45 protein-coding genes (2 of these 45 cut by a window edge) are annotated in these 57,671 nt (G+C 71.1%); 27 read left to right on the top strand and 18 right to left on the bottom strand.

Going from position 1 to position 57,671, the window contains the following annotated elements; translation table 11 throughout:
* Window positions 1-425, top strand: the 3' portion of a protein-coding gene (locus tag ACWBNA_RS17125) for a carboxyl transferase domain-containing protein (protein ID WP_482705199.1). It extends 925 nt beyond the left edge of the window; the window shows 425 of its 1,350 coding nt (coding positions 926-1,350); the start codon falls outside the window, past its left edge; the stop codon is at window positions 423-425.
* A gap of 372 nt (window positions 426-797) precedes the next feature.
* Window positions 798-1,835 carry a rod shape-determining protein gene (locus ACWBNA_RS17130; RefSeq protein WP_482705200.1) on the top strand — a complete coding sequence of 346 codons (1,038 nt, stop codon included), beginning with the start codon at window positions 798-800 and terminating at the stop codon, window positions 1,833-1,835.
* 45 nt (window positions 1,836-1,880) lie between these two features.
* On the opposite strand, the gene ACWBNA_RS17135 is transcribed toward ACWBNA_RS17130, so the two are convergent.
* Entirely contained in the window at window positions 1,881-2,822 is a 942-nt protein-coding gene (locus ACWBNA_RS17135) for an anti-sigma factor RsbA family regulatory protein (RefSeq protein ID WP_482705201.1), read from the bottom strand.
* Window positions 2,819-3,172, bottom strand: a complete 354-nt coding sequence (locus tag ACWBNA_RS17140; protein ID WP_482705202.1) for an STAS domain-containing protein — start codon at window positions 3,170-3,172, stop codon at window positions 2,819-2,821. The genes ACWBNA_RS17135 and ACWBNA_RS17140 overlap by 4 nt, the downstream gene beginning before the upstream one ends.
* A 189-nt stretch (window positions 3,173-3,361) precedes the next feature.
* On the opposite strand from ACWBNA_RS17140, the gene ACWBNA_RS17145 reads away from it, so the two are divergent.
* Both ACWBNA_RS17145 and ACWBNA_RS17150 read left to right on the top strand, forming a co-directional pair.
* Window positions 3,362-4,051, top strand: coding sequence for an ANTAR domain-containing response regulator (locus ACWBNA_RS17145; protein WP_482705203.1), 690 nt, complete (start codon window positions 3,362-3,364; stop codon window positions 4,049-4,051).
* Between the two features lie 104 nt (window positions 4,052-4,155).
* Window positions 4,156-5,028, top strand: coding sequence for an LLM class flavin-dependent oxidoreductase (locus tag ACWBNA_RS17150; protein WP_482705204.1), 873 nt, complete (start codon window positions 4,156-4,158; stop codon window positions 5,026-5,028).
* Window positions 5,029-5,072: 44 nt separating this feature from the next.
* Here ACWBNA_RS17150 and ACWBNA_RS17155 read toward each other — a convergent pair whose 3' ends face one another.
* Both ACWBNA_RS17155 and ACWBNA_RS17160 read right to left on the bottom strand, forming a co-directional pair.
* Window positions 5,073-6,203, bottom strand: coding sequence for a DUF2235 domain-containing protein (locus ACWBNA_RS17155; RefSeq protein WP_482705205.1), 1,131 nt, complete (start codon window positions 6,201-6,203; stop codon window positions 5,073-5,075).
* Between the two features lie 12 nt (window positions 6,204-6,215).
* Complete coding sequence (locus tag ACWBNA_RS17160) at window positions 6,216-7,079, bottom strand: DUF6424 family protein (protein WP_482705207.1); 864 nt, start codon at window positions 7,077-7,079, stop codon at window positions 6,216-6,218.
* Here ACWBNA_RS17160 and ACWBNA_RS17165 point away from each other — a divergent pair.
* The 3 genes from ACWBNA_RS17165 to ACWBNA_RS17175 all read left to right on the top strand — a co-directional run bounded on the left by ACWBNA_RS17165 (window position 7,078) and on the right by ACWBNA_RS17175 (window position 10,676).
* Window positions 7,078-7,302, top strand: coding sequence for a hypothetical protein (locus ACWBNA_RS17165; protein WP_482705208.1), 225 nt, complete (start codon window positions 7,078-7,080; stop codon window positions 7,300-7,302). The two genes, ACWBNA_RS17160 and ACWBNA_RS17165, sit on opposite strands and share 2 nt — an antisense overlap.
* A 97-nt stretch (window positions 7,303-7,399) precedes the next feature.
* Window positions 7,400-9,196 carry a protein kinase domain-containing protein gene (locus tag ACWBNA_RS17170; RefSeq protein WP_482705210.1) on the top strand — a complete coding sequence of 599 codons (1,797 nt, stop codon included), beginning with the start codon at window positions 7,400-7,402 and terminating at the stop codon, window positions 9,194-9,196.
* A 202-nt stretch (window positions 9,197-9,398) separates the two neighbouring features.
* Window positions 9,399-10,676 (top strand): MFS transporter, encoded by a 1,278-nt coding sequence (locus tag ACWBNA_RS17175; protein ID WP_482705211.1) that lies wholly within the window; start codon window positions 9,399-9,401, stop codon window positions 10,674-10,676.
* A 36-nt stretch (window positions 10,677-10,712) separates the two neighbouring features.
* Here the strand turns inward: ACWBNA_RS17175 and ACWBNA_RS17180 are convergent, their stop codons facing one another.
* From ACWBNA_RS17180 to ACWBNA_RS17195, 4 genes are all read right to left on the bottom strand, one after another.
* Window positions 10,713-12,530 (bottom strand): glycoside hydrolase family 15 protein, encoded by a 1,818-nt coding sequence (locus tag ACWBNA_RS17180; protein WP_482705212.1) that lies wholly within the window; start codon window positions 12,528-12,530, stop codon window positions 10,713-10,715.
* Between the two features lie 13 nt (window positions 12,531-12,543).
* A complete protein-coding gene (locus ACWBNA_RS17185; protein ID WP_482705214.1) occupies window positions 12,544-13,965 on the bottom strand; it encodes a DUF2252 domain-containing protein in 1,422 nt (473 codons plus the stop codon).
* The gene (locus ACWBNA_RS17190; RefSeq protein ID WP_482705215.1) at window positions 13,962-15,548 is read right to left on the bottom strand and encodes a GMC oxidoreductase; all 1,587 of its coding nucleotides are present in this window, start codon (window positions 15,546-15,548) and stop codon (window positions 13,962-13,964) included. The genes ACWBNA_RS17185 and ACWBNA_RS17190 overlap by 4 nt, the downstream gene beginning before the upstream one ends.
* Before the next feature lie 100 nt (window positions 15,549-15,648).
* Window positions 15,649-16,521 carry a YhjD/YihY/BrkB family envelope integrity protein gene (locus tag ACWBNA_RS17195; protein ID WP_482705216.1) on the bottom strand — a complete coding sequence of 291 codons (873 nt, stop codon included), beginning with the start codon at window positions 16,519-16,521 and terminating at the stop codon, window positions 15,649-15,651.
* A 133-nt stretch (window positions 16,522-16,654) separates the two neighbouring features.
* On the opposite strand from ACWBNA_RS17195, the gene ACWBNA_RS17200 reads away from it, so the two are divergent.
* Complete coding sequence (locus tag ACWBNA_RS17200; RefSeq protein WP_482705217.1) at window positions 16,655-17,617, top strand: DUF389 domain-containing protein; 963 nt, start codon at window positions 16,655-16,657, stop codon at window positions 17,615-17,617.
* Here ACWBNA_RS17200 and ACWBNA_RS17205 read toward each other — a convergent pair.
* A complete protein-coding gene (locus ACWBNA_RS17205; protein WP_482705218.1) occupies window positions 17,601-18,974 on the bottom strand; it encodes a hypothetical protein in 1,374 nt (457 codons plus the stop codon). The two genes, ACWBNA_RS17200 and ACWBNA_RS17205, sit on opposite strands and share 17 nt — an antisense overlap.
* Before the next feature lie 152 nt (window positions 18,975-19,126).
* On the opposite strand from ACWBNA_RS17205, the gene ACWBNA_RS17210 reads away from it, so the two are divergent.
* On the top strand, window positions 19,127-19,582 hold the full coding sequence (locus ACWBNA_RS17210) for a DUF6325 family protein (RefSeq protein ID WP_482705219.1): 456 nt from the start codon (window positions 19,127-19,129) through the stop codon (window positions 19,580-19,582).
* A 35-nt stretch (window positions 19,583-19,617) separates the two neighbouring features.
* Window positions 19,618-20,172: a hypothetical protein gene (locus ACWBNA_RS17215; protein ID WP_482705220.1), complete on the top strand. Its 555-nt coding sequence runs from the start codon at window positions 19,618-19,620 to the stop codon at window positions 20,170-20,172.
* 4 nt (window positions 20,173-20,176) lie between these two features.
* Here the strand turns inward: ACWBNA_RS17215 and ACWBNA_RS17220 are convergent, their stop codons facing one another.
* Together ACWBNA_RS17220 and ACWBNA_RS17225 are read right to left on the bottom strand one after the other, a co-directional pair.
* Window positions 20,177-20,743: a gluconokinase gene (locus ACWBNA_RS17220; protein WP_482705221.1), complete on the bottom strand. Its 567-nt coding sequence runs from the start codon at window positions 20,741-20,743 to the stop codon at window positions 20,177-20,179.
* 160 nt (window positions 20,744-20,903) lie between these two features.
* Window positions 20,904-21,338, bottom strand: a complete 435-nt coding sequence (locus ACWBNA_RS17225; protein WP_482705222.1) for a DUF7144 family membrane protein — start codon at window positions 21,336-21,338, stop codon at window positions 20,904-20,906.
* Between the two features lie 293 nt (window positions 21,339-21,631).
* Here ACWBNA_RS17225 and ACWBNA_RS17230 point away from each other — a divergent pair, with 293 nt between their 5' ends.
* Both ACWBNA_RS17230 and ACWBNA_RS17235 read left to right on the top strand, forming a co-directional pair.
* Window positions 21,632-21,916, top strand: a complete 285-nt coding sequence (locus ACWBNA_RS17230; RefSeq protein ID WP_482705223.1) for an SHOCT domain-containing protein — start codon at window positions 21,632-21,634, stop codon at window positions 21,914-21,916.
* A 147-nt stretch (window positions 21,917-22,063) separates the two neighbouring features.
* Window positions 22,064-23,674, top strand: coding sequence for an MFS transporter (locus ACWBNA_RS17235; RefSeq protein ID WP_482705224.1), 1,611 nt, complete (start codon window positions 22,064-22,066; stop codon window positions 23,672-23,674).
* Window positions 23,675-23,677: 3 nt separating this feature from the next.
* Here ACWBNA_RS17235 and ACWBNA_RS17240 read toward each other — a convergent pair whose 3' ends face one another.
* Window positions 23,678-25,141 carry an aldehyde dehydrogenase family protein gene (locus ACWBNA_RS17240; RefSeq protein WP_482705225.1) on the bottom strand — a complete coding sequence of 488 codons (1,464 nt, stop codon included), beginning with the start codon at window positions 25,139-25,141 and terminating at the stop codon, window positions 23,678-23,680.
* A gap of 137 nt (window positions 25,142-25,278) precedes the next feature.
* Between ACWBNA_RS17240 and ACWBNA_RS17245 the strand changes: the two genes are divergently transcribed.
* The 6 genes from ACWBNA_RS17245 (at window position 25,279) to ACWBNA_RS17270 (ending at window position 34,365) form a co-directional block, all read left to right on the top strand.
* Window positions 25,279-27,744 carry a SpoIIE family protein phosphatase gene (locus tag ACWBNA_RS17245; RefSeq protein ID WP_482705226.1) on the top strand — a complete coding sequence of 822 codons (2,466 nt, stop codon included), beginning with the start codon at window positions 25,279-25,281 and terminating at the stop codon, window positions 27,742-27,744.
* 186 nt (window positions 27,745-27,930) lie between these two features.
* Window positions 27,931-28,875 carry a cyclase family protein gene (locus ACWBNA_RS17250; protein WP_482705227.1) on the top strand — a complete coding sequence of 315 codons (945 nt, stop codon included), beginning with the start codon at window positions 27,931-27,933 and terminating at the stop codon, window positions 28,873-28,875.
* A 259-nt stretch (window positions 28,876-29,134) separates the two neighbouring features.
* Window positions 29,135-29,974 (top strand): SDR family oxidoreductase, encoded by an 840-nt coding sequence (locus ACWBNA_RS17255; protein ID WP_482705228.1) that lies wholly within the window; start codon window positions 29,135-29,137, stop codon window positions 29,972-29,974.
* A 35-nt stretch (window positions 29,975-30,009) separates the two neighbouring features.
* Window positions 30,010-31,488, top strand: a complete 1,479-nt coding sequence (locus ACWBNA_RS17260; RefSeq protein ID WP_482705229.1) for a cytochrome ubiquinol oxidase subunit I — start codon at window positions 30,010-30,012, stop codon at window positions 31,486-31,488.
* A complete protein-coding gene (locus ACWBNA_RS17265; protein ID WP_482705230.1) occupies window positions 31,485-32,543 on the top strand; it encodes a cytochrome d ubiquinol oxidase subunit II in 1,059 nt (352 codons plus the stop codon). Before ACWBNA_RS17260 ends, ACWBNA_RS17265 begins: the two co-directional genes overlap by 4 nt.
* A gap of 52 nt (window positions 32,544-32,595) precedes the next feature.
* Entirely contained in the window at window positions 32,596-34,365 is a 1,770-nt protein-coding gene (locus tag ACWBNA_RS17270) for a cation:proton antiporter (protein ID WP_482705231.1), read from the top strand.
* A gap of 19 nt (window positions 34,366-34,384) precedes the next feature.
* Here the strand turns inward: ACWBNA_RS17270 and ACWBNA_RS17275 are convergent, their stop codons facing one another.
* Window positions 34,385-36,232, bottom strand: a complete 1,848-nt coding sequence (locus tag ACWBNA_RS17275) for a glycoside hydrolase family 15 protein (RefSeq protein ID WP_482705232.1) — start codon at window positions 36,230-36,232, stop codon at window positions 34,385-34,387.
* Between the two features lie 274 nt (window positions 36,233-36,506).
* Here ACWBNA_RS17275 and ACWBNA_RS17280 point away from each other — a divergent pair, with 274 nt between their 5' ends.
* Window positions 36,507-37,799: a DUF2254 domain-containing protein gene (locus ACWBNA_RS17280; RefSeq protein ID WP_482705233.1), complete on the top strand. Its 1,293-nt coding sequence runs from the start codon at window positions 36,507-36,509 to the stop codon at window positions 37,797-37,799.
* A 36-nt stretch (window positions 37,800-37,835) separates the two neighbouring features.
* On the opposite strand, the gene ACWBNA_RS17285 is transcribed toward ACWBNA_RS17280, so the two are convergent.
* Window positions 37,836-39,239, bottom strand: coding sequence for a chloride channel protein (locus ACWBNA_RS17285; protein WP_482705234.1), 1,404 nt, complete (start codon window positions 39,237-39,239; stop codon window positions 37,836-37,838).
* Between the two features lie 1,178 nt (window positions 39,240-40,417).
* Entirely contained in the window at window positions 40,418-41,902 is a 1,485-nt protein-coding gene (locus ACWBNA_RS17290) for a ricin-type beta-trefoil lectin domain protein (protein WP_482705235.1), read from the bottom strand.
* Between the two features lie 576 nt (window positions 41,903-42,478).
* Between ACWBNA_RS17290 and ACWBNA_RS17295 the strand changes: the two genes are divergently transcribed.
* From ACWBNA_RS17295 to ACWBNA_RS17320, 6 genes are all read left to right on the top strand, one after another.
* Window positions 42,479-43,384, top strand: coding sequence for an NADP-dependent oxidoreductase (locus ACWBNA_RS17295; RefSeq protein WP_482705236.1), 906 nt, complete (start codon window positions 42,479-42,481; stop codon window positions 43,382-43,384).
* Between the two features lie 91 nt (window positions 43,385-43,475).
* Window positions 43,476-44,537, top strand: coding sequence for an alkene reductase (locus tag ACWBNA_RS17300; protein WP_482705238.1), 1,062 nt, complete (start codon window positions 43,476-43,478; stop codon window positions 44,535-44,537).
* A gap of 11 nt (window positions 44,538-44,548) precedes the next feature.
* Entirely contained in the window at window positions 44,549-45,028 is a 480-nt protein-coding gene (locus ACWBNA_RS17305) for a MarR family winged helix-turn-helix transcriptional regulator (RefSeq protein WP_482705239.1), read from the top strand.
* Between the two features lie 516 nt (window positions 45,029-45,544).
* Window positions 45,545-46,453, top strand: a complete 909-nt coding sequence (locus ACWBNA_RS17310) for an SDR family oxidoreductase (protein WP_482705240.1) — start codon at window positions 45,545-45,547, stop codon at window positions 46,451-46,453.
* A gap of 185 nt (window positions 46,454-46,638) precedes the next feature.
* A complete protein-coding gene (locus tag ACWBNA_RS17315; protein WP_482705241.1) occupies window positions 46,639-47,751 on the top strand; it encodes an alpha/beta fold hydrolase in 1,113 nt (370 codons plus the stop codon).
* Window position 47,752: 1 nt separating this feature from the next.
* Entirely contained in the window at window positions 47,753-50,134 is a 2,382-nt protein-coding gene (locus tag ACWBNA_RS17320; RefSeq protein WP_482705242.1) for a GMC oxidoreductase, read from the top strand.
* Window positions 50,135-50,218: 84 nt separating this feature from the next.
* Here the strand turns inward: ACWBNA_RS17320 and ACWBNA_RS17325 are convergent, their stop codons facing one another.
* Both ACWBNA_RS17325 and ACWBNA_RS17330 read right to left on the bottom strand, forming a co-directional pair.
* Window positions 50,219-52,693: an ATP-binding protein gene (locus ACWBNA_RS17325; protein WP_482705243.1), complete on the bottom strand. Its 2,475-nt coding sequence runs from the start codon at window positions 52,691-52,693 to the stop codon at window positions 50,219-50,221.
* On the bottom strand, window positions 52,581-53,810 hold the full coding sequence (locus tag ACWBNA_RS17330; RefSeq protein ID WP_482705244.1) for an AfsR/SARP family transcriptional regulator: 1,230 nt from the start codon (window positions 53,808-53,810) through the stop codon (window positions 52,581-52,583). The genes ACWBNA_RS17325 and ACWBNA_RS17330 overlap by 113 nt, the downstream gene beginning before the upstream one ends.
* 378 nt (window positions 53,811-54,188) lie before the next feature.
* Here ACWBNA_RS17330 and ACWBNA_RS17335 point away from each other — a divergent pair, with 378 nt between their 5' ends.
* Window positions 54,189-54,743, top strand: coding sequence for a peptidoglycan-binding domain-containing protein (locus tag ACWBNA_RS17335; protein WP_482705245.1), 555 nt, complete (start codon window positions 54,189-54,191; stop codon window positions 54,741-54,743).
* 469 nt (window positions 54,744-55,212) lie between these two features.
* Here ACWBNA_RS17335 and ACWBNA_RS17340 read toward each other — a convergent pair whose 3' ends face one another.
* Window positions 55,213-56,295: a LacI family DNA-binding transcriptional regulator gene (locus ACWBNA_RS17340; RefSeq protein WP_482705246.1), complete on the bottom strand. Its 1,083-nt coding sequence runs from the start codon at window positions 56,293-56,295 to the stop codon at window positions 55,213-55,215.
* Window positions 56,296-57,180: 885 nt separating this feature from the next.
* Here ACWBNA_RS17340 and ACWBNA_RS17345 point away from each other — a divergent pair.
* Window positions 57,181-57,671, top strand: the 5' end (the start) of a protein-coding gene (locus tag ACWBNA_RS17345) for an RICIN domain-containing protein (protein WP_482705247.1). The gene runs 1,606 nt beyond the window's last position; the window shows 491 of its 2,097 coding nt (coding positions 1-491); its start codon is at window positions 57,181-57,183; its stop codon lies off the right edge, out of view.

Genomic DNA, 57,671 nt, shown 5'->3' on the forward strand with positions numbered 1-57,671 from the left:
GCCCCGCCGGCTACCGCACCGCCGCCCGCCTGATCCGCCTCGCGGACCGGCTCGGCATCCCGGTGCTCACCCTGGTGGACACCCCCGGCGCGGCCAACGACGCCGAGGCCGAACGGCAGGGCGCGGGCGCCGCGATCGCGGACCTGTTCGGCGCCGTGGCCAGCGCCCGTACGCCGGTCACCACGCTGCTGATCGGCGAGGGCGGCTCGGGCGGCGCCCTGGCCCTGGCGGCACCCGGCAACACCTGGGCCACGCCGGACAGCTACTTCTCGGTCATCGCACCCGAGCCGGCGGCGGCCATCCTGAAACGAACGCCGGCGGAGGCCGAGGCGACGGCGGACCAACTCCGCATCCGGCCTCAGGACTTGGCCGAACTGGGCCTGATCCGGCATGCGCCACGCGACCACTTCGAGGACCGTCCATAACAACAGAGCTGCTCGGTGCCGCCCGGGAGCAGTGAAAGAACACACGCCGGAACGGCGGGGGCGCCGCGGAGTTGAACGGTGCCATGGTGTCGGCCGGGGCCGTCGAGGAGCGGTCGGCGCCCGGCCGGTCTTCCGGTACCGTCCCCGCGGCCCACCTGTCGAGGGCCGCCCGCGAAGGGGTACCGGCTGCGAGATCACCGCCCGCGTCCCTCGCTCCGGTACTCGTTGCCGCCCGCTCCCTCTGACACAAACCCCCGTTCAGCGGCACCCCACCCGGCCCACCACAAGGCGCGCCCCCTCATCCGCCGCCGCACGATGCGTAGGAGGCCACCACCCGGCGGCCCACGGTCTGTGCTCTCGGGAGGACCTGCCATGACCGCCAGTCTGGAGCAGCTGCGCCGCTGTCACTTCGCCGTCGACCTGGGTGCGGCGAGGACGCGGGTGTACGTGAAGGGGGCCGGGCTGATCGTCGACCAGCCGTCCGCCGCCGCCGTGAACACCCGTACCGGCGCGCTGATCGCGGTCGGCGAGTTCGCGGAGAAGATGATGGGCCGTACGCCCGACTACATCCGTGTCGTCAGGCCCGTCTCCGGCGGCACGGTCGTCGACATCGAGATGGCCCAGCGCATGTTGCGGCACCTGCTCGGCGACAAGGTCCGCCGCGCCCTGCGCCGCAAGCCCCGGCTGCGGGCCGCGGCCTGCACCCCGCACGACGCCGACCCGCTGGCGCAGCGCGCCGCGATCGAGACGCTCGTCGGGCTCGGCGCCCGCCGCGTGGAGCTGGTCGACACGCTGATCGCCGCCGCGGTCGGCTGCGGACTGCCCGTCGAGCGGCCCGAGGCGACCATGATCATGGTGTGCGGGGCCGCGGCGACCCAGGTGGCCGTCCTCTCCCTCGGCTCGATCGTCGCCGCCGAACGCATCCCGGTGGGCGGCGAGGCCGTCGACCACGCGATCGTGCAGCACCTGCGCCACGAGCACGAGCTGATGCTGCCCAGCCAGTCGGTACGGCCGCTGCAACTGGCCCTCTCCGGCAACGGCCTCACCCCGCACGGCCCGGCCCGCACCGAGATCCACGGACGGGACGTGGCCACCGGCCTGGCCCGTTCCGTCCAGGTCGACACCGCCGCCGTACGGGACGCGATCGAGACCCCGCTGACCGCCGTGCTCGACGGCATCGGCCGGGTGCTGCGCAACTGCCCGCCCGACCTGGTCGCCGATCTCGCCGACCGCGGGATCATGATGGTCGGCGGGAGCGCCCTGCTGCCCGGCTTCGACCAGATGCTGCGGCACGCGACGGGCATGCCGGTGCACATCGCCGAACGGCCGGACGTGTGTGCCGCCCAGGGCCTCGGCTACATGCTGGAAGGAAAGATCGAGCCGCTGGTCCTGGACCCGCTGGCCACCTGAGCCGGTCCGCCGGCAGCGGTACGGCGGTGGCGTGGCCGTCACCAGTCAGCGAACGAACCAGCACCGCACCCGCGTGCCCTCCACACCCGTGTGCACGCGCACCAGGTCGGCGAGCAGGTTGACCATGAGCAGTCCCCGGCCGCCCCGCTGGTCGCGGGCGGCCGGCCTGCGGCCCGCCAGGGGGTCCATGAGGCGCCCCTTGTCGTGGACCTCGCAGATCACGTAGCGGTCGTCGGCCCACACCCGGAGCGTGCCCGAACCACCGCCGTGGACGACGCTGTTGGTGGTCAGCTCGGCGGTGACGAGCGCCAGGTCCTGCAGGCGGACGCCGGTCAGACCGAGCCGGGCGGCCAGGTCGGTGGCGATGTGCCGGGCCTGGGAGAGGGAGTCCGTGTCGTAGGTGAGGGCGGGCACGCCGGCGACGGGCGGCAGCGGTTCGTTGTAGCGGGCCACGACGTCCTCGGGGTCGTACGCCCCGCTGGCCTGTTCCGATGCCGCGCCCGCGTGGATGACGGTCGGGTGGGTGGCGTACGCGTCGGCGATGACCTTCGGGTCGAGGCGCCGGACGTCGTACGGACACAGGATGCTGACCGTGCGGCCCTGGAAGGCCGCGTTGATGAGCGCCTCGTGCTGGACGCAGGCGGGATACTCGGTCTCCGACCGGCCCGCCCAGATCGGCTCGCCGATGATCCGCACCCGTCGGCCGGGCGGCTGGGCGTCGGCGAAGGCGCGCAGCACGCCGGGGATGATCCGGCCGGGGTTGCGCCCGGCCTCCCGCATGTCCAGGAGCCGTACCGCGTCGGCGTCGGCGCCGAGGCCGTCCCGGATGAGCCGGAGGTTCTCGCCGGGCACGGCGACCGCGACGGGGTCGCCGGCGGCGAGGCCGTCACGCACGAAGGACACCGTGCCCGCGACGTACTCCTGCTCGTCGCCGTAGAAGAGGGCGGGGTGGACGAAGGGTTCGAAGAGTTCGGCCGCGGCACTCATGACATCGACACCTCGATCGCCGAAGGGTCGGGCCAGAACATCTCCAGCACGCGTCGCAGGGTGTGCGGCGGCTGATCCAGCACTATCCGCCGGCCGTCGCCCAGTTGCTGGGCGGCGGCAGCGAGCGCACCGGCTCCGGCCACGTCGACGAAGGTCACGGACGACAGCTCCAGGTAGTAGACATCCTCGTCCTCACGGACAGCCCGTTCCAGCACACTCCGCCACGCCGCGTGCGTCGCCAGGCCGACCTCGCCCGCCACGCGCAGCCCGCTGCGCCCGGCCAGGGGGGACACCGTCAGTTCCGGGGCCGCGGCCGCGGTTCCGGATGGTGTCAGGTACCAGATGTCCACGCCTTCTCCCCATTCTTCCCGGACGAAAGCGCCCATACCCAGGTCCCCACCTGACATTCCCGAGGACGGTGTGTAGTACGCCGTACGGCGGGCAGGCGCTCATTCAGCGCCGCCGGAGTCCACGGTACCGGCCCGGCGAGCGGGGGCACGCAACGTCATGAAACTGTCGGTGACCAGCAAGGCGGGGAGATGACCTCAGCGGCACACACACCTCTCGCGGGGCGGCTCAACGCCCTGGTGATCGAGAGTCGCGTGGACGCGGGCCGAGCGGTGCTCGTTCCGCGCGGGGACCTCATCCACGGATCCGCGGACATCCTGGCGAAGACGCTGGCGGAACTGCCGGACGGCATCAGCCGGTTGGAGCTGGACATGACCGCGGTGCTCTTCATGGACACGGCGGGGCTGGAGTTCCTGGAGACCCTCGGCGACTACGGCCGCCTGCGGGAGATACCGGTCGTGACCGTCAACTGGGACGGCCAGCCGCGCCGGATCCTGGAACTGGTCGGTCTGGACACCACGGACCCGCTGCACGCCTCGGACGGCGAATCCGCCCCCGAGCCCCACCACCCGGCCGCCCACTCGGCGGTGGCCATGGAACGCGCGGAACGGCTGAAGCAGCTCCAGGAGGAGGTCGACCAGCTTCGCCGGGCGATCGTCTCCCGGCCGGTGATCGACCAGGCGCGCGGCATCCTGATGGCCACCCACGCCTGCACCTCCGACGAGGCCTGGACCATCCTGCGCGAGGCCTCCCAGCTCTCCAACACCAAGCTCCGCACGGTCGCCGAGGTGGTCACCGCCAGCACCGGCACCGACGCCCCGCCGCCGCCGGAGGACGTACGCACGGCCCTGCGCACGGCCGTGACCCGGCACGGACGGTAGCGGGTTTGCGGTTTCGGCCAACTACGGCCTGCCGCCGGGCTCGCGCCCCCGGAACCGTCATGCGGCCTTGATCCGTTCCGCGGCCGGAGCATAGGTTCCCGCACATGACGAACCTTCGGATCGGCGTGATGTACGACCGCGACTGGGCCCCGGAGGGGCTGCCCGGGTTCGCACGGCAGGCCGAGGCGCTCGGTGTGGACGACCTGTGGGTGGTCGAGGACCTCGGCTGGAACGGCGGGGTGTCGGCGGCAGCCGTGGCGCTCGGCGCGACGGAGCGCCTGCGGGTGGGCATCGGCATCACACCGGCTCCGCTGCGCAGCCCGGCGTTGCTGGCGATGGAACTGGCGACGCTGGCCCGGGTGTTCCCGGGACGGCTCGTGGCCGGGATCGGCCACGGGGTGCGGGAGTGGATGGTGTCGGTCGGCGTCGCGCCGCGTTCACCGCTGGCCCTGCTGGAGGAGACGATCACCGCCGTACGCGCACTGCTGCGCGGGGAGAAAGTCGAGCTGGAGGGGCGGGAGGTGCGGCTGGACGGCGTCCAACTGGTGCACCCGCCCGCCGAACCGCCGCCGGTGGTCGCGGGCGTGGTCCGCCCCCGCTCGCTGGAGCTGTCCGGCCGGGTCGCGGATGGCACGCTGATCGCCGAGGGCCACGGCCCGCGGGACCTGGAGAACACCCGGGCGCTCACCACCAAGGGCGGAGCCGGGCCCGGCCACACCCTGACGGTGTTGTCCTTCTGCTGCGTGGGCGAGGACGCCGAGCAGGTGGCACAGACCCTGCACCCGCACACCGAGGGCCACGGCACCTGGCTCGGCCGCCCGCAGGAAGAGGTGTTCACCGTCTCCGGCAATCCCGCGCAGGCCGCCGAGCAACTCCACGAGCTGCGGACGGCCGGGGCGGACACCGTCGTCCTGCGCGTCATCGGCTCCGAGCCGCTCCGGCAACTGGAAGCCGTACTCAAGGCTTTCGGGCGCTGAAGGCTCGCCGGCGCGGAGGGTGCTGCGGGCTCTCCGCACGCCCTCTACGACAGCTCCGACAGCTCCGGCAGCGGTTGCGTCCAGTCCGGGTCCGCCCAGCGCCCGAGGTCGTCCGGGTCGGGAAGACCGCGGCGGTACGCCGGATCCTGTTGCCGCCGCAGGCGGACGCTCGCGTGGAACACCGCGTTCTCGGGCACGCCCCGGGGCCGCCTGCCCACGAGGAACCAGAGCGGGCCGTTGCGGTGCACGGGGGCGTCGGCGAACTCCTTGCTCAGCGCCGTCGCCTCGGCGTACGCGTCGCGCCGGAAGTCCAGGTCGTGGCGGACGCCGTCGACGATCCACTTGAGGGTGATGGTGGAGAGGAGCGGCTCGCCCTTCGCGTGGTCGAAGGTGCCGCCGACATCGGAGTGCACCCCGGCGAACCAGACCTCCTCCAGCGTGTCCCGGACCTGCTGCGGCCGGGGCTTGACGAGGTACTCGCGGTAGGGCCGGCGCCTCTCGTCGAGGGACACCGCGTGCCGGATGCGGGCGGCGTTGGGCAGGGAGCGGGTGTAGGGCCACCGCAGGTCGCCCAGGCGCAGGATGCCGGCCGCTTTCACGGTGTCCCACAGCCCCAGGTAGGTGACCGGCACGGCGTAACGCGAGACCTGCTTCGGGTCGTTGCGCTTGACCGTCTCCCACAGGGGGTCCGTGGTGGTGTGCCGGCAGAAGGCGTGCGAGAAGCGCGCGACCTCCTGCTGGCTTTGGACGATGTCGTGGTTGAAGGCGTACTTCGCCACGGCGTAGGGGACGAGGTTCTCCGTCCCGGGCCGCATCAGGCCCGGCTTGTTGAGCATCCCGACGAGCGCGCGGGCCGTGTAGGCGCCGCGGCTGAACCCGAAGACGTACACGCGGTCGCCCGGCTCCCAGTGCCGCATCAGGTACGTGTAGGCCTCGGCGAGGTTGGTTCTGAGCCCGGTCCCGAAGGCGAGGCCGCCGAGCCGGGAGAGCCGGTGGCCGAGAGGCCCGCGGGCGGTGGCCGACGACATGGTGCCGACGCCGGGGTCGTAGTAGAGGAGTTGGTCCGAGGGGGCGTCGGCCCTCAGCATCTCGTACAGCTTGACCACGTTCGTGGGGTTGCGGGCGCCGACCTGGTTGCCCGTTCCGTCGAGGCAGATGACGATCTTGCGTGGCATGACCGCTCCTCGCTAACCGACGCGCGGGGTGGACGCGCTGCGCGCCCCGGGGGGTATCTGCTGCTCGAACGCCGCCAGAGCGACAGGGCTGTCCGGCGGGGCGACCGCCATCATGCGGCGCCGCTGCGCCTCCGCCAGGGCGTCCCCGGCCGGTGTGCCGTGCCGGGCGTGGACGATGCGCACATGGCCGTCCCCGGAGCCCCGGCGGTCCACCGGTGCGACGCCCGCGTGGGTTCCGTCGGGCAGGGTGACCCACAGCTGGAAGTCGTCGAACTTGAAGAAGTCCGCGGACTTGGTCGGCCAGGGATAGTGGTGTTCGCCTGCCGCCTTGGGCAGCACGCCGGAGTGGTGGGGGTTGCTCATCGGCACGCACGCGTTGAAGAGCCCGTCGGTCCAGGCCTCGACGCCGTCGGCATCCGTGACAGGGGTGCTCAGGAGGGCGCGGGCGCGCTTGTAGCCGAGGGATTCCAGGGCCGGCAGCGTGAACGGGAAGGCGGCCACGAGGTCGGCGGCCTCCTGCCTGAGGCGCTCGACCTTCGCGGGGTCGGCGCAGAACTGCATGCTCCACTCGATGCCGACCCGGGCCCGGTACATGCGCCAGCCGCTGCCCGTCATGACCCAGAGGCTGCCGCCGTGGTGCATCTCCCAGGGGCCCGGCCCGTACGGCGGCTCGGCCTCGTCGGCGCTCAGCTCCTTGAGGATCTTCTTGGCCACCGTCTTGGCGGCCCGGAAGTGGCTGGACTCGGCGCGCTTGGGATGCTTGACGATGCGTATCTCCCAGGGGCGGGTCTCCCCATGGGTGTGGTCCACTTCGAGGACGGCACCCGCCCCCGGACCTGCGCCCCCCGGCGTTCTCACGGATCCGGCGTCTGCCATGGCCGGCCTCCTTCTGTCGGCGGCCCCGCACGCTACGCCGCGCTCGAGCGCCGCTGTCTCCATCGTGCAGCGGTCACCGGGCACCGTCGACTTCTGGCCGGCGGGGAGGTCAGGCCACGAGCCGGAGGACTTCGCCGAGGCCGCGGTCCCCGGCGCGCCGCCCGGCCGGGAGGTCGTGGCAGCCGACCTGTCGTTCGTCCGGCTCACCGGGTGGCCCGCGTGACGGAAGTGATCGAAGTACTGAACCCACGCCGAGGCTGGGTTAGCCTCGTCTCCTCGTTGACGAACTGGCGTACGGCGCACATCATTTCGGGGGTTCCGTGTCAGAAGATCGGCCGTTACCACCGCACACGGCGACGAGCGAGGCCTCCGCCCTGCGGCAGACCGGTGCCGCTCCGCTGAGCCCCGGCGATCCGGGCCAGGTCGGCCCCTATGTGCCGCTGGCACTGCTCGGCAGCGGCGGCATGGGCCGGGTCTATCTGGCCCGTCCCGTGGACGACAGCCCCGGCCTGGTCGCGGTGAAGGTGATCAGGCCGGAGTACGCGGAAGACGCCAGGTTCCGGCGCCGGTTCGAGCGTGAGGCACTGGTGCACGCCCGGCTGCGCACCCCGCACACCCCGAGACTGTGCGGCACGGGTTTCCGGGACGAGCTGCTGTGGATGGCCACCGAGTACCTCCCGGGGCTCGACCTGGCGGAGGCCGTACGCGAGGACGGCGCCCTGGAGACGGCCACGGTCTGGCGGCTGACGGCGCAGCTGGGGCAGGCGCTCGCCGACCTCGCCGCCGCGGGCATCGTGCACCGGGACCTGAAACCGTCCAACGTCCTGCTGACCGTGCGGGGCGCGCATGTGATCGACTTCGGCATCTCGAAGGCCGTGGACGCGAGCGCGATCACCGGCACGGGCAACCGGGTGGGAACTCCGGCCTACATGTCGCCGGAACACCTGAGGACCGGCCTCTCGGACACGGCCTCGGACGTGTTCTCGCTGGCCGGGACGCTGATCTACGCGGCGGCCGGGCGGGCTCCGTTCGGCGACGGCACGGGGGTCGACGTGATGCACCGGGTGGCGTTCGAGGAGCCGGACCCGAAGCTGCTCGGCGAGATCCTGACGGCGGACGCGGCGCTCGGCTCGCTGCTGTCCGCCTGCCTGGCCAAGGAGCCCGAGCGGCGGCCCACTCCCCAGGACCTCATCGACGCGGCCACGGCACACGCCGGGACGCCCGGCTGGGCCGAGCCGCTGGGCGCCAGGGTGCTGGCCCGGCAGCGGGCGTACGAAGTGCTGCAGCGCCTCCCGGCCGAACGCAGGGCGCGCCCACGGCCCCCGGACGAGCGGCACAAGGCCGCGCCGCCCGCGCCGCCCGCGCCGGAGAGCAGGCCCGCTCCCCCGGGTTTCGGACCTGCGGCCATGACGGCGGTTCCGTCCGCCGTCACCACCGTCACACCGCCGGAGCGGTCACATCCGACGGGATCCGGCACCCCGGCACGGCGAAAGCGGGTAACGGCCGCCGCCGTCATCGCCCTCTGCGCGGTGGCGGCCGGCGTCTTCGTGGTCACCCGCCAGGACACCCCCGCGACCGCGCACGGTCCGGGAGCCGGTACGACGGCCTCCGCCGGTTCGGTGCCCGGCGATGCCGCCGCCTCGCCGAGGCCCGGCGCCCCGGAAGGTGCCTCCGCCGAGGGTGCGCCGGGCAGGACCGCCGGCAGCGCCGCCGACACCGACGGGGACGCCTCGTCCCCTGCGGTCTCCGGCTCCCCCGACGCCGACACCGACCCGACGAACGATCCCGCCGCTCCCCCGGCCGAGCCCAGCGCCCCCGCCGACACCACCCCGTCCTCAGGCCCCGAATCCCCGGAACCGGCCACCCCGCCCTGGATCTCCGACTGCACCCACTACGCCGGCAGCGGACGCACGAGCCAGGGGGACAGCGGCAAGCGCGTGCTGCAGGTTCAGTGCATGCTGACGAAACGCGGTTACGGCGTGGGAGGAAGCGGCGTGGACGGCGAGTTCGGCTCCGAAACGGACGCCGCGGTGCGGAGCTTCCAGAGCGACGCGGCGCTGGACGTCGACGGCATCGTGGGCCACGACACCTGGGCCGCCCTCCGCAGCACGCAGTGAGTGGCCGGAGCGCAGGGGCCGGGGCGGGGGCCGGTCCGTCAGCCCTGGACCAGCTCCAGGACTCCGCCCGCCGGCAGCCGACTGTCCGACCCATCGGCCGTCGGCCTCCTCTTGTCGATCGCTTGCCAGGTGTGCAGATACTCGGCGAGCGATCCGACGTATCGCCTTGCGAACCCCTCTTCGAACCCAGCGGAGCTTTCCCTTGGCAGACCGCGCCGTACGCCGACGCCGTCAGGCTTTGTTCCTCCTGTTCTTTCTTCCAGGCATCGCCATCTCGTCCTGGGTCACGCGCACCCCGGACGTCCGCGACCAACTGGGCTTGTCGACCGGTCAGATGGGTCTGGTCCTGTTCGGTCTGTCCGTCGGTTCCATGATCGGCATCCTGTGTTCCGGCCGTCTCGTGTCCCGGTTCGGCACCCGGCCGGTCATCACGCTCGGCACTCTCCTGATCATCGCGGGCACGGCCGTCGTCGGTGTGGGCAGCGCCGTACGGTCGGCGCCCCTGGTCACCGCGGGACTGGCCCTGTTCGGCGCGGGCATGGGCGGGGGCGAGGTGGCGGTCAACGTGGACGGCGCCGACGTGGAGCGCATCACCGGGACCGCGGTGCTCCCCACACTGCACGGCTGCTTCAGCCTGGGCACGGTCGTCGGGGGTTCGGTCGGAATGGCCGCCACCGCCGTCGCGTTCCCCGTCCACTGGCATCTGGCCGTGGTCGCCCTGGTCGCCACGGGGATTCTGGTCCACGCCCTGCGTGCCGTTCCCGCCGGTGTCGGCATCAGCGCCGTGGCGTCGACGCCGGGGCCGGGAGCGGGGGCAGGGGCGGGGGCGGCGCAACGGTCCAAGCCGCAGGTGTGGAAGGACCGGAAGCTGCTGCTGATCGGTGCCATCGTGCTGGCCATGGCGCTGGCCGAGGGCGCCGCCAACGACTGGCTGCCGCTGCTCATGGTCGACGGCCACGGTCTCGACGCCGCGATGGGCTCGCTCGTCTTCGTGGGGTTCGCGGCGGCGATGACCCTGGGCCGTTTCAGCGGCCGGTTCTTCCTCGGTCGTTTCGGGCGGGCCGCCGTCGTGCGCGCCAGTGCCGTCTCCGGAGCCGTCGGGCTCCTCCTGGTCATCTTCTCCGACAACGCTGTCGTAGCGGCAACGGCCGTACTCTTCTGGGGACTCGGGGCCTCCCTCGGCTTCCCGGTGGCCCTGTCGGCGGCCGGCGACTCGGGCCCCGACCAGACCGCCCGCGTCTCGCTGGTCGCCGTCATCGGCTACGTCGCCTTCCTCGTGGGGCCGCCCACCCTCGGGTTCCTGGGCGACCACTACGGGCTGCGGTCGGCCATGGTGGTGGTTCTGGTGTTCGTCGCTTCCGCCATCCTCATCGCACCCGCCGCCGACACCCGTGACCGCACCTCCGCCGCGGTGGACGTGGCCCAGCGCACGCGACCGAGCACAGATCCCGCGGGACAGCCCCAAGGAGACCGCACTTGAGCGCGCGGAGATCATCGCCCACCGCGGTGGCTGCGTTCAGGCCGCGAGCCGGTCGAGCGCGTCGTCCAGCGTCGTCGCGGCCATGATGAGGGAGAGATGGGTGAAGGCCTGGGGGAAGTTGCCCAGTTGCTCTCCGCTGGGGCCGATCTCCTCGGCGAACAGGCCGACGTGGTTGGCGTACGTCTGCATCTTCTCGAAGGTGTAGCGGGCCTGCGGGAGGCGCCCCGCGCGGGCGAGGGCGTCGACGTAGAGGAACGTGCACAGGCTGAAGGTCCCTTCGGAGCCGCGCAGTCCGTCCGGGGAGGCCTCGGGGTCGTAGCGGTAGACGAGGCTGTCCGAGACGAGGACGCGGTCCATGGCGTCGAGGGTGTTGAGCCAGCCGGGGCTGCGGGGGGACAGGAATCCGACGCGGGGGGCGAGCAGCAGGGAGGCGTCCAGGACGTCGCCGCCGTAGTGCTGGACCAGGGCCTGTTCCTTCTCGTTCCAGCCGCGCTCCATGACCTGTTCGAGGATGGAGTCCCGGGCCCGGGTCCACAGCGCGGTGTCGGCCGGCCTGCTGAACTCGGCCGCCAGCTTGAGGCCGCGGTCGAAGGCGGCCCAGCACATCACCCGGCTGTAGGTGAAGTCCTTGCGTCCGCCCCGGGTCTCCCAGATGCCCTCGTCGGGCCGGTCCCAGGAGTCGGCGAGCCAGTCCAGGGTGGCGGCCAGGCCCTTCCAGCCGTGATAGCCCGTCTGTTCACCGACCTCGCGGCCCTCGGCCAGCGCGTAGAGGGCCTCGCCGTAGATGTCGAGCTGCAGTTGGTCGGAGGCGGCGTTGCCGGCCCGGACCGGAGAGGAGCCGCGGTAGCCCTCGAAGTGGTCCAGGATCTCCTCGGTCAGATGGGGGTCGCCGTCGACCCGGTACATGATCTGCAGGGGTTCGTCGTCCGGTCCCTCGCGGGCGCGCAGGCGGTCGCCGAGCCAGTGGGTGAAGCGGGTCGCCTCCTCCACGAAGCCGAGGTCGAGCAGGGCCCGCACCGACAGGGAACCGTCCCGCACCCAGGTGTACCGGTAGTCCCAGTTGCGCTCGCCGCCGATCTGCTCGGGCAGCCCCATGGTGGCGGCGGCGACCGGCGCGCCCGTGGGCGCGTAGGTGAGGAGTTTGAGGGTGATGGCCGAGCGGTGCACCATCTCCGTCCAGCGGCCGTGGTAGCGCGAGGTGCGTACCCAGCTCTGCCAGAAGTCGACGTTCTCCCAGAGCTCTTCGGTGGTCTTCTCGATGGTGGGCGGCGGTGGCGCCGGTCCACCCGGCGGGCACACGGTGAACACCATGACGGCCGTCTCTCCGGCATGGAGGGTGATCGTGCCGAGGACGTCCTGCCCGTCCCGTTCGAGGGGGATGCTGCCCTGCAGATACGCGGTCGTCCCCGGGGCCCGGAACGTCGCCGTGTCACGGTCCAGGTCGAGTTCGTGGGTGGCTCGCGCGTAGTCGAATCGCGGCCGGCACTCGAGGCGGAAGCGCACGGTGCCGCGCACCGCGCGCACGACACGCACCAGGCGGTGCCGGTCACTCGCCGCCGTCCCCGTGTGGACCGGCATGTGGTCCAGGATCTCGCCGACTCCGTCGGGTGACAGGTAGCGGGTCACCACGACGGCGGTGTCCGGGTAGTAGAGCTGCTTCCAGGTCCCCTCGGAGTGCTCGGGCGCGAGGAGGAAGTAGCCGCCGCCCTCGTGGTCGAGCAGGGCGGCGAAGACACTGGGCGAGTCGAACCGCGGTGCCGCGAACCAGTCGATCACGCCCTGGGACGACACGAGAGCGGCGGTCTGCAGGTCCCCGACGAGCCCGTGGTCGGCGATGGGCGGGTAGCGGTCCATGGCGGTCTCCTCTTCAGGCTGCCCGCGCGGTCACCCGCCCGGTGCGGACGGCGTCGACGAGTGCCTGGTGGTCCTTCTCGTTCTGGTCGGCGTAGCGCTCGGCGAACGTCACCAGGGCCCGGTCGAAGGAGTCGCCGCCGCCCAGGTAGGCGGCGATGGCGATCCGGTCGCCCGACCTCGCGTGCGCGCGGGCCAGCACCGCACCGCACAGCTCGCCGAAGGTCCGCATGCCGGCCGGCACCATCGACTCGGGTTCCGCGATGCCCTTCCAGTCGCGCAACTGCCGTACGTAGAAGTCCCGTCGGCGGCCGTCGATGCCGTCGACCCGTTCCCAGCCGAGGAAGATGTCGCTGGTGGCCTGCATGAGCCGCTGGCCGCAGACCACACGCTCGCCCTGCGTCCGGAAGCCTGCGGCGCCGGCGAAGGGCGCCAGTACCGACCGGTCCGCCTCCTTGGCCTGGAGGAGCAGGGGATCCGTGTCGTCCCTGCCCAGCAGGAGCACGATCCAGCAGCGGGTGCCCACGCTGCCGACGCCGACCACCTTGCGGGCCATGTCGGCGACCCGGTACTGCTCCAGCAGGTAGCGCCGGTCCCACTGCAGGGTCTGGCCGTAGTGCTCGATCAGCCGGTGGATCTCCTTCTCCAGGGCGCCGCGTTCGACATCCGGAAGCAGGTCCTGGATCGGCGTGATCAGGGGCGGATCCGCGGCGATGCGGATCTTCCCGTCGACGACACGGGTGAGTTTGTCGAAGGCCTGGAGGCTGTCCCGGGTACGTGCCTTCGACACGGCCCCCGACCAGCGGTCGCGGGCCCGCCGGCTCAGCTCCGGGGCGAACTGCTCCCGCACCCAGGCCTCGTCGAACTGGGCGTACCAGACGGGGAGATTGCCCATCGTGGCGAAGCGTCGCATCCACTCGCGGTAGGAGCGCACGGTCGCCCGTACGATGCCGGCCCGCTCCTTGGTGCTGAAGCCGTTCGCCCGGCCGGCGATGACGAAGCTCGCGGACAGGCGCTTGACGTCCCACTCCCACGGGCCGGGCAGTGTCTCGTCGAAGTCGTTGATGTCGAACATCATGCGGCGTTCGGGCGAGGCCAGCAGCCGGAAGTTCAGCAGGTGCGCGTCCCCGCACAGCTGTGTCCTGATGCCGGAAGTGGGGGTGCCGGCGAGATCCGCGGCCATGATGCCGGCGGCTCCCCGGTAGAAGCGGAAGGGGGACTCGGTCATCCTGCCGTAGCGGATCGGCACGAGTTCGGGGACCCGCGTCGCCGACTGCGCCTCGATGACGTCCACCGGGTCGGGCCGCTTGCGCGTGGGAGCGAACTCGGCGTGGCTGGAACGGGGTACGGACGACCGGGCGGCCTTTCCGAGTGCGGCTCGCTCGCGCGGGGTGCGGTTCCTGGTGTCGCCGCCGGCCAGGGGGCTGGTGGAGTTCATTGCAGCCGCTCCGCGATGTGGTCGCCGACGCGCAGGGCGTTGGCGATGGCGGTCAGCGAGGGGTTGACCGCTCCGATGCTCGGGAAGAAGCTCGTGTCGACGACGTAGAGGTTGTCCAGGTCGTGGGCCTTGCAGTTGACGTCGAGAGCGGAGCTTTCGGGGTCCACGCCGAAGCGGACGGTGCCCGCCTGATGTGCGGTGGCGCCGATGGGCATGCCCTTGTGCAGGTAGATGCTGTGCGACAGGAGATGGTGTTCGTGCATGCCCAAGTGGCTGAGCATGCCCTGCAGTTTGTGCCGTAGGCGTTTCAGCCCGGCGATGTTGTTCTTCTCGTCGAGGGCCAGGTGGATGCCGCCGTCCCGGTCGAGGGTGACGCGGTTCTCGGCGACGGGCAGGTCCTCTCCGCACAGCCAGAAGTCGACCGCGTGGTGGGCGAGCACCTCGAAGGGCATGTCGGGGGTGACGGCCCCGGCCCAGCGGGGCGCTTCACCGTGGATCTGCTCGGAGTCGGACTTGCCCAGCATCTGGATGCCGCCGAGGGGATAGTCCCAGTCGTCGGAGCCCAGGTACCAGTCGTGCAGGGCCAGGGTTTTCTGGAACCTGGTGTCGTTCGGCTCCTTGGAGACGGCCATCAGGGCCAGGTTGTTGTGCCGCATGTAGTGCCGGCCCACCACGTCCGAACTGTTGGCCAGGCCCCGCGGATGCCGGTCGTCCGCCGAACGAAGCAGCAGGGCGGCGGAGTTGACGGCGCCGCAGGCGACGACCACGATGTCGGCGCTGAACTCCGCGGTTGAGGCGTCCCCGTCCCCCACGGTCGCGACGACCGAGGTGACACTGCCGCCGGTCGCGTCCGTGTCGAGGCGTCGCACGTTCGCATGGGTGACCATCTCGACGTTGGCGTGTTCGAGGGCGGGGTCGACGCAGATGACCTGGGCGTCGGACTTCGCGCCGACCAGGCAGGGGAAGCCGTCGACGCGGTCGCAGCGGATGCAGGCGCTGGTCCGGGTGGCCCGGCCCCGGTCGTCCTGGGTGAGGTCGACCCCGATGGGGAGGTGGAAGGGGTGCAGGCCCTGCTTCTCCAGGTCGTGGCCGAGTTGCTGGATGCGCGGCTCGTGCTGGACCGGCGGGTGGGCGTACTGGGCGCTGGTGGGGCCCTCGGTCGGATCCTCGCCGTGCCGGCCGTGGACGCGATAGAGGTGCTCGGCCTGCGTGTAGTACGGCTCCAGGTCCTCGTAGCTCAGTGGCCAGGCGGGGGACACGCCGTCGTGGTGACGGAGTTCGCCGAAGTCCTCGGGGCGCAGGCGGAAGAGGGCGGCGCCGTAGAACTTGGTGTTGCCGCCCACGTAGTAGTTGACCTCGGGCGGGAACTGGTTTCCGTCCTTGTCGTACCAGAACTCCGGGGCGCGGTACTTCCCCTTGACGAAGACCGCGGTGGATTCCCAGTTGTCGCGTTCGCGGGGCAGGTAATCACCGCGTTCGAGAAGGAGGATCCGTTTTCCGGTGGGTGCCAGCCGGTGGGCGATGGTCCCGCCGCCCGCGCCGGTTCCGATGATGATGACGTCGTAGTGCTGCGCGTCGGTCATGCCGGCCACCGTCCTCGGAACGTGCTCCGGTCCCGCCGATCGAAAGGGGGGTCAGTCCGACCACCAACGTATCTCCGGGGCATGACTCCGGCGAGTTGGGCTATTCGGGTGAGCCGAGGCGCCGGGACACGGCGGGTTCCCGCGCGATGACCGCGCCGGCGGTGATGCCGACGGCCACCACGACGCAGAGGCCGATCAGCCACGACAGCAGGGTGAAGACCGCCCCCAGCGACCCGTACCGTTCCAGGCTGCGGTTGAGCACGGTGGGTACGTACAGCTTGGCGATCACCGTCAGCGCGGCCATGGCCGCCCCGGCGAGGACCGCACCGGGCAGCAGGGGCAGCCAGGGGACACGTCCGACCAGCAGCAGGTGCTGGGTCCACCACCAGACGCCCACCTGGAGGACCAGCAGACACGGCAGCCCCAGCCACAGCCCGAGGCCGAATCCGTCCCGCACCGGTCCCTGCAGCACGAGCACGGCCAACCAGACCGTGATCCACACCAGCCATCTCCAGGCGGCGATCCGGGCCCCCGCGCTCGGCAGGCGCCAGGCGCGTTGGCACAGCCGCTGCATCGCACGGCTGCACGCGGTGGCGGAGATCAGCACCATCAGCCCACTGACCAGCCCGGTGCTCTGCTGCAGACTTTCGGGATTGCTCTCGTAGATCAGCTTCAGCTGCTGGTCGGCGACGCCGTTGATGCCGAGGACGCCGTGCACCGAGTCGACGATCTGGTCACGGACGGCCTGCGGGGCGAAGGCGGCGACCAGGAAGAGCAGGGGAACGGCCGTCAGGAAGGCCTGGGCCGCCAGCCGGGTCGCGGAGTCCAGCAGGTTCACGGCGATCAGGTGGGAGGTGAGGCGGGTGATCACCGGGAAGCGCTGCTCGGAGGCGCTCCGCAGCCGTAGCAGCCGGGCTCGCAGATGCGCCGCCCGCTGTGCCACCGCCTCGCTCAGCTCGCTGGGCGACCGCATGCCCCCACCCTGCGGCAGGTACCGGGTCCTCGCACGCCGAGTTGCCGGGCTCGGGGACCGCCGTGTTAATGGATGGGCGACTGTCGGGGCGACCGGCCGGCGCACCGCACCGCACCGACCCGCGGAGGTCCGGATGGACATGATCCATGTCCGAGCGGTGTGCCCGCCGGATCTCACGGAACGCGCCATGGCCCTGCTGAGCGCCGAGCCGTGCGCCCTGAACCTGCTCCTGCACACAGGCACCGTGCGCAATCCCGACGGTGACGCCATCGAGTGCGACGTCCTGACCGGAGCCGCGAACGAGGTGCTGAGAGGGCTGCGGGGCCTCGGACTGGAACGCCGTGGCTCCATCGTCCTCGATCCGGTGGACACGGCGTTCTCGGAGCGCGCGGCCACGACCGGGGCCAAGGAACTCGGGGCCCAGTTGCGCGCCCCCGTGTGGGAACAGGTCGAGGCCCGGATCCGGGCCGAGGGCAGATACCCCCCGAGCTTCTATCTCTTCCTGGTCATCGCCGGACTCATCGGTGCGGTGGGCATCATCACCAACTCCCAGATCCTCATCGTCGCGGCCATGGTGGTCGGACCCGAGTACGGCGCCATCACCAGCATCGCGCTCGGCATCGACCACCGCGCCCGGCCGAGCATCGAGCAGGGCCTCATGGCGCTGCTCGTGGGCTTTGTGCTGGCCGTTGCCGCGACCTTCCTCTTCGCCCTCCTCGTCCGGGGCTTCGGGCTGCAGCCGGAGGCCTTCGAACGGGGGCTGCGACCCGTCTCGAACCTGATCAACACCCCCAACTTCTTCTCGGCCGTGGTGGCGGTGCTGGCCGGGGTCGTCGGCATCGTCTCGCTGGCCGAGGCCCGGACGAGCGCACTGCTCGGCGTCTTCATCTCGGTGACGACCATTCCGGCGGCGGCCGACATCGGGGTCTCGACGGCGTTCGCCAGCTGGGACGAGGCCTGGGGTTCGCTGCTCCAACTGCTGCTCAACATCTTCGTACTGATCATGGTCGGCACCGGCACGCTCAAGTGCCAGCGGGCGATCTGGCGCAGGGTGGGCGCACGCCGGCACGAGCGCGCGGTCAGGCGGCGGGGGTAGTGGCGGACGGCTTGTCAGGAGTGCCGCTGTCCAGGAACTCGCGGATCGCGAAGGCGATCAACACGATCACCAGCGTCCACAGCACGACCCCCACGGTCGGGTAGTCCCAGGCGAACAGGACGATCGCGGCGACCGCCAGGATCACGCCGCCGATCCACCGCTTGAAGCGGTGGACGAAACGGCCGACCGCCCCCAGCCGGAGCCCCGCCGACACGCAGACGTCCCGCAGGGCGCCGACGGCCTTGCGGCAGCCCGTACGGGTGAGGACGGCGACCCGGGACGGCCCCACGAGGAAGGCACCGATGGCCGTCACCAGAGCGACCGCACCGACCGCCCGCACGCCGGCCCGCAGGAACCTGACCAGCGCGTCGAACACCGCGCCGGCCGCGGCGTCGGAGGCCCCGGCGGGCAGATGGTCGAGGTAGACGGCTCGTAGGACGGTGAGCGTGATGCCGAGCAGCAGCATGGCGGCGAACACCCCGAGCGCGGCCCCGATCAGGGCCCGGCGGCGGTGGACGGCCAGGTAGACGCCCGCGGCGGCGATCAGTACGACGATGAGGGGGAGCCAGCTGCCGAGGATCTCCAGCACCCTCAGGTACCACTTGATCTCGTCGACGTCCTCCGACGCGAACACCACGAACTGCGTGTGGACTTCCGGGATACGAGCGGCCGGCTCGAAGCCCGCGTTGACCAGCCGCTCCTTGACCTGGGCCACGATCGGTCCCACGTCGATGGCGACCTGACCGTCCTTGACGGTGACCGCGCTGTCGGACTCGCCCGTGAGGGCCTTGTCGAACGCGCTGTGGGCTCTGCGGTTCGCGCTCACCCAGACGGTGTCGAAGGCACTGCTGGAGACCACCCGCTCCACGGTGCCGCTGACCAGGCTCTTCAGACCGCTGGTGATCGGACCCTTCAGGTTGCCGAGCAGTTCGGCCGCCTTCGGCGGGACCCCCTGCTGCTGCGCCGCCCGCTCCAGGTCCTGGACGAGTTTCTCCACGTCGACCTGCGCCAGGACGGCTGTGGTGACCCGGTTGGTGATCGCCTTCTGTACGTCCGGATTGCTCGCCAGCGGCCCGACGGTGGCAACGTAGCGGTCCGTGTCCCGCACGATGCTGTTCGCCCAGACCGAGACGACGGCCAGCAGCGACAGCAGCGAGGCGAGGAGAATCAGCAGGGCCGACCCCGTCGACCGGAACCAGTGGTGCCGGGCGGCCGGCGACCGGCCGGTGCTCTCCAGGGCCCTCACCCTGTGCCGCAGCTCGTCCAGTTCGTCGCGTTCCCGCGCCGAGGCCCGCTGGTCGCCGGACGGGTCGGCGGGGGGCTTGTCCGGGTCCGGTGGAGGTGTGCTGCTCGTCATGGTGACAGGAGACCCGCGCCGCTCCGGCCCCGCGACCTGGACGGGTCTGACGGGTTGACTCCGTACTGAGGTGCGGCGGCTTCCGTCCGGTGATGCAATGGCATCGGAAGCACGGGGAATTCTCCATGTCATGATCACCCAGGGGTGAAGCCATGAGCGATGAATCCGCTGAAATGATGGGCCCGATCGACTATCTGGTCGTCGAATTCCCCGGCAACCGAATGACGGGCGAGGGATTTCCCCTCCTTGTCGACCTGGTGGACCGCGGTCTCATTCGGATCCTCGATCTGCTGTTCGTCAGGAAGGCCGAGGACGGATCCGTGGTCGGCCTGGAAATCGCCGACCTCACCGGCGACGGCGCTCTGGACCTGGCCGTCTTCGAGGGCGTCTCCTCCGGCCTGCTGGGCCAGGACGACATCGAGGAGGCGGCGTCCGCCCTGGAACCCAACACCTCCGCCGGGATCCTGATCTACGAGAACCTGTGGGCCGCGCCCTTCGCCACCGCCCTGCGACACGGCGGCGCACAGCTGGTCGCCTCCGGGCGGATCCCGGTACCGGCCGTCCTGGCCGCACTGGACGCCATCGATCCAGAGCAGCCGACGACGTAACGACTCCGCCAAGCTCCTGGGCCTCGATCGTCGTTTTGCTCGCGGGTGGTGATCCGTCGGCGGTCGATCCGGGGCGGGCCCTGCGGGCGGCGGGGCTGAACGTGGTCATGTGGGCGGGGCGTGAGGAGGAGCGCGACAGCCTCCGCGCCGCCGAGATCGAGCTCGCCGCCGGAGAGTTGTTCGCCTCCGCCACCGGTGCGGGCGCGGAGCGCGAAGGCCTCACAGGGGTCCTCCTCCTCACCGAGGAGGCCACGGACCTCGACCGCAGCGTCGAAGGCACGTCCACCTGGGCCGCCTGTGGAGAGCCAGGGGGTCATCGCCCCTACTCCGGGGGCCGCATACTCTTCGGTCCGGCCCGGCCGGCCCCGGACCGGCACGCCGCCGCGCCCTCGGCGCGCGCATCGTGCCGCGTCGCGTGGACGGCCCTCTTCCGGCCGGACACCGGTTGGCCGGACACCGGTTGGCCGGACACCGGTTGGCCGGACACCGGTTGCTGGTCCTCGTGCGGGGTGGCCGGCTCCTTGCTGTCACCCGGACCGAGGGCCCTGCACCGCGACCGGGAGACGTCTTCGTACTTTCTGGGAGTCTGACCGCTCAGCGGGGCGTGTGCTCGCCGAAGCGGATGACGGCGGCCCGCACCCGGGGGAGGTTCACCGGAAGGTCGGCTGTGGCGTCCATGGTCGCTCCCGGCTCGTCCGGTTCCAGTGGCTCCAGCGTCTCGAACTGCGAGTCGACCAGCCGGGCGGGCATGAAGTGACCGGTGCGCCGGGACACGCGGTCCCATGCCGTGTCCCGGTCCAGGGCGAGGTACAGGCACCACAGCCGTGCGCCCGCGGCCGCGCGGAGTTCGTCGCGGTAGGCGCGCTTGAGGGCCGAACAGGCGACGACCAGCCCCTCGTCGGCCTCGGCGGAGTGACGGATCCGGTCGGCGAGGGCACGCAACCAGGGCTCGCGGTCGGCGTCGTCCAGTGCGTGGCCGGCGCTCATCTTGGCGACGTTCGCGGCGGGATGGAAGTCGTCGCCCTCGACGAACGGCAGTCCCAGCAGCCCGGCGACCGCCTTGCCGACGGTCGTCTTCCCGGACCCCGTCACGCCCAGGACCAGCACGATCGGCGATCCCCGGCCGACTGCGGCTGCGACGGCGGCTCCGGCCCCGGTCACCGCTTTTCCGGTTCCCGGCCGGCCGCCGTCTGCCGCGGATCCGCCTCGGTGAAGGGCTGGAGGGGCCCGCGGATGTCCAGCCTGCAGAAGTGGTCGGTCGCGTTGTTCACATGGGCCTCGGGGGCTCGTACCGGATGACCGACCCGGAACGGCGGGACGACTAATCCATGCGAGCCTCCCGGCCCTTTCCGACGCACAGCGCCCAGATGACGAAGGCGTCCACGGCGATCAGCACGATGGCCCACACGGGCTGGTACGGAAGCCACATGAAGTTGGCGATCATCGCCAGGCCGGCCAGGGCGATTCCGACGACCCGGGCCCACGTCTCGCCACGGAACACGGCGGCACCCGCGAGGACCACCAGAACGCCAAGGGCGAGATGGATCCAGCCCCAGCTCGTCAGATTGAAGTTGTAGACGTAGTTGCGGGTGGCGACGAAGACGTCGTCCTCGGCGATGGCGGCAATTCCCTGGAATATCGCCATCAAGCCACCGAAGATCATCATGACCCCGGCAAAGCCGGTCCAGCCGGCCACCCACGCCCCTCCGCTGCCGCTCCTGGCGCCGTGTCCGTGGTGCATTCCGGTCGTGGTCATTTTCGGGCTCCTCCCGCGTAGACCTCGCCACTTGATGTGGCCGCATGGCCACATGGCCCACACATCAGCTTGCCACGAGAATTACGGACCGGCAGAACATCAGGTTTTACGCCGGGCAGCCCGAGGCCGAGATGCGAGGAAGTCCATACGGTGATCCAATGGGAGGGTCCGATGTGCCGACAATTGCCGTCGGCCGGGGATTTGTTTGCCTCGCAGGCTTGTGTCGCGGGTTTGTTTTCGCAGGCTTGTCCCCCATGCCTGTCGCGCATGCGTCATTCGAGAAGGGAATCGCCGTGCCAGGTCTCCTCCGCGGGGTCGCCCGTACAGCCGTCGTGGCCGGTACGGCGACCGCCGTGTCGAACCGTGTGTCCCGCCGCCAGCAGGGGCGATGGGCCCAGCAGGAGTACCAGGAGGCGCCGCCGCAGCCCGTGGCATCCGTCGCGCCCCCTCCCGCCCCGCCGCCCGTCGACATGAGCAGCAAGATCGACCAACTCAAGCAACTCGGGGAGCTCAAGGCTCAGGGCGTCCTCACCGAGGCCGAGTTCGAGGACCAGAAGAGCAGGCTGCTCAACTCCTGACCGACACCGACACCGAGACCGACACCGACACCGAGCCCGGGGCGGCGCCCGCCGCTATGCGTCGCCGCCGCTCACGGAGCCCGCCAACCGGTTGACCTCCATGGCGTGGCGAGGGTCGCCCTTTGGGGCGGCTGAGACGATGCGCGCATGGCTCCCGGGGCAGGCACTGCTGACAGTCCGGCAACGGCGCGCGTCGTCCTGCTGACACTCGCGGCCGGTCAGTTCCTGATGGCGCTCGACAGTTCGGTCATGAACGTGTCGATCGCGACGGTGGCCGACGACGTGGGCACGACCGTGACGGGTATCCAGGGCGCCATCACGGCCTACACCCTCGTGATGGCGATGTTCATGATCCCCGGCGGCAAGGCCGGCGCGCTGATCGGCCGCAAACGCGCCTTCATGATCGGTTGCGGTATCTACGGCTGCGGCTCCCTGGTCACGGCGCTCGCCCCGAACCTGCCCGTGCTGCTGATCGGCTGGGCGTTCCTCGAGGGGATCGGAGCGGCGCTCATCCTGCCCGCGATCGTGACGCTGGTGGCAAGCAACTTCCCCGTGAAACGCCGGCCCGCCGCCTACGGACTCGTCGCGGCCGCAGGGGCCGTGGCGATCGCGCTCGGGCCGCTCATCGGCGGTGTCGCGACCACGTACTTCTCCTGGCGGTGGGTCTTCGCGGGTGAGGTGCTGATGGTGCTCGGCATCCTGGCGCTCGCACGCCGCATCACGGACGCGCCGATCGGCGAACGTCCGCGCATCGATCTCGTCGGCGTCGTGCTCTCCGCGTGCGGGCTCGGGACCTTCGTCTACGGCGTTCTCCGCTCGGACGAATGGGGCTGGTTCCGGCCGAAGCCCGAGGCGCCTTCGTGGCTCGGGGTTTCGCTCGTCGTGTGGCTGATGCTGGTCGGCCTCGTTCTGATCTGGCTCTTTCTCCGCTGGGAAGCCCGCCTGGTGGAGCGGCGAAGAGAGCCGCTCGTCGACCCGGCCATGTTGCAGAACAAGCAACTCACCGGCGGGCTGACGATGTTCTTCTTCCAGTACCTCGTCCAGATGGGCGTGTTCTTCGTCGTACCGCTCTACCTGTCGGTGGCCCTGGGCCTGTCCGCGCTCGCGACCGGCGCCCGCATCCTGCCGCTGTCGGTCACCCTGCTGGCGGCCGCGATCCTGATCCCCCGCTTCCTTCCGGACGTCTCTCCACGGCGGGTGGTACGGCTCGGGGTCCTCGCGTTGTTCGCGGGCGCGGTGGTCCTGATGGCCGCGCTCGACGCGGACGCCGGTGCGGAAGTCGTCGCCGTCCCGCTCCTGCTGATCGGGCTCGGGATGGGCGCGCTGGCGTCGCAGCTCGGGGCGGTCACCGTGTCCGCGGTGCCGGAGGCACAGAGCGTGGAAGTCGGCGGTGTCCAGAACGCCGTCACCAATCTCGGCGCCTCGATCGGTACGGCACTCGCCGGATCGATCATGATCGCCACGCTGACGAGTTCGTTCCTGACCAGCGTGGAGCAGAATCCGGCGGTCCCGGCCGACGTCAAGAACCGGGCGGGCGTGGAACTCCAGAGCGGCGTACCGTTCCTGTCGGACGCCCAGCTCAAGACCGCCCTCGACGAGGCGGGCACGAGCGCGGAGGTGACTCGGGCGGCGCTCGACTCGAACGCCGACGCCAGGATCGACGGTCTGCGTGCCGCGCTCGCCATCCTCGCCTTCACCGCCCTCCTCGCGATGTTCTTCACCCACCGGATCCCGAACACCCAGCCCCGTTCGACGTAGGCATCACCGTGCCTCGGTCACCGTCATCCAGCGCCACTGGGTGAACTGCTCCAGGTTGGCGGTGCCGCCGATGCGGGAGCCGTTGCCGGATGCTCCCATCCCGCCGAAGGGGGCGTTCGCGGCGTCCTTGGCGGAGACGTCGTTGAGGTGCACCATGCCGGTGCGCAACCGCTCGGCGACGACCGCGGCGCGCGGCACCGAACGGGAGTGCACAGCCGCCGTCAGGCCGTACGCGGTGTCGTTGGCGATCTCGACGGCCTCCGCGTCGGTACGGAACGCGACGATGGGGGCGACGGGCCCGAAGATCTCCTCGGTGAAGGCGGGCATGGTCCGCTCGACGTGGTCCAGGACGGTGGGCGGGTAGAACAGCCCGTCGCGGCGCCCGCCGGCCAGCACCCGCGCCCCGGCCGCCACGCTCGCGTCCACGATGCGTTCGATGCTCGCGGCCTGGCGCTCGCTGATCACGGGGCCGAGGGCCACGCCCTGCTCGCGGGGGTCGCCGACCCGCAGCGCGTCGGCCTGTCCGATCAGCGCCTCGGTGTACGGCTCCACGATGTCGACGTGCACCAGATGACGTCCGGCGGCGACGCAGGCCTGTCCCTGGTAGCCGAAGGAACTCATCGCCCCGGCTGCCGCGGCGGCGTCGACGTCCGCGTCGTCGAGCACGACGATCGAGTTCTTGCCGCCCAGCTCCAGGACCACCCGCTTGAGCCCGTCGCCCGCGGCCCGGGCGACCGCCCGTCCTGCCTCGGTGGAGCCGGTGAACACGACCATGGCGACGTGGGGATCGGCCACGACCGCCTCACCGGTGCCGCGGCCTCCGGGCAGGACGTGGAGCAGCCCTTCGGGCAGTCCGGCATCCTCGAACAGCCGCGCCACGAGGACGCCGCCGGACACCGGTGTGTGGGGATCGGGTTTGAGCAGGACGGCGTTGCCCAGCGCAAGGGCGGGCGCGAGGGCCCGCATGGCGAACAGCAGGGGGGCGTTCCAGGGGTTGACGACGCCGACCACACCCAGCGGTACCCGCCACGCGTAACTGGTCCGGCCGGCTGTCGGCGGGCTCAGGATCTCGCCGCGAGGCAGCGAGGCGAGCCCGGCGGCCTGTGCCAGCTGGCTGAGTCCGGCCGCGATCTCGTAGTCGCCCTTCGCCGGGACACCGCCGGACTCCCTGACGATCCACTCGCGGATCGCCCCGCTGTTGTCGCGCAGGGCCCGGGCGGCACGGAGCAGGACCTCGGCGCGCTCCTGGGGTGCCGTCTCGGCCCAGGCCCGCTGAGCCCGGGCGGCCAGGGCCCCGGCCCGCGCGACGTCCGCGGGCGCCGCCACACCCACCTCCGCCAGCCGCTCTCCCGTGGCGGGTTCGTTCACCGGCTGAACCCCGCCACCGGGCTGCCGCCAGCCGCCGCTGTAGATCTTCCCGGTCCATTCGGCCGGGTCCGGCCACGTCCCCTCGGCGGTGGAAGTCATGGCACGACCCTTCATCATCCCTGCATTGGTAGCCTTTTCGTACTTATAGCCTTATTGAGGGTATCTGTTCATCCACTCCCCGTCGGCTGCTCCCGGCCGGACCGGGACGCACGGTGGAAAGTCCGAGGTGAGGGCTGATGAACGTGATGACGGGTTCTGAGGCCGCGGACGACGACCGGGCGGCGTGGCGGCCGGACGACCCCGTCGACGAGTCGGCCACGGCCAGAGCCACCGTGGATCCGAAAGGCATCGTGACCGGGTGGAGCGAGGGAGCACGGCGGCTGCTCGGGTACCGGTCCGCGGAGGTCGTCGGCCGGCCCGCGGCGTCGTTGCTCGCCGGGGGGACGTCCTTCGAGACCCTGCGCTCCCTGGACACGCTGCCGCGGTGGAACGGGACGGCGACCCTCCTGCACCGGGACGGCCACCGCCTCGCGGTGCACCTGCTGGCCCACCGCCGGGAACCCGACTCAAAGGACGAGGGGGGCGGCGAATGGCTCCTGGTCTCCCCCCTGACCCGGTCGTCGTCACCTCTCCAGGACGACGCCCTGGTGAGGTGGGCGTTCACCCAGTCCCCGTCCACGACGGCGCTCTACGACACCGGCCTGCGGCTGAGGCGCGCGAACGCCGACATGGAACGGGTGATCGGCCTGCCCGAAGCGGCGATGCGGGGTCTGCGGGTGTCGGAGATCGTGGTCGGCCCGGAGGGCGTTCGGACGGAACAGTGCATGCGGCGGGCGCTGGAGACCGGAGAACGACAGCATCTGCGGCAGGTCCTGGTCCTGGCGGGCCACGAGAGCGAGAGCATCTGGTCGACTTCCCTCACCCCCGTGCGGGACGCCGGGGGCACGGTACGGGGGGTGCTCCTTTCCGCCCACAACATGACCGAGGAGCACCTGGCCCGACGGCGCCTGGCCCTGCTGAACGAGGCCAGCATCCGCATCGGCAGCACCCTGGACCTCGCCCGGACCGCGCAGGAACTGGCCGACGTCGCCATCCCGCACCTCGCGGACTTCGTCACCGTCGACCTGCTCCCCGCCATCGAAGGCGGCGACGACCCGCACGCCGGCTCGCCGCCCAGCCCCGTCATGCTGCGCCGCGTCGCCTACCAGTCCGTCCTGGAGGGCTCCCCCGAGGCCGTGGTGAAGCGTGGAACGGTGGCCGCGTACCCGGACGGATCGACCGCGGCCAGGTGCCTGACCAGCGGCCTGCCGGTGATCGAGAACGTGACCGCTGCTTCGATGGCCCGGGTGGCGAGCCAGACCCCGGACCGGGCCGAACGCATGCGGCGCTACGGCTTCCACTCGGTACTGGCCGTACCGATGCGCGCCCGGGGCATCACCCTCGGCGTGGCCACGTTCTCCCGCCACCGGCGCCCGGAACCCTTCGAACAGGACGACCTGCTCCTGGGCGAGGAGATCACCGGCAGGGCCGCCGTCTGCATCGACAACGCCCGCCGCTACACCCGTGAGCGCAGCACCTCCCTCACCCTGCAGAGCAGTCTCCTGCCGCAGCGTCTGCCCCCGCAGGCCGCCGTCGACGTCGCCTCCCGCTACCTCCCCGCCAGTGCGCAGGCCGGCGTCGGCGGCGACTGGTTCGACGTGATCCCGTTGTCCGGCGCCCGGGTCGCGCTCGTCGTCGGCGACGTCGTCGGCCACGGCATCCAGGCCTCGGCCACCATGGGACGGCTGCGCACCGCCGTGCGCACCCTCGCCGACGTCGACCTCCCGCCCGACGAGTTGCTGACCCACCTGGACGACCTGGTCATCCACCTGTCCGCGGAGGCCGATGCCGCGGCCGGCCCCGTCGGCGACATCGGCGCGACCTGCCTGTACGCCGTCTACGACCCGGTCTCCCGGCGCTGCACCCTGGCCCGCGCGGGCCACCCCGTACCCGCGGTGGCGACTCCGGACGGCACCGTGGAATTTCCCGAGATCCCCGCGGGCCCGCCGCTGGGGCTGGGCGGCCTGCCCTTCGAAGTCACCGAGATCGAACTGCCCGAAGGCAGCCTCCTCGCGCTGTACACCGACGGTCTCGTCGAGGACCGTGGCCGCGACATCGACGAAGGTCTCGACGCGCTGCGCGAGGTGCTGGCCCGGCCGGCTCCGTCCCTGGAGAGCATCTGCGACACCGTGATCCAGACGCTTCTCCCGGACCGCCCCGCCGACGACGTGGCGCTGCTGATAGCCCGCACCCGCGCCCTGGACGCGGCGCACGTCGCCACCTGGGACGTGCCGTGCAACCCCTCGGCGGTCGCCGAGACCCGCAGGAACACCCGCCGGCAACTGGCCGCCTGGGGCCTGGACGAGGCCGCCTTCGTCACCGAACTGGTCGTCAGCGAACTCGTCACCAACGCCATCCGCTACGGCGGCGCCCCCATCCAGCTCCGGCTCATCCGCGACCGCAACCTCATCTGCGAAGTCTCCGACGCCAGCAACACCGCCCCCCACCTGCGCCGCGCCCGCACCTTCGACGAAGGCGGCCGCGGCCTGCTCCTCGTCGCCCAGCTCACCCAGGGCTGGGGCACCCGCCAGACGCACAACGGCAAGACGATCTGGGCCGAACAGGCCCTCCCCCTCGCCTCCGATGGTCCCGAGGGCTACTGAAGTGCACCGTTGCCCGGAGTGAGGGAGATTGGGGATATCCGTTCCCCTTGGGGATATCCGTTCCCTCGTCCTGTCGCGCGGGACCGCAACGCTCGCCCCGGAGGCTGGTGCCATGACGAGTCATGTCGCGGGGAGCGCGACGCGCGGCGGGGCCCGAGGCGGCTTCGCAAGCCGGCTCGTCGCGTCATGACGTCGCGCGCACCGTCAGCCGCTCCGCAGCCGATGACCGCGGATGCGTTCCGGGAGCTCTACAGGCGGCTGCGCGACGCGACGCGGACCGACGATCCGCGCGGAGCGCTCCGTCATCTGACGCCCGAACGGGTCGCGGCCGCCGCCGCGGAGGTGCGGACCGGGCACACGGTGTCGCTGGCCGCACCGGTGGAGACCCGGCCGGGCCCGGACAACCCCGAGCCCGCGGTGCACCGGATGACCGGCCCCGCTGCCGGTGCCGCCGGGGCGGACGGACTGCACTTCGCCGTCGACCACATCGCCATGAACGTGCACGGGGACGCCGACAGCCATCTCGACGCGCTCTGCCACGTGCTGTACGACGGTGAGCTGTACCACGGGGTGCCCGCGAGCGCCGTGACGGCTCAGGGCGCCCGCTCCCTCTCCGTCGACCTGGTCCGGGACGGCATCGTCGGTCGCGGCGTGCTGCTGGACATCCCGCGGCTGCGTGGCGTGCCCTGGCTGGAACCGGGCGACCACGTGACCGCGGGCGACCTGACGGATGCCGAGGCGGCCCAAGGCGTCCGGGCCGGCCCCGGGGACCTGCTGCTCGTCCGCGTCGGTCACCGCCGCCGTCGCGCGGAGCTCGGCCCGTGGCAGGCGACACGGGCACGGGCCGGACTCCACCCGAGCGCCGTGGAGTTCCTGGCCGACCGACGTGTTGCCGTGCTGGGCGGCGACGGCAACAACGACACCGCCCCCAGTGCGGTGGCGGACGTCGCCTTCCCCGTCCACGTGCTGGCCGTGCACGCCATGGGCGTGCACCTCATGGACTACCTCCAGTTCGAGCAGCTCGCCCCGGCCTGCGCGGACGCGGGCCGCTGGAGTTTCCTGTGTGTGGTCGCCCCGCTGCGGCTGACCGCGGCCACCGGCTCTCCCGTGAACCCGATCGCCGTGCTGTGACAGCGGACCGGACACGCCGACGCCCCCCGTCGCCATGGGCGCTCCCGCCAGGAGGTGGTCGCCGACCCGCAGGGCGTCGCCGAACCGGCTGAGCTGCCGTCCGGCGCGTCTGGGCCGACCGGGCGAAAAGACCCGCCGGACGGCCCAACGGCGGTTCGGCCGATCGCCCGCTGCCCTCAAGCAGGTGGTTGCTTGGCCCTTGTGCCGGGCCGGGTGCGATCAGGCACTAGGAGCCGGCTAGCGAGGGAGACAGGGGACTGTGGACACCACCACGGAAGCGCCGCGAACCGTCATTCCGGAGCAGTTGCTGAAGGGCCAGAAGGCACTGGTCACCGGTGCCAACTCGGGTATCGGCAAGGCCACCGCCATCGGGCTGGGACGGGCCGGCGCCGATGTGGTCGTGAACTACGTGGCCGGCCGGGACACCGCCGAGGAAGTGGTCGAGGAGATCGCCTCGTTCGGGGTGCGTGCGGCCGCCTACGAAGCGGACGTGTCCCAGGAGGACCAGGTCACGGCCATGATGGACCGGATGGTCCAGGAGTTCGGGACGATCGACATCCTGGTCGCCAACGCCGGTATGCAACGCGACGCGCCCTTCACGGAGATGACGCTCGATCAGTGGCAGAAGGTGCTCGACGTCAATCTCACCGGCCAGTTCCTGTGCGCCAGGGAGGCGACCAAGGAGTTCCGGCGCCGCGGAGTCGTACCGGAGGTGTCCTCCTCGGCCGGGAAGATCATCTGTATGAGTTCGGTGCACCAGCTCATTCCCTGGTCGGGCCACGTCAACTACGCCTCGTCGAAAGGCGGCGTGCAGATGATGATGGCGACCCTCGCCCAGGAACTCGCCCCGCACAAGATCCGGGTCAACGCGGTCGCCCCGGGAGCCATCCAGACGCCGATCAACCGCAGTGCCTGGGAGACACCACAGGCCCTCGAAGAACTGCTGCGGCTCATCCCCTACAACCGGATCGGCAACCCCCAGGACATCGCCCGCGCCGTCGTCGCACTCGCCTCCGACCTCATGGACTACGTGGTGGGCACCACGCTCTACGTCGACGGCGGCATGACCCTCTTCCCCGGCTTCGCGACCGGCGGCTGACCTTCTCCTGTACGTCCTGAACAGTGAAGGCCTTCATGCACCCTTCGGTCCATCTGCTGGCTGACGCCCCCGCCCAGCTCCTCCCCGCCCGGGAGCTGATGGCCTTCACTCTGGCCTCCCACATCATCCTGGTCCCCCTGGGCGTGGCGCTCCCCCTCATCACCCTGGTCATGCACTACCTCGGGCTGCGCCGCGGCGACGCGACCGCGCTCCTGCTGGCGCGGCGCTGGTCGGCCGTCATGGCGGTCCAGTTCGCGGTGGGCGTGGTCACCGGCACGGTGCTCTCCTTCGAGTTCGGCCTGCTCTGGCCGGGCCTGATGGGCAGGTGGGGCGACGTCTTCGGCATCGGGTTCGGGGTCGAGGCATGGGCGTTCTTCCTCGAAGCCGTACTCATCGCCATCTACCTGTACGGATGGCGCCGGCTGAAGCCCCGTACGCACTTCCTGCTCGGGCTGCCGCTGCCGATCACCGCCCTGCTCGGGGCGTTCGGCATCCTGGCCGCCAACTCCTGGATGAACACGCCCCAGGGCTTCGCCCTGGACGACGCCGGCGATCCCGTCGACGTGAACGTGTGGAAGGCCGTCTTCACGCCCATGTTCGGGCCCCAGTACTGGCACTTCGTCGTGGCGATGCTCCTGACGGCCGGATACGTGGTGGCCGGCGTCTACGCCGTGGGCTGGCTGCGTGGCCGCCGGGACCACTACCACCGGCTCGGCTTCGCCGTACCCTTCACCCTGGCCGCGGTCGCCACGCCCGTGCAGTTCGTCCTGGGTGACTCCATCGCCCGGTCGGTGTTCCACAAGCAGCCGGTGAAGTTCGCCGCGATGGAGATCGTCTGGAAGACCGACACCCGGGTGCCGGAATACCTCTTCGGCCGTCTGCACCCGGACGGATCCGTCTCGGGCGGCATCAAGGTCCCCCTGCTCGACTCCTTCCTGGCGGGCTTCAGCGCGAACACCAAGGTGGTCGGACTCTCCTCCGTGCCGGCCGACGAACGGCCGACGGCCACGCAGGCGACCATCGCCCACTGGGCCTTCGACATCATGGTCGGCGTCGGGTCCGCCCTGGTACTGCTGGCTCTTTGGTACGGCCTTACCTGGCTGCGGCACCGCAGGCTCCCGGCCTCCAGGTGGTTCTACGGCAGCGCGGCGTGCGCGGGGGCCGCCTCCGTGGTGGCGGTCGAGTGCGGCTGGATCGCCACCGAGGTGGGACGCCAGCCCTGGATCGTCTACCAGAACATGAAGGTCGCCGAGGCGGTGACCTCGACCCGTTCCACCACCTTGTGGATCATGCTCGGGCTGGTGATCGTGGTGTACCTGTTCATCTTCGGCTCGCTCCTCGCCGTCCTGCTCACGATGCGCACGCGCTGGCGGCGCGCCGACGAACAGCAGGCAGCCTGGCACCCGGACCATGCGCCGGAGGCGGACGGCCCCTACGGGCCGCGGGTGGCCGTTCCCGGCGGCGACGCCACCACCGAAACCGGAACCGCCCCGTCCGAGGACGGCCGACGGTGACCGCCGACCTCGTCGCCGTGGTGCTGCTGCTCGCCGTGGCCGCGTACGCCGGCGCGGGCGGCACCGACTACGGCGCCGGCTTCTGGGACCTCACCGCCGGGGGCGCGGAGCGGGGCAAGCGCCCGCGGTGGCTCATCGACCATGCCATGGCGCCCGTGTGGGAGGTCAACAACGTCTGGCTGATCTTCGTCTTCGTCCTCATGTGGACCGGCTTCCCCTCGTTCTTCCAGACCGTGTTCTCCGCACTGTGGCTGCCGCTGGCACTGGCGGCCGTGGGCCTGGTCCTGCGCGGTGCCGGCTTCGCGTTCCGCAAGGCCAGTCGGCGGCTGGTCGACCGACGCCTGTACGGAGCCGCGTTCGCCGTGTCCTCGCTGGTGACACCGTTCTTTCTCGGCGCCGCCGTCGGCGGCGTCGCCTCCGGCCGGGTGTCCGCCGGCACCGAGGCGACGGCGGACGCGTGGTCCAACCCCACCTCGCTCATGATCGGGCTGCTGGCCGTCACGACGACGGCCTTCCTCGGCGCGGTCTTCCTCTCCGGGGACGCCCGCCGGTTCGAGGCCCCCGATCTGGTCGGCTACTTCCGGTGGCGCGCGCTGGCCAGCCTCGTCGTGCTGGCCGTCCTCGCGGTGATCACCCTGTTCGTCCTCGCCGACGACGCCCCGCACGTCTCGCACGGGCTCACCCACGGAACGGGGCTGCTGTTCGCCGTCGTCGCCGCCGTGGCCGCGCTCGCCACGGCCTGGCTGATGCGGCGGACACCGGGGAACTGGGCCCGCGTCACCGCCGTCGGCGGCGTCGCCTCCGGTGTCATCGCCTGGGGCATGGCCCAGCGCCCCTATCTCATCCCCACCTCACTGACCGTGGCCGACGGGGCGGGCGCGTCGGGCACGCTGACCTGGCTCCTGGTGGTCACGCTGGTGGCTCTGGTGGTCGTCGTCCCGGCTGTCGTCCTGTTGTACTGGCTCGACACCCACGGTGAGCTGGAAGCCCTCTCCGACGCCGACCTGCGCACGGGAGGCGGTCCGGGCGGCGACGGCAGGGCAGGCACCCCCTGATGTCCCGACCGGCCGTCGCATCCGATCGGGCAGCGTGCCGTGGTGAGGCGCCGTGACCGATGACCAGATCCTGCTCGGATTCGCGCTGACCGTGGTGCTCGCCACCGGCTCACAGATCCTGGCGAGCAAGTTGCGCGTGCCCGCCCTGATCCTGCTGCTGCCCGCCGGATTCACCGCCGGCGCCCTCACCGATGTCGTCCACCCCGACAAGCTGACGGGGGAGAACTTCTCGGCCCTGGTGTCCCTGGCCGTGGCGGTGATCCTCTACGACGCCGGTCTGGGCCTCAACCTGCGCAACCTGACCGGACCGACACGGTGGATCGTGGGCAGACTGCTGGTGTACGGCGTGCTGGTGACCTTTCTCGTCACCGCCGCGGTGTCACCCGCCCTGTTCGGCATGCCGCTGCCGGTGGCCGCGATGCTCGGCGTGATCCTCGTCGTCTCGGGCCCGACGGTCGTCGGCCCACTGCTCGACTTCGTGCGGCCGAACAACAAGATCCGACGCATCCTGATCTGGGAAGGAACGCTGACCGACCCGATCGGCGGCATCATCGGCGCTCTCACCTTCCACGCCATCGCGTCGTCCCACCAGGTCGACATCGGCCGGGGCTACCAGCTGGGCCAGTTCGCCATCAGCCTTGTCGTCGGTCTGATCGGCGGAGCGGTGGGGGCGATGCTGCTGTGGTGGACGCTGCGCGTCCTGCGCCTCGGCGAGACGCTGGGCACGCTCGCCCAGCTCGCCACCGTGATCGCCGTGTCGGCCGGCTGCGACATCGTCCGGGACGACACGGGACTCATCGCCGCGATCGTCACGGGACTGGCCGTCACCAACATCCGCGGCTTCGACATGCCCGCTCGCCGGCCCTTCTTCGAGACCCTGGTTCAGCTGATCATCGGCCTGCTGTTCGTCTCCATCTCGACCACCGTCACCCCGTCCTCCCTGGTCCCGGTACTGCTCCCCGCCCTCGCCCTGATCGCGATCCTCGTCCTGGTGGTGCGTCCCCTCGTCTCCTTCGCCGCGACGGCACGTTCGGGCCTGACCCGGGGAGAACGGGCTTTCATCGGGTGGATGGACCCGCGCGGCATCGTCGCCGCCGCCACGGCGTCGACGTTCTCCGCCGGCCTCGTCGACCGGGGGGTGAGCGGGGCTTCGCGGATCCTCCCGGTCACCTTCCTGGTGATCGTGGGAACCGTCCTGCTGTACGCGCTGACCGCGGCCCCGGTGGCCCGTCGGCTGGCCGTTGTCAAACCGTCGGGCACCCGCCTCCTCCTGGTGGGCGGCGAGCCGTGGGTGGTCGACATGGGGCGGTCCCTGCGATCCGCCGGACTCGACGTGCTGATGTGGGCAGGGCGCGACGAGGAGCGGCAGAGGATCGAGGACGCGGGGATCCAGCTGGCCGACGGCGACCTGCTGGCCACCGCCACCAACCCCGGGGCACGTCTGGAGGGAGTGACCGCCGTGTTCCTCGCCACCGACGACGACGACTTCAACGCACTCGCCTCGGTCGTGATGCAGGACAACGTCGAGGGCCCCGTCTACCGGGTCGGCCCGCCCCACGAGAGCCACGGCGTCGTCGCTCCCTACACCGGCGGCGCCATCCTCTTCGGAGGTTCGCTCGTCCGGCACGCCCTGGCGGCGCGCTACGAGGCCGGAGCCCGCTTCCTCGTCCAGCCCTCCTCCACCCCGGTGCCCGTCGGCCACGACACGCTCTTCGTGGTGCGGGCCGACCGCCGGCTCGAACCGGTGGCCGACGACGAGCCGGTCACGCCGCAGGAAGGCGACAGAGTCGTCCTGCTCGGCTCCGCCCCTCCCCCGCGGTGAGCCTCGACCAGCCGCCGGGCTACCTCCCGCCCTCACGCGCCCGGTTGAGCATCGCGTCCAGGGTGATGGCCGCGTCGATCAACGCGAGGTGCGTGAAAGCCTGCGGGAAGTTCCCGAGCTGCCGCCCTGTCAGGTCGATCTCCTCGGAGTACAGGCCCAGGTGGTTGGCGTACGTGAGCATCTGCTCCAGCACGAGCCTTGCCTGGTCGGTCCGCCCGGCCCGTGCCAGGGCATCGACGTACATGAACGTGCACAGGGAGAACGTCCCTTCGGAGCCGCCCAGTCCGTCGGGCGACGCCTCGGGGTTGTAGCGGTAGACGAGGCTGTCGCTGACCAGCTCGCGGTCCATGGCGTCGAGCGTGGTGCTCCACATCGGATCGTCCGGGGTGATGAAGCCCACCGTCGGCATCCGCAGCAGTGACGAGTCCAGGACGTCACTGCCGTAGTGCTGCACGAAAGCCTCGCGCTTGGCGTCCCATCCCCGCGTCAGTACCTGTTCGTAGATGCGGTCCCGTTCGGTCGCCCAACGCCCGCGGGCCGCCGGACGGCCGCTCGCCGAGGCGAGTCGCAGGGCGCGGTCGAAGGCGACCCAGGACATCACCCGGCCGTAGGTGAAGTCCTTGCGTCCGCCGCGGGTCTCCCACAGTCCCTCGCCGGGCTGGTCCCAGTGGTCGACCAACCAGTCGAGGAGGGTGCGCAGGGCGGTCCAGCCCTTGGTGTCGAGCCGGATCCCGCGCTGGTGCGCGAAGTGGATGCTGTCCAGCGCCTCGCCGTAGATGTCCAACTGCAGCTGGCTCGCGGCCCCGTTGCCGATGCGCACGGGGGCGGAGCCCTCGTACCCCGCCCAGTGCTCCAGAGTCTCCTCCACCAGGTCGGAGGAGCCGTCGACCCGGTACATGATGTTCAGCGGTCCCGTGTCGGTGTCCGACCCGACCTCTTCCCGCACCCGATCGCGCAGCCAGCCGATGAACGCCGTCGCCTCTTCCTTGAACCCCAGGCCCAGCAGGGCGTAGACCGAGAAGGACGCGTCCCGGATCCAGGTGAAGCGGTAGTCCCAGTTGCGTTCGCCGCCCAGCTGTTCCGGCAGCCCCGCCGTGGGGGCCGCGACCATGGCCCCGCTCGGCGCGTAGGTCATGAGTTTCAGCGTCACGGCCGAGCGTTCCACCGCCTCGCGCCAGCGGCCCGAGTAACGGGACTGGGCGAGCCATGACCGCCAGAAGCGGATCGTCTCCTCGTGGAGCCGCTGGAACTCCGCGACGCGGATCTCGTGGGGCGGCCCGTCGGGTGACGACTCCAGGACGACACCGCGCTGCTGTCCGGCCCGCAGGGGCAGGAGGAAGTGAAGGTCCCTGTCCCCCGACAGCAGGTTCAGCAACCGCTCGTCCTCCGGCTCGCGGACGGCGTGCACGGCCAGTTCCAGTCCCTCTGAGGCGAACACCGCGCCGTGCTCCGTGATGTGCAGTTCGTGGGGTGCGCGGCCGTAGTCGAACCGGGGGGCGATGTCCACTTCGAACGTCATGCTGCCACGCACACACCTCAGCATGCGGACGAGACGATGGCGGTCGGTCGCGACGGCTCCGGTCACCGGCATGAAGTCGACCACTTCGCCCGTGCCGGACTCCGTCATGAAGCGGGTGACGAGAATGGCCGTGTCGGGAAAGTACAACTGCTTCGTCGTGTACGTCGTGTCGGCAGGCCGGACCGTGAAATGCCCACCCTTTTCCCAGTCCAGCAGCGCGCCGAACACACTGGGCGAATCGAATCGCGGACAGCAGAACCAGTCGACGGTGCCGTCGGTGGTCACCAGCGCCGCCGTCTGCAGATCACCGATCAGCCCATGGTCTTCGATCAGTGGGCGTTCATTCATGCAAGAGCCTGCTTTCACCCGGGGGCGAGATCCAGGCCGGTCCGGTGGACCGCGCGCATTTCCATCGGGCGTCGACCGGACGGCGCGATCGCCGCACGCGAATTCGCGGCAGCGGTTCACCCGCCCAGCCTACGCAGGAATGCCCCGTCGGTCCTGCTGAACGAATCCGACGGCCGGACGGCCGGTGCCGTGCCGCTGCGCACGTCCGTTCCTTGCCCTACGGTGGCCGTACCTGCAACGAAGCCCCTCCCGGCCGAGGGAAAGGGTACGGGCCATGCGCGCCACGATGTCCTGGGCCTCCGCGTTCCGGCTGCGACAGTACGCGAAAGCCAGCTTGTGGATCGCGCCGCTTTTCGGAATGGCACTGGGCGTCGTTCTCGCCGAACTGGCCATTGCCGCCGACGATGTGGACTGGCCGCCGAGCGGTTGGCGTTACTCCGCGACCACCGCGAGTGGCGTGCTGAGTTCCATCGTCGGGGCGATGGTGGCACTGCTCGGTTTCGTCGTGACGATCGGTGTTCTCGTCATCCAACAGGCGACCGGAGCACTGTCCCCGCGGTATATGCGCCTCTGGTACAGAGACCGGCTGCAGAAAACCGTCCTTGCCACCTTCACCGGGACGTTCGCGTTCGCTTTCTCCCTACTGCGCAGCATCGAGTCGGACTCGGTACCGGACTTCGGGGTCACCCTCGCCGGCGCGGCTGTGGCCGTCAGCCTTCTGCTCCTGCTCGTCTATCTCAACCGCTTCACGCACAACCTCAGGCCGGTGGCCATCGCCGACCTCGTCGGACGCATGGGAGAAGGTGTCTTCGCCCGCGGAGCCATGGAAGTCCGTGAATCGGCGCCACACGACGGTGAGTCCGTGACGGCGCACGGACCGGTGACGCTCATCCGCTCGCCCCACGGCGGGGCCATACAGGCATTCCACGTAGCCGGCCTGGTGGCCGCCGGGGTGCGCCACGACTGCGCGTTCGTCGTACCCCACCTCATCGGGGACTACGTCCCTCCCGGCGCCGTCCTCGTCGAGGTCCACGGCGGTACGTCCCCGCCCGATCCCCGGCACGTGACCGGTCTCGTCGCCCTGGGTGCCGAACGCACCCTCGAACAGGATCCCGCCTTCGCCCTGCGCGTTCTCGTGGACATCGCCATCCGCGCCCTCTCCCCGGCGGTCAACGACCCCACGACAGCCGTTCAGGTGCTCAATCACATCGAGTCGTTCCTCACCACGGTCGGCAGTGCGCGACTGCGGAGCCGTTACGTGATGGCGGACGACCGCGGCCGCCCTCGTCTCGTGCTGCACGGACGTGACTGGGAGGACTACCTGCAGCTCGCCGTCTCCGAGATCCGCGACTACGGGGCGACGTCCACGCAGGTCTGCCGGCGACTGCGCGCCCTGCTCGACGGCCTCCTCGAAAGCCTTCCGACAGCGCAACATCCGGCGCTGGAAACGCAGTTGGATCTCCTGCACCAGGCGGTGGAGCGGGCGTTCACGGACCCGGCCCACCGGGCCGTCGCACAGTGGCCCGACCGGCAGGGCATCGGCGGCCGGTCCCGGCCTCCCCGGTAGGGGACCACATCAGGCCGCGCGGACGCCGCCGCGTTCTCAGTCGGCGTCGGAGCCCGCCTTGCCGACGGCCGGGGACTGCGCGGCCGGCCGTTCCGCGGGCTTGCCCACCGCCGGAACGGCACGGCCGGGGGGAAGCAGCTGGGTGGTCACGAAGGCCGCGACGGACGCCAGAATGACCACGGGCACCATGGCGGTGCTGTCGAGCAGCAGGACGACGAGCACCACACTGCTGACCGGCAGGCGCAGGGCGCTGGTCACCGCCGCCGCCATGCCCACGGCCAGTCCCGGCACGACTCCCAGGCCCGGCAGGGGCGCGAGCAGTACGCCCACCGCACCCCCCAGGAACAGCGTGGGAAAGACGGGGCCTCCGCGCAGACTGCCCAGGCACAGGGTGTACGCGACACCGGTGCAGAGCAGAACGGCGATCAGGTCGCCGACCCCCCAGGCATGGGGATCGGCGGCCAAGCGGCTCAGAGTGGCCTGGCCCGACGAGGCCACGTCCGCGGGTGACCGGCCGGTGGTGAGCGCGTACACCGCGCCGCAGACGCCTGCGGCCAGCGCACATCCGGTCGTGTGGGCGAGGGGACGTCGCGCGACGAACACCGCGGTGAAGCGCCCGCCCCGCAGGATCAGGTGCACGACGACAGCGATCGCCACCGCCATGAGGACCGACCACACCACGTCCCCGGTGTCGAGACGCGGGAGCGGCACGCCCAGCTTCATGGACAGGGTGTCGCCCTTCAGACCGGTCCAGCGGCCGAAGCCGGTGAACACGAGGGAGCCGACCCCGCTCGACAGGAGTGCGGGCAGCATGACGACGAAGAGCCGCGGGCCGCCCACCCCTGCCACTTCCATCAGCATCACGGCCGCGATCAGCGGGCTTCCGAAGATCACCGAGACGGCCGCCGCGGCTCCGGCCGTGCCCAGCAAGATGGTGCTCTGCGCGGTGACGGGAACCCGGGCCAGTTCGCTGAGGAGCAGTGCCAGGCCACCGCCCAGAGCGATCAGCGGGGCCTCGGGGCCGAGGGTCGCACCAAGGGGAAGGCTGGCCAGAGCGGCGAGCATCACACCTGGCAGGGCTCGCGGCGTGCCACCGCCCGCGTGCAGGCCTCCGGCGGGGATGTGGCCGCCGCCGCCGGGCAGGTGGGTGACCGCAAGGCCGACGACGATGCCCGCGGCGAGCAGCAGGGGCAGGGGCCACCACCACGGCGGGGTCTCCCAGCCCAGAGCCTCCGGCAGGTCGGACCACATGAGGTGGTTCAGCTCATGGAGCGCGACGAGGAAGAAGAAGGCCACCAGCGACACCGGAACACCGATGAGGGCGCAGAACACGAGCGCCTTCAGGTATCCGGGACTGCGCAACAGTACGCGCAACCGGTCGGCCTCCTCGGGCTGTGTCGTCCCGGCGGGCGCATCGGGCTGCGAATCCGGATCCCTCATGGGCTCCCTTTCCGGTCGTCACGCAGGCCCTCAGCCAGGAGTTCCGGCCTTCCAGGCCGCGAACTCCTCGTCCGTCAGCACCTCCCTTGGGCTCTCCGTTCGCCCACCCGTCATGAGCTGCTCGATCCTGCTGCTCATGCCGTCAGCGGAGCGGAAGACGGTGAGGATGCCGACACGACCGCCATGACCGGCACGGCCGCCATGCCGACAGGCCCTACGTCTGCGATGCCGACGCGCACGGCCACTCCCGGCGAGAGGAACGCGGTCCCAGCCTCGCCATCCGCTCGCGCGGCCTACGGTGGCAGCCGGCCTCTGGATCCATTGCAGCACCGGGCTGGGGGCTTCGCATGTCCGAACCGGGCGCGCCGAACGTTCTCATCGGCCGCGCCGAAGCACCGGCCCGCCTCGAGACGTGGAGCGCCGCCGAGGCCGCGCCCCGCCGCTGGCTCGCGGTCACCGGTTCGCCCGGCAGCGGCAAGTCGACCCTCCTGCGGGCGTTGTGGCTTCGGCTGGCGCAGCGGACCGGTTCACCGGCCGTGGCACCAGCGGCTCACCTGTTCGTCGACATCCGCCACCGCCATCTGGAGGACCTGACCAGCGAAATCGCCGTGTCCGAGGGCGCCCGGCCCAACACGCCTCGGCAACAGCTCAGCACGCCCCCGGCGCCACGGCCCGCGTCGAGCTGTGGCAGGACGGCGACGACGTCGGAGTCACCGTCACCAACACCGCAACCACGTGCCCCTCCTTGTCCCTACCCGGTTCCCAGCAGGGCCTGGTCGGTCTGCGGGAACGGGCCGACATCCTGCACGGCGCCCTGGAGACGGGTCCGACCGTGGAAGGCGGCTAGCGGGTGCGGCTGCGGATTCCCCTCAGTGCGGACTGACCGACCGGGGCATCGTGCTGTCCCGCCGGCTTGCGTCGACAAGCCGCGTGCTCGTCGAGGCGGCGGGCCGGCGCGCGCACGCCCGCCGGATTCCCGACGACGTCAAAGTGTCGAGGTTCGATGACATGGAGGAGACCCACGCCTTCCTCACTCGCTGGTGGTCCGCGCGAGCACCGGAGCACCGCCGCCCTCACCGGAAGGCGAAGCGCGGCGGCGCTGACCCGGACGGGCCCGGCGAGGTACTCGCAGGGCCCGTGCGGTTCGGATCAGTGGTCGAGGGGAACAGGTGCCGGCATCAGCTCCTGGCCCACTGCTGGTTGCTGCTTCCGTTGCAGTACCAGACATCGACCGCCGTGCCGTTGCCGGTGCCCGCTCCGGCTGCGTCGAGGCAGAGCGCGGGGTTCGCGACGCTGGTCACAGTGAGGTCGGCGTTCACGTTCCACTGTTGTGCCGCCGCGCCGGTGCAGTCGGAGATGATCACGGGGTCTCCCGCGGTGGCTCCGGTGCCACCCACCGTCATGCACTTGTTGCCGTAGACGGTGAGCTGCTTGTCCGCGTTCCAGTTCCAGGACTGGTTGCCGCCGTCGTTGCAGTCCCAGAGGTCGAGTTGGGTGCCGTTGGTCGTGCTGAAGCCGGGCACGTCGACGCAGCGGTTGGAGGCCACTCCGCGCAGGACCTCGCCGGGAGGCGCGGGCGGCAGGTCGTTGACGGGCGGGGTCGTGCCGAAGCCGTAGCCCCAGCGCAGGAGGGCGACTCCGCTGGCGTTGTTGTCCACCAGGTTGCCCTCGGAGTCCAGCGACTCGATCGAGTAGGCGTCGCCGAACCTCAGCCCCGGCCAGTACACCAGTCCCATGCCCTTGCTACGGGCGGTGTTGGTCACGGCCGCGAGATACGACGTGTAGATGTTGCCGTTCCAGGCGCCGTAGTTCAGACCGGTGGTCATCGGGGAGCCGGCCTCGTCGATGATGGTCCGGCCGGCGTACTTGCCGATGCGGGCTTCGAGGTCGGCGGTCCAGTCCGCCTGCTGGGTGTAGCTGGCCCAGAAGCCGTAGAAGTGCAGCGACAGCAGCGTTCCCCGCAGTTCGGGTGCCGCGCCGACACCGGTGACGTTGTCGTTGTAGCCGGTACCGCTGATCACGACCCGGCCGCGCGGGACGTCCTTGTGCTGGGCCAGCCAGCCACTGGTGACGGACACCCACTGGTCCAGGGTGTAGCCGTGCGGCTCGTTCATGGGCTCGAAGTAGACCCGTGGGTTGTGCTTGTACTCCCGCACCACGGTGTTCCACATCGTCTTCCAGGCGGCCGTGTCGTCGACCAGGCCGTCCTTGCTGGTGTTGGCCTCCCAGTAGCTGACGATGACCTTGTCACCGTAGGCCGTGGCCGCGTCGATCGTCGCCCGGTACGACTTCCACCAGTTGGTGCCCACGCTCGCCGGGTTGATCGGCAGTCGCAGCGTGTTGGCGCCCAGGTTCTTCTTGAAGCCGCGCACCATGTGACCCGTGGTGCGGTACACCGTGCGGTAGTCGTCGGTCACCGACAGCCCGCTGGGCACCACGGCGTCACTGGCGTAGTTGTCCCGTGGGTCTGCCCAGTTCACCCCACGGAAGTCACTGGTACCACCCTTCGCCGCGGCCTCCTGCGGCGCGGGCGAGGCGGCTGACGTCTCGGCGGCCGACTGGGCGAGGGCGGGGGCGGGGGCGGTCAGGAACAGGAGTGTCGCGCCGAAGCCGGCCATGAGCACACTGGCCAGTCTTCTCGACCTCTTCGGGGTCGTGATCATGTCGTCTCCAGTGACGGGAATCGCGGAGGGCGGAGTGCGGGTTCGTCACCTGAGCCGAGGCAGTGATGAACCAGGGTCCGAATACGGACACTCGGACCCGTGGAAAAGAGCGATGGTTACGTAACCATTGCCCGGACACTGGCACGACGCCCGCACTGGTGACAAGACCCGTGACGGTTCCGAAGTACGACAGGTGACGGTTCCGAAGTACGACAGCCCCGCCACCGCGTCGACCATGACCGGTGCTGGACGCCCGGTTCCGCCACCCGCCGGCCCGGCGCCGCGCGCAGATCCGTACGCCGCACGCCCGGGCCGGGTCCGCGGCGGAAGCCGGCCTCGGCGTGCCGCGCGTCGTCCCCCGCGACGAGGCACCGGATGCCGCGCAGCGGGTGCCCGGGCAGAGGCCGGAGCCGGTTCGGCGAGGGCCCGCACCACGCCCGGCATCGACCCTTCGCCGCGGGCCCGATATGCCGTGCACCGGCCGGGCGGAACGAATACTTGGCTAGCCACACGTTTGCTGCTACGTTAATTATGTGTCCAGCCACCTAAATGGGTGGTGGCACGGAAGGAGTCGTCGTGAAAGCCATCCTGTTCGACCGTTTCGGAGGCACGGAAGTGCTGCGCGAGGCGGACATCGCGGTCCCGCAGCCCGGCCCCGGGCAGGTCCGCGTCCGCGTCAAGGCGGCCGGCCTGAACGCGCTGGACGGCAAGATCCGCTCCGGGATGATGGAGACCGTCCGCCCGACGACCTTCCCCGCGGTCCCCGGTGGCGAGCTCGCCGGCGTGGTGGACGCCCTGGGTGAGGGCGCACAGGACGTGAAGGTGGGTGACGAGGTCCTGGGCTGGTCGGACACCGGCTCGTACGCCCAGTACGCGCTGGCCACCAGCGTGGCCCCCAAGCCCGCCGGACTCGACTGGCAGCACGCGGTCGCGCTGCCGGTGGCGGGCGAGACGGCCGAGCGGGTCCTGAACCTGCTCGGTGTCGCCGCCGGGGAGACCGTACTGATGCACGGCGCGTCCGGAGCGGTAGGAACCATGGCGGTCCAGCTCGCCACGGCCCGCGGAGCGCGCGTGATCGCCACCGCAGGCCCCTCCAACCAGGACTACCTCACCTCGCTCGGCGCCACCGCGACCGTGTACGGCGAGGGCCTGGTCGAGCGGGTGCGGGCGCTGGCCCCCGAAGGCGTGGACGCGGTGTTCGACCTGGCCGGGAAGGGCGCCCTGGAGGACTCCATCACCCTGCGGGGCGGCACCGAGCGCATCGTCACCATCGCCGACTTCGGTGCACGGCAGCTGGGCATCACCTTCTCCCAGGGGTCCCCGGAACGCTCGACCGCCCGCCTCGCCGCCCTGGCCCAGGACGCCGCGGCCGGCAAGCTCGTCACCACCGTCACCGCCTACCCGCTCAACCAGGCGGCCAAGGCCCAGCAGGTCAGCGACGCCGGGCACGTGCGGGGCAAGCTCGTCCTGACCGTCGACTGAGCACGCCCGCCCCCGCCTCCCCACGACCACGCGCTGCCTTTTCTGCCTTTTTCGGTGACCGGCCGGTCACCGCCCTATCGAAGGACCCCTCATGCTGCACTCCCTGTGGACACCGACCACCGTCGGTGACATCTCCCTCCCGCACCGACTGGTCATGGCCCCCATGACCCGTGACCGCTCCACGCCCGAAGGCGTACCGACCGAGCTGAACGCCGAGTACTACGCCCAGAGGGCCTCGCACGCGCTCATCATCACCGAGGGAACCCAGCCCTCCACCGACGGCCAGGGGTACCTCCTCACCCCCGGCATCCACAATGACGAGCAGATCGCCGGGTGGCGCAAGGTCACCGACGCCGTGCACGCGGCCGACGGCCGGATCGTCATCCAGCTGATGCACACCGGACGCATCGCCCACCCCGACAACACCCCCCACGGTCGGCAGCCGGTCGCCCCGTCGGCGATCCGGCCGCAGGGCGTGATGTTCACCGCGTCCGGGCCCCAGGAGATGCCGGCACCCCGTGCTCTGTCGACGCAGGAGGTCGCGGCGACCGTCGACGACTTCCGCCGCGCCGCTGCGGCTGCCGTCGCGGCAGGCGCCGACGGCGTGGAGATCCACGGCGCCAACGGCTACCTGGTGCACCAGTTCCTGTCCGACAACACCAACCAGCGCACCGACGGCTACGGCGGCTCGATCGAGGGCCGCATCCGCTTCGCCGTCGACGTGGCCGCTGCCGTGGCCGACGAGATCGGCGCCGAGCGCACCGGTATCCGTATCTCCCCCGGCAACCCCTACAACGACATCGCCGAGTCCGACACCGCCGAGCTGTATCCGGCGCTCCTGGACGCCCTGCGCCCCCTCGGCCTGGCCTACCTCCACGTGATGCACGCGGGCGACGAGGAGCTGCTGGGGACCCTGCGCGCACTGTGGCCGACCACCCTGATCCTCAACCGGGGCGGCGCCGACCTGCCCACCCGCGCCAAGGACGTCGACCACGGCACGGCCGACCTCGTCTCCGTCGGGGCCCTCGCGCTCGCCAACCCGGACCTGGTCGAGCGGCTACGCTCTGACGCGCCGCTGAACACCCCCGACCCGGCGACCTTCTACGGCGGCGGAGTGGCCGGCTACACCGACTACCCCACCCACACCGTCTGAGGAACCGCATCATGCCCGCCTCCACACACCGCACCCCCTCTACGGCCAGCGAGGGGCCGATGAGCTACGCGATCTTCCAGCTCGCCCGCGCTCACCGCGCCCGCGCCGGCGTCATGCTCCGTGAGATGGACCTGCATCCCGGCCAGGAACTGCTGCTGATGCAACTCCTCGACCGGGACGGCCAGTCCCAGTCCGAGCTGCTGGAGAGCGTCGGCCTGGACCACTCCACCGTGTCCAAGTCCCTGCGCCGTATGCAGGACGCCGGTCTGCTCGTCCGTGAGCCGGCCGAACACGACCGGCGTGTCATGGTCGTGCACCTCACCGACAAGGGCCGTGCCATGCGCGAGCCCATCGCGGCCATGTGGCGGGCCCTGGAGGAGACCTCCGCGCTCAATCTGTCGGCGCAGCAGGCGGAGTCCTTCGTCCGCACCGCCTACGCGATCGCCGACGCGATCAACAACCCCGCTCCTCCGCGGGAAGAGTCCGAGTAACTCCCCTCGGCCTCGGCCCGCACCCCGGTTCCGGCCTGGACCGCGCTTCGCTCCCGGCGTTCCTGCGAGGTGACGAGCCGAGCCGGCGGCTGTGGCGGAACCCGCCCGCCGCCCCCCGTACGTCAGGGAGGACGGGGGCGGGCGGGGTGAGCGGGGCCCCAGCGTCAGGGGCAAGCGCGAACTGTCCCGGTGCGAGCAGGACGGAACTCTTCCGGGGACGGGACAGCACCCAAGGGCAACACCCCGCGGGCCCGGCGAGCCCCTCCCCGTCGCCGGCCGAACGGCCGGCCGCCCATCGGGTACGGACGCATCACCCGCATCCGGGTCACCGTCGACCTCCTCAAGCTCCCGCACCAGGCCGCCGGTGACCCGCGCCGCGGATCCGCCCACCACAGGCCCGCCGCCTGAGCGACCCGGGCCGAAGGCGCCCACGTCCCTGGCCACCCATGTCCCCGACCGTCCCTGCCCCACCCACCCCATCCCCCCACCACTGACCTGATGGAAAGTGAGACCCCCATGACCACCACCCTCCCCGTCCTCGTCGTCGGCGCGACCGGCTCCCTCGGCGGCAAGGTCGTCGACGAACTGCTCAAGCGCGGTAAGAGCGTCCGCGCCCTGGTCCGTCCCACCACCGACGCGAGCAAGCTCGAAAGGCGGGGTGTCGAGATCGCCCGCGGCGACATGCTCGACCTCGACTCGCTCGTCACCGCCATGAACGGCGCCGATGCCGTCATCACCACCGCCGCCGGCTACACCCGTGGCGGCAAGAACGCCCACGACATCGACACCGTCGGCAACGCCAACCTCGCCGAGGCCGCCCACCGCGCCGGCATCCGGCGCTTCGTCCTGACCAGCATCCTCACCAGCGACCAGACGCCCCACGTCCCGCACTTCTGGCACAAGAAGATCGCCGAGGACAAGCTGGAACAGCTCGGCGTCCCGTTCCTCGCACTGCGCCCCGGTGCCTTCCTCGACCAGATCGCGACCATGGCGGGCAACCCGATCGACAAGGGCCGCCTGATCTGGATGGCCAAGAGCACCGTTCCGCTGACCTTCGTCCACACCTCCGACCTCGCGGCCTACCTGGCGGCCGCCGTCGACGCCGAGGCAGCCAACGGTGAGCGCATCGACATCGGCTGGGACCGTCCGGTCAGCATGCGCGAGATGGCCGACCTGATGGGTGACCGGGCCGGAAAGAAGATCAAGGTGTGGGCCGTCCCCTCCGTCGTCGTCCGCGCCGTAGGAGCCGTCGCCGGCCGCTTCATGCCCCTGGTCAAGGACATGGCCGCGATGTTCGGCTGGTTCGACACCGGCCGCTACGTCGCCGACCCCCGCCGCCAGGAGCAGCTGTTCGGCCCCGTCCCCACGGCCGAGGACGCCCTCAGCCGGTACACCGACGAACTGGGCACGGCGCACCACCGGTGACGGGAAGCCCCCTCGGCCGACCTCGCGCCACAGTCGCCCTCCGGTGAGACGGCCGCCCGCGTCGTGCCCGTGACCTGCCGATTTCAGGTTTTCCGCAGGTACACCGAAGCCGGGAGCGCCACTGTGATCTCTGCCTGGCCGCCGCGGCCACCGTGGGGCGGCCGACCGACTGAGGGGGGACCATCATGCCGATCCAGAAGGGCGCCGCCGTCCCCCGTCACACCACAACCGGCGTTCCCGACGCCCAGGTCACCGTCCACCCCGTCACCACGGACGACGGGCTCGGCCTCCAGCTGACCCGTTTCCGCCGGGCGGAGTGCGACGACGTCGTCCTTCTCGTCCATGGACTGACCGCGTCCAGCGACCTGTTCATCATGCCCGAGCACCGGAATCTGGCGACCTGCCTCCTCGACAACGGTTTCGCGGACGTATGGACGCTCGACATGCGGATGAGCAACCGCTTCCCGTACAACACGGAACCGCACGCACACACCCTCGACGACATCGCCCTGTACGACTACCCGGCCGCGCTCGCCGAACTGCGCCGGCATGTCGGCGAACGGCGGGTGCACGTCGTGGCGCACTGTCTCGGGTCGATGACCTTCCTCATGAGCCTGTACGCCGGCGCCGTACGGGACGTCACCAGCGTCGTCACCAGCGCGGTCGGCCTGCTGATGCGGGTACCGGCCTGGTCCCGCTGGAAGCTGGCGTACGGCCCCGCGCTCGTCGAGGGCGCGCTCGGGCTGTCCCAGCTCGACCCGCGGAGCGGCGACGCGGCCTGGTTCAGCCGGAGCGGGTTGTTCGCCCGTCTGGTGTCACTGGCGCACCCGGAATGCGACAACCCGGCCTGCCACATGGTGAGTTTCATGTGGGGCACCGGCTGGCCCGCGCTCTACAGCCACGACAGACTCGACCCCGTCACTCACGACCGCGTCGCGGACCTGCTCGGCCCTGTCGGGCTGGGCTACCACCGGCACATCGACAGGATCGTACGAGCGGGTCGTGCCGTGAAGTACGACGCCGCCGAACCGCGCCACGCGCGCCTCCCGGACGACTACCTCGCGGCGGCCGCCAAGGGCGGCCCACCGGTGCTGTTCCTGACCGGCGAGCACAACCGCGTCTTCGGGGACTCCGTCGTCCAGGAGCACGAGGCGATGTCGCGGGAGACCGCTGACCCCGACCGCTACGAACTGTTCGTCGCCCCCGGCTACGGCTACGTGGACACGATCATCGGCCGGGACGCGCACCGGGACGTGTTCCCGCACCTCCTCGACTTCCTCCGCCGAAGGGCTGTATGAGATGACGGAGCCGCACGCCGAACACGTCGAAACCGTCGTCGTCGGCTCGGGATTCGGCGGCTCCGTGGCCGCGTACCGGCTGGCCGCGGCCGGACAGCAGGTGGCCCTGCTGGAACGCGGACGCGCCTACCCGCCCGGCGGCTTCGCCCGTTCCCCGGCCGAACTCGGCCGTGCGTTCTGGGACCCGCGGGCAGGCCTGCACGGCCTGTTCGACGTGTGGAGCTTCCGCGCCTTCGACTCCGTCGTCGCCAGCGGACTGGGCGGCGGATCGCTCATCTACGCGAGCGTGCTGCTGCGCAAGGACGAACGCTGGTTCGTCGACGAACAGCCGCTGCCCGGCGGCGGCTACGAGGCGTGGCCCGTCGGCCGCGCCGAACTCGACCCGCACTACGACGAGGTCGAGCGGATGCTCCGCCCGGTCCCGTACCCGCTCGACCGCCCCGGCTACACGAACACACCCCGGGCGCACGCGATGCGTGAAGCGGCCGAACGGCTGGGCCTGACGGCGCAGCGGCCGCCGCTCGCGATCAGCTTCGCCCCGAAACCGGGCGCCGACCCCGAGCCCGGACTGCCGATGGCCGACACCGACCAGGGCAACCTGCACGGTGTCGGTCGCCGTACCTGCCGGCTGTGCGGCGAGTGCAACCTCGGCTGCAACGACGGCGCCAAGAACAGCCTCGACCACACCTACCTGTCGGCGGCCCGGCGCCACGGTGCCGACCTGCGCACCGGACACGAGGTGCGCGCGGTGCGGGCACTCGCGCGAGGCGGATACGCGGTGGACTACGTCAGCCACGGAAGACACGGACCAGATGGCGAAGGGGGAGGGGGAAGGGGTGATCCGGACGGCCGCCGCGGGGACGGAGGAGTCGCGTCCGGATCACCCCACACCTCCGGATCACCCCGTACCTCCCGAACGCTCCGCACCATCGGCTGCGACCGTCTGATCCTCGCCGCCGGCACCTACAACACGGTCTCGCTGCTGCTGCGTTCCCGCCGGAACCTGCCCGGTCTGAGCCCGGCGATCGGCAGCCGGTTCTCGACGAACGGTGACCACCTCGCGTTCGTGCTCCGGGCCAGGCGGGGTGACGAGCCCCGGCCGATGCGTCCCAGCCGCGGTCCGGTCATCACCAGCTCCATCCGGCTGCCCGACGAACTGGACGGCGTACCGGGCGCGGGGCGCGGTGGGTACATCCAGGACGCGGGATACCCGGGCTTCGTGGAGTGGCTCGTCGAAGGCGCTCACGCACCGCAGGGAGTCTCCCGGGCGGCGCGCTTCCTGGCCGGGAGGCTGCTCGACCGGATCTCCCGCGCCCCGGACCCCAGCCTCTCGGGCGCGTTCGCCGGGCTCCTCGGCGACGGCGCGTTCACCGGTACGTCCCTGCCGCTGCTCGCGATGGGCCGAGACGTGCCGGACGGCGAACTGCGCATGCGTGGCGGCCGGTTGGAAAGCAGCTGGACGGTACGGGGCGGCAGCGCGGCCCAGTTCGAGCGGACGCGCACACTGATGCGGCAGATCGCCGGCGCGCTCGGCGGCGGATACGCCGACCATCCGCTCTGGCACCGGGACCGCGTCCTCACGGTGCACCCGCTCGGCGGCGCCCCCATCGGCCGGCACCCCGGCACCGGGGTCTGCGATCCGTACGGCGAGGTCTACGGTCACCCCGGCCTGTACGTCGCGGACGGGGCGGCGATGCCCGGCCCGGTGGGCCCCAACCCGGCCCTCACCATCGCGGCCCTCGCCGACCGTATGTGCACCCGCCTGCTGGAGCACCGGCCCGCCACTCCACAGGCGGTCGCGCACCGCACGTACCCCCGCCGCACCTCGCTCCAGTTCACGGAGGAACTGCGCGGACGCCACTCACCCGGTGCGGACGGGTCCCGTACCGAACCGTTCGCGTTCCGGCTCACCGTCACGGCCGACGACGTGGACGCCTTCCTGGAGGAACCGGACCACGAGGCGCGCGCGGACGGCTGGATCGACAGCCCCTCCTTCGGAGGGCGCCGCCCCGTCCTGCACGGCAGCGTCCGCCTGTTCGCGGACGGCCGCGGCACGATGTGCTACCTGCTCCACTTCACCGACGCCGACGGTCACCCCCGCACCTTCGCCGGCCGCAAGGACCTGGCGCCCGGCGCCCCGACCCGCCTGTGGACCGACACGACCAGGCTGGCCTTCCGCGTCCTGAACGGACACGTCCACGAACCGGTCGGGACCGACGCCGAAACACTGGGCACGGGGACGGCGCATCTCGGCGCCACCGATCTCGCCCGCCTGCTCACCACGTTCCGCACAACGGGCCCGCACGGCACCGCGGCACTCACTCGCTTCGGCCGCTTCTTCGCCGGCGAACTCTGGAACACCTACGCCCTGCGGCGCCCCTGAGAAGCCCGAACCCCAAACGTCGCCGCCGCCCTCCGGGCCGACTCCCTCGAACTCACTCCACCAGAACTTGTGCTGTTCGGGACCCTATGTGCCGGGTGTCGTACCAGCTGTCGGAGGCGGGGTCCGGACGGCGATTCGGTGGTGTTCGTGATCAGCCAATTCGGACAGGGCGAGGGTCCCGCAGGTATCCGCCAAGGCTTTCACCTGTTCCAACTCCGCGAGTGCTTCGGCCTGGCGGCCCAAGGCGGACAGTGCGGTACCGGCGGTCAGATGGGCCATGGCCTCGTTGAGGGGCATCCGGGCCGCGCGAAACTCGGCAGCGGCCTGGCCCGCGGTGGGACCCGCCGCCGGATTCTGCCGGGCGAGTTGTACCTCGGCGCGGGCCAGCAACGCGAAACCGCGCCAGCCGGGCGACAGGTCGAGCCCCGCGGCGGCGGCGGCGGCTGCTCGGTCGGCCCACGTCTCGGCAGCCGTCACGTCGCCCAGGGCCAGTTCCGCGACAGCCAGCAGCCGGAACCACATCGGGCGGACCGGGGCTTCGAACCCGAGCAGGTGCGGGCCGCCGCCCGCTTCGAGCACCTTGCTGACACAGCCCTCCGGATCGCCGTTGAGCAGCAGCGTCTGGCCGAGCATCCCGACCATCGCCGAACGGTGCGCGCCCGGTGCGGGGCCGGCCGAAGAGAGTGACTCCTCACAGATCTTCAGTGCTCCGACGAAGTCTCCCCGCCACATCAGGACGGCCGCGCTCACCACCTCGGCCAACGAGCGCGGCTCGCCGCTGCCGACGAGTGACGCCGCCTCCAGGGCGTCGTCGGCGTAGGCCGCCGCCTCGTCCAGGCGTCCGAGCCACAGGTAGGCGTAGGCGGAGGCGGCGAAGAGATCGGCGAGCACGAGGCTCTGGCCGGTGCGGCGGGACACTTCCAGGCCTCGGTGGAGATGGCGCAGTGCGGGGTCGTAGCGTCCGTGGAGCATCTCCGTCCAGCCCGTCATGACGAGCGTGTCCATCTGCCCGGCCAGTTCCTGGTCGTCGGTGTCGTCGAGCACTTCCACCACGGGGCCGAGGTAGTCGGCCGCCCGGGCGTCGCCCGCGAAGGTATGCGCCAGGGCCAGGAGAGCGCGGACCGCGGTGGTCTGCGGCGGGTCGCCGATACGTTCCGCCGACCGCAACGCGCGTTCGCCCCAGTCGATCGCCGTGGAGAAGTCGTTCTGACGAAGCGCCACCACCGCGACGCCCCACTCCAAAGTGGCGGTCTCAGGTCGCGGTTGGCCCTCGTGGTCCGCCAACTCCCCCAGCAGCAGAGCCGTGGCCTCTTCGTACCGGCCGAGCGCCCACTCCATGGTGGCTCGTAGGGCAGTCACCCGGGCCCGTCGGCCCTGGGCCCGCGCGGGCAGGAGGGTGGCGACCTTGCGCAGGATGGCGCGGCTTTCCAGCAGTCGTCCGGCCATGCCCAGCGCTTCGGCCTGCTGGAGCCACAGTTCGGGCCGCAGTCGGCTCTGCTCGCCGAGCAACCGCAGGGCTTCCTGTGTCCAGTGCGCGGCGGTGGCCGGCGCGATCGTCATCACCTGACGGGCGGCCCGTACGAGTACGTCGACGGCGTGTTCGTCTCCTACGCGCGCCGAACGCTGAACGTGCGACGCCTGGGCGGTCAGCGGTGCGCCGTGCAGAGCCAGGCCGTCCGCGGCCCGGGTGTGTGCCTCGATCCGCCAGCCGGCGCCCGCCCCCTGGTACACCGCTGCCCGCACGAGCGGATGGCGGAACCGGAACCGGCGCGTGGAGCCGACCTGGCGTACGAGGTCCCGCTCCGCGGCCTCGTCCAGGGCTGCGAGGGCCTCGGCATCACCGGTCTGGGCCACGACCGCCACCATCTCGGCTTCGAAGGAGTCGCCGAGCACCGCGGCCGCCTGCGTACAGACCCTCGCGGTGGCCGACAGACCTCCCAGCTCCTCCAGCAGCGCGGCCCGCACCGACTGCGGCAGATCGCCGGCGACAGGCGCCGAGCCGGCCGGCACCGCCGGCGGGCTCTCGTTCCCGGCGCTTCGGGCCAGCGCCTCCAGATAGAACGGGTTGCCGCCGCCGGCCTCGTACAGCCGTTGGAAACGCCAGTGATCCGTCCGGGCCCCGCACAGCTCCGCTCCCTCGGCCGGAGACAGCGGTCCCAACTCGACTCTCGCCACTCTTCCCTCCGTTGCCGCCCGGGCCAGCGCCGCGGCCAGTCGCGGCGGGACCTGCCGGGGACGGTAGGCGAGGGCGAGCAGCAGCGGTGTCCGCGGCGGATGCCGTACCAGATGGTCGATCAGCTCGGCTGTACCGTCATCCGTCCACTGCAGGTCGTCCAGGCTGAGCACGAGCCCGCCGTCGGCACTCAGCGTCTCCAGCAACGTTCGCACCGCCCGGTGGAACCAGTACCGTTCGACCGTCACCGGATCCGGCCCGGTCGGGAAACGATCACAGAGCGCGGGGAAGACCGTACTCAACAGGGCGAACGCGCCGGGCGGTGACCCGTCGCGACGGAGCCGGAGGAAGTCCACGGTGCCGAGGTGGTCGTCCAGGGCGTCCACGAACGCACCGTACGGAGCCCGGTCCGAACTCCACGCTGCGGCCGGCCAAGGACACGAAACCGCGCTGTCTCGCGCGCTCGCCCAGCTCGCCGAGCAGCCGTGTCTTTCCGATACCCGGCTCCCCGACCACCTCGATCACCCCTGGCGCACCGGCCAGGGCATCCTCGATCGCGCCGTCGAGGACCGCCAACTCCGCTGCCCGCCCGACCAGGTGGCTCCCCGTCCGGGGACGCTGCGGTGTCGGCACGGCGGCCAGGCCGGCGCCGTCTCGTGGGGTGCGCACCGGCGGATGCATGGGTAACGGGCGCGGCACGAGAGCGGGTGCGGATCTCGGAGCGCGCCCGGCGGCCGGGACGGCGGTTGGGACGTTCAGTGCGGGATCGGTGGTGAGGATCTGCTGGTGCAGTTGCCGCAACGGGAGGCCGGGGTCACAGCCGAGTTCTTCGGCCAGCAGCAGCCGGGTTCGCTGGTAATGGTTGAGGGCATCGGCCGGGCGACCACAGCGGTACAGGGCGAGGAGGAACTGGCCGGCCAGTCGTTCGTCCAAGGGGTGTATCTCAACCCGGGCGGACAAGTCGGCCAACAGTGCGGTGTGGTGACCGCACCGGAGCCGAACGTCGGTGTGGTCCAGTTCGGCCGCGATCCGTTCTTGGTCGAGCGCGTCGCGGAGGGCGTTGCTCCAAGGGGTGTCCAGACCCGCGAAGGCGTCTCCCCGCCAGAGGCCGAGTGCCTGCCCGAACAGGGCGGCGGCCTGCTCGTCCTGCTCGTTCCGCACGGCCGCCCGGGCCCGTGCGGCAACGTCACGGAATCGGTGCAGATCCACTGCAGCCGCCTCGACGTTGAGGACATAACCGCCGGATCGCCGGACGATATCCGCCCCCTCAGCGATGGCCAAAGCTTGCCGCAGACGGGAGAGGTAGCCGTAGAGCGCGTTCCGGACCCGCTGTGGAGGACGGTCAGCCCAGACACGCTCGGCAAGCTGGTCCACCAAGACCACCTGATTGGCATCCACCAGCAGCACTGCGAGCACACACCGCTGCCGGGCGTGACCCAGATCGACGATCCGTCCGCCCACACGCGCCTCGACGCTGCCGAGCAAAGCGAACTCAACCGTCACAGCACGCCCCCGAGTCTCAGTTCCCACCCTGGCATAGCACCTTCGACCCGCCCTTTCAACGTTTGTCCGAGGTTCACCGACGTTCGGCGGCGCATCTTGGTCCAGGACAGGAACGGCGCGACACACGACGGCCCCGACGAGCGGGCAGTCATCGACCCCGGGGGGAGTGTGGCACCACCTACCGCAGCAACGACTCGAGTACGCACGGGAGTTGCAGGTCCACACCGCCCCCCCTTCACGTCCCGCGCGTTCGCCGCACCATGGCCCATCCAACTGCCCGCCATACCCACTGCGCCGGACACGACGGCGTGCCGCCCTGCCGAATCCCGCTGCGACCGGCATGCCCACGTCATCCACACCCACAGGCAGGGAACACCCATGAGCTCACGTACGAATCGGACCAAGCCGGCCGCATGCGCGATCGCCCTCCTGACCGCCGGCACTCTCGCCCTGAGCGCCTCGCCGGCCTCCGCGAGCGGTTCCTACAGTGGTCTCGCCTACATCGCCGGCGGCAGCACCTACACCGACGACTGGGGCAACGAGGGCATTCTGTCGACCAGCGTCAACACGTCTTCCAACGCCACCTGCCTGTGGCAGAAGATCCTGTGGGCGGACGGTGCCATCGAGTCGGACGGCACCACGTTCGACGCCGCGGACATCGACGGCGTCTTCGGACCGAACACCAAGGCCGCGACCGCGGACTGGCAGTACTACTTCGGCGGCGGCGGTGACGGGACCGGGGTGGCCGGCGACGACACCTTCGGAGCGGCGGACGGAAGGCTGCTGGACCAGAACGGCGACCACGCCGTCGACCACTTCCTCGGCGCCAGGTACACGATCAACGTCACCCGCGACGGCGAGGGCCGGTACAACTTCTACGACGGCGACGGCAACGCGCGACTCGCCGGCTACGACTACCGCACCTGCAGCTGACCCCCCACCCTGGGGGCTGAGCGCACGATGCCCGCCCTCCCCCGGGAGGACGGGCTCGCCCCGGCGTCGGCGCGACCGACATGACCCCCGCGGAATGTAGGGGGCCCAGCCATTCGTCCCCGGCGTGCGCGTGGACGACAAGGCCCGCGTGACGCATGGGAACAGCGTTCGGAGCCGCCGTGTCGCCGCTGTCCACCCACTGACGAGGCCGCCGGACGCCGGCTGCCCCGCGGCTTGCCACCGCTCTCGAGGGGCTCCGGGGATTCCGGGGCCCCTCACAGGCAGTCACGGCTTCCCCGACGCCCACCGGCCATCGCCAGGACACGCTCTTCGCGGGCAACGAACCCCGAAGACCGTCGCCCCGAACCCCTCAACTGACATGAAGACGACCGACCGGAGCGCAGCCTCGTCCCCTGACGGTCGGCGAGGGCGCCCCGCAGGGCGTCACCGGCGGTCGTGCCGAGAAAGTTCAGCCCTTGGGCCGGTCCCGCCGCAACGGAGCCGGGCCGCTGCTCTCCCGCACGATCAGCTCCGGCTCGGCCCACAGAGGCAGGGCCGGGGCGGTCTCGGGCTCGAGGAGCCGGTGGAGCAGGCCGAAGCAGCCCCGGCCGAGGCCTTCGAAGTCGAGGCGGACGGTGGTCAGGGCGGGGTGTGCGTAGGCGGAATGGGGGGCGTCGTCGAAGCCCACCACGCTCAGGTCGCCCGGCACGTCACGGTCTGCCTCCCTGGCCGCGCGGAGTACGCCGAGTGCCAGGTCGTCGTTGCCGCAGAGCACGGCCGTGACCGACGGGTCGGCCGCCAGCAGCGTGCGGGCGATGAGGTAGCCGGAGCGAGGGCTCCATCCGGCGTCGAGCGGTTCGGGGAGGGGCCTGCCGGCCGCCCGCAGAGCGTCGCGCCAGCCCTCGGTGCGCTGGCCGATACGGGTGGTGGAGGACGGGATCGCCAGGTAGTGCACGGTCTCGTGGCCGAGGCCGAGGAGATAACGGGTGGCCTGAGCGGCGGCCGCCCGGTCGTCCAGCCAGAGCTGGGGCCGGTCGCCGGGGCGGCCGTCCTCGGGCCGTTCCACCGCCGCCGCTGCCGGGAACCCGGCGGGCAGTGCCTGCCATGCCCGTACGCCCGGTGCGTCGAAGGCGATCACCAGCACCGCCTCCCCCGGCCTGCTGACCCGGGCCGCGACATCCGCGGGCTTCTGGGCCGAGCCGGTGTCGAGCACGCTGATCTGGACCGTGAAGTCGGCCGCCCTCGCCGCCTCCTCGATGCCCTTCAGGGTCGCCGAGGCGCCGTACAAGGAGGTGTCGGAGGTCAGCACGGTCACCGAGCGCACCGCACCGCCGGCCAGTGCCCGGGCCATCCGGTTGGGCGTATAGCCCATCTCGGCGATGACCTCCAGGACCCGGGCCCGGGTCGGCTCCTTGACCCGGGGGTGACCATTGACGACCCGGGAGACGGTCTGGTGGGACACGCCCGCCTCCTTGGCGACGTCCCGGATGCTGACGGTCTTCGGAGCCTGCGGCCTCCCGCCGGAGCGGGGGGCGGGGGTCGCTTCCTGCATGGCGGGGACGGCTCCTCGTCGGTACTGGCTGGTCGGTGACGGCGTCGTCGGACCAGGTGCTCGCCTTGTCCGTGGCCTTCTTCAAGGTGTGCCGGCCGAACCAGACCTGGTTGAAGGGGTCGAGCACCTTCCCGCCGGATGGGGGCGAGGCAGTGATCAGCGGTGCCGGCTCCATGAACGGCGCCAACCGGTCCTGATGCCTTCGGTGCCCTCGGAGAAGGCGCCGACGTCCACTCCCTGCTTCTTCCAGTAGGCCACGAAATCACCCTTCAGAGTCAGGATCGACGGCCATACCGTATCCGCAGAATGGTGATGATCTTCTCCCTGGAAGCTTCCAGACCGCCCTCGCCTGACTGGGCGCCAACAGAAAGTTCCACGCGGAGTGTTGCGGGACCAAATGTTACCGTTCACACTTCTCCTGCGTCACAGGCGCGTCAACGTCCGATGTCGAGGACGACCAGGAACTCATACACAAGGGCCTCGCTTGGCATTCACCCTTGGTAAAGGCCCTTACCGCGCCTTCTCCTGCCACCCCGTCCGTCGTCGAGCCCCATGGAGCCCAAGGATGTGAACGGTAACATTTCAGGGTCTTAGAGGGCGCCCCGGACGCACCGACCGATACCCCCTGCCCCGTCCGGCCTGCCGGCCGAGCCGCTGAAGGCGACGAGCCGGTTCCATGCGGGCGCGGAGTGCCGGCCTGCGCACGCCGCGGCAGGACGCGAGGACCGCGGCACCCACCGCTCGCGGGGCCGTCATGTGCTCGTGGACCACATGGGGCAAACCTCACATTCTCATCTGTTCAGCCTCTTGGCGCACACCTCAACAGGTGCCGCCCGTACATCCGCGTCTGATGTCGTTTATTCGCATTGAGAGAGGGTTGGTTTCATGCCATCAGGGAGAACTGCCGCGATCCACTGGACAAGACGTATCGCCGTCCAGGCGTTGGCCCTGAGCCTGGCTCTCGCCGGGCTTGCAGCCATGGGCGGCGGCCGGACACCGTCGGCGGACCTCGGCCGGACCGAGCCGGTCGCGGTGACCACCAACCAGGTCGCGGTTCCGCCGGCGCCCATGGGCTGGGCCTCCTGGAACAGCTTCGCCAGCAGCATCGACCACAACACCATCAAGGCCCAGGCCGACGCACTCGTCTCGTCCGGCATGGCCGCCGCCGGCTACAACTACGTCAACATCGACGACGGTTGGTGGCAGGGCGCCCGCGACGGCAACGGCAAGATCGTCACCGACGAGAGCCTGTTCCCCGGCGGCATGAAGGCCATGGCCGACTACATCCACAGCAAGGGCCTGAAGGCGGGCATCTACACCGACGCGGGCAAGCAAGGCTGCGGCTACTACTACCCCACCACCAGGCCCGCGGCGCC

The organism is Streptomyces sp. Q2, assembly GCF_056820935.1.

What these genes read in the sequence shown, in the direction of transcription:
- ACWBNA_RS17320 (WP_482705242.1), top strand. Translation starts at nt 47,753, where the DNA reads ATGACGGAGCCGCACGCCGAACACGTCGAAACCGTCGTCGTCGGCTCG.
- ACWBNA_RS17145 (WP_482705203.1), top strand. Translation starts at nt 3,362, where the DNA reads ATGACCTCAGCGGCACACACACCTCTCGCGGGGCGGCTCAACGCCCTG.
- ACWBNA_RS17245 (WP_482705226.1), top strand. Translation starts at nt 25,279, where the DNA reads ATGAACGTGATGACGGGTTCTGAGGCCGCGGACGACGACCGGGCGGCG.
- ACWBNA_RS17290 (WP_482705235.1), bottom strand. Translation starts at nt 41,902, where the DNA reads ATGATCACGACCCCGAAGAGGTCGAGAAGACTGGCCAGTGTGCTCATG.
- ACWBNA_RS17240 (WP_482705225.1), bottom strand. Translation starts at nt 25,141, where the DNA reads ATGACTTCCACCGCCGAGGGGACGTGGCCGGACCCGGCCGAATGGACC.
- ACWBNA_RS17205 (WP_482705218.1), bottom strand. Translation starts at nt 18,974, where the DNA reads ATGACGAGCAGCACACCTCCACCGGACCCGGACAAGCCCCCCGCCGAC.
- ACWBNA_RS17135 (WP_482705201.1), bottom strand. Translation starts at nt 2,822, where the DNA reads ATGAGTGCCGCGGCCGAACTCTTCGAACCCTTCGTCCACCCCGCCCTC.
- ACWBNA_RS17285 (WP_482705234.1), bottom strand. Translation starts at nt 39,239, where the DNA reads ATGAGGGATCCGGATTCGCAGCCCGATGCGCCCGCCGGGACGACACAG.
- ACWBNA_RS17315 (WP_482705241.1), top strand. Translation starts at nt 46,639, where the DNA reads ATGCCGATCCAGAAGGGCGCCGCCGTCCCCCGTCACACCACAACCGGC.
- ACWBNA_RS17280 (WP_482705233.1), top strand. Translation starts at nt 36,507, where the DNA reads ATGCGCGCCACGATGTCCTGGGCCTCCGCGTTCCGGCTGCGACAGTAC.
- ACWBNA_RS17275 (WP_482705232.1), bottom strand. Translation starts at nt 36,232, where the DNA reads ATGAATGAACGCCCACTGATCGAAGACCATGGGCTGATCGGTGATCTG.
- ACWBNA_RS17305 (WP_482705239.1), top strand. Translation starts at nt 44,549, where the DNA reads ATGCCCGCCTCCACACACCGCACCCCCTCTACGGCCAGCGAGGGGCCG.
- ACWBNA_RS17235 (WP_482705224.1), top strand. Translation starts at nt 22,064, where the DNA reads ATGGCTCCCGGGGCAGGCACTGCTGACAGTCCGGCAACGGCGCGCGTC.
- ACWBNA_RS17250 (WP_482705227.1), top strand. Translation starts at nt 27,931, where the DNA reads ATGACGTCGCGCGCACCGTCAGCCGCTCCGCAGCCGATGACCGCGGAT.
- ACWBNA_RS17180 (WP_482705212.1), bottom strand. Translation starts at nt 12,530, where the DNA reads ATGGACCGCTACCCGCCCATCGCCGACCACGGGCTCGTCGGGGACCTG.
- ACWBNA_RS17310 (WP_482705240.1), top strand. Translation starts at nt 45,545, where the DNA reads ATGACCACCACCCTCCCCGTCCTCGTCGTCGGCGCGACCGGCTCCCTC.
- ACWBNA_RS17160 (WP_482705207.1), bottom strand. Translation starts at nt 7,079, where the DNA reads ATGGCAGACGCCGGATCCGTGAGAACGCCGGGGGGCGCAGGTCCGGGG.
- ACWBNA_RS17340 (WP_482705246.1), bottom strand. Translation starts at nt 56,295, where the DNA reads ATGCAGGAAGCGACCCCCGCCCCCCGCTCCGGCGGGAGGCCGCAGGCT.
- ACWBNA_RS17195 (WP_482705216.1), bottom strand. Translation starts at nt 16,521, where the DNA reads ATGCGGTCGCCCAGCGAGCTGAGCGAGGCGGTGGCACAGCGGGCGGCG.
- ACWBNA_RS17260 (WP_482705229.1), top strand. Translation starts at nt 30,010, where the DNA reads ATGCACCCTTCGGTCCATCTGCTGGCTGACGCCCCCGCCCAGCTCCTC.
- ACWBNA_RS17150 (WP_482705204.1), top strand. Translation starts at nt 4,156, where the DNA reads ATGACGAACCTTCGGATCGGCGTGATGTACGACCGCGACTGGGCCCCG.
- ACWBNA_RS17185 (WP_482705214.1), bottom strand. Translation starts at nt 13,965, where the DNA reads ATGAACTCCACCAGCCCCCTGGCCGGCGGCGACACCAGGAACCGCACC.
- ACWBNA_RS17335 (WP_482705245.1), top strand. Translation starts at nt 54,189, where the DNA reads ATGAGCTCACGTACGAATCGGACCAAGCCGGCCGCATGCGCGATCGCC.
- ACWBNA_RS17165 (WP_482705208.1), top strand. Translation starts at nt 7,078, where the DNA reads ATGGCCGGCCTCCTTCTGTCGGCGGCCCCGCACGCTACGCCGCGCTCG.
- ACWBNA_RS17200 (WP_482705217.1), top strand. Translation starts at nt 16,655, where the DNA reads ATGGACATGATCCATGTCCGAGCGGTGTGCCCGCCGGATCTCACGGAA.
- ACWBNA_RS17155 (WP_482705205.1), bottom strand. Translation starts at nt 6,203, where the DNA reads ATGCCACGCAAGATCGTCATCTGCCTCGACGGAACGGGCAACCAGGTC.
- ACWBNA_RS17210 (WP_482705219.1), top strand. Translation starts at nt 19,127, where the DNA reads ATGAGCGATGAATCCGCTGAAATGATGGGCCCGATCGACTATCTGGTC.
- ACWBNA_RS17225 (WP_482705222.1), bottom strand. Translation starts at nt 21,338, where the DNA reads ATGACCACGACCGGAATGCACCACGGACACGGCGCCAGGAGCGGCAGC.
- ACWBNA_RS17300 (WP_482705238.1), top strand. Translation starts at nt 43,476, where the DNA reads ATGCTGCACTCCCTGTGGACACCGACCACCGTCGGTGACATCTCCCTC.
- ACWBNA_RS17190 (WP_482705215.1), bottom strand. Translation starts at nt 15,548, where the DNA reads ATGACCGACGCGCAGCACTACGACGTCATCATCATCGGAACCGGCGCG.
- ACWBNA_RS17130 (WP_482705200.1), top strand. Translation starts at nt 798, where the DNA reads ATGACCGCCAGTCTGGAGCAGCTGCGCCGCTGTCACTTCGCCGTCGAC.